The organism is Providencia sp. PROV130, assembly GCF_028482225.1.
In the GTDB taxonomy this organism is placed as follows: Bacteria; Pseudomonadota; Gammaproteobacteria; order Enterobacterales; family Enterobacteriaceae; genus Providencia; species Providencia rettgeri.
Genome location: NZ_JAMPQC010000003.1, coordinates 230,685 through 288,355 on the forward strand (window position 1 = coordinate 230,685; position 57,671 = coordinate 288,355).

The 57,671-nt window shown below is 40.0% G+C and carries 62 protein-coding genes (2 of these 62 cut by a window edge); 32 read left to right on the forward strand and 30 right to left on the reverse strand.

What is annotated here, in order from left to right; translation table 11 throughout:
* From PSF28_RS02200 to cui, 10 genes are all read left to right on the forward strand, one after another.
* A protein-coding gene (locus tag PSF28_RS02200) for a flagellar hook assembly protein FlgD (protein WP_210837426.1) crosses the window boundary here: on the forward strand, window positions 1–164 show its end. It extends 694 nt beyond the left edge of the window; the window shows 164 of its 858 coding nt (coding positions 695–858); its start codon lies off the left edge, out of view; it ends in the stop codon at window positions 162–164.
* A 27-nt stretch (window positions 165–191) separates the two neighbouring features.
* Window positions 192–1,460, forward strand: a complete 1,269-nt coding sequence (flgE, locus tag PSF28_RS02205) for a flagellar hook protein FlgE (protein ID WP_210837424.1) — start codon at window positions 192–194, stop codon at window positions 1,458–1,460.
* A 15-nt stretch (window positions 1,461–1,475) separates the two neighbouring features.
* The gene (locus tag PSF28_RS02210; protein ID WP_109911160.1) at window positions 1,476–2,231 is read left to right on the forward strand and encodes a flagellar basal body rod protein FlgF; all 756 of its coding nucleotides are present in this window, start codon (window positions 1,476–1,478) and stop codon (window positions 2,229–2,231) included.
* Between the two features lie 18 nt (window positions 2,232–2,249).
* Window positions 2,250–3,032 carry a flagellar basal-body rod protein FlgG gene (flgG, locus tag PSF28_RS02215; RefSeq protein ID WP_004909875.1) on the forward strand — a complete coding sequence of 261 codons (783 nt, stop codon included), beginning with the start codon at window positions 2,250–2,252 and terminating at the stop codon, window positions 3,030–3,032.
* 70 nt (window positions 3,033–3,102) lie between these two features.
* The gene (locus tag PSF28_RS02220; RefSeq protein WP_371031807.1) at window positions 3,103–3,885 is read left to right on the forward strand and encodes a flagellar basal body L-ring protein FlgH; all 783 of its coding nucleotides are present in this window, start codon (window positions 3,103–3,105) and stop codon (window positions 3,883–3,885) included.
* Window positions 3,886–3,920: 35 nt separating this feature from the next.
* Window positions 3,921–5,024: a flagellar basal body P-ring protein FlgI gene (locus PSF28_RS02225; protein WP_272665198.1), complete on the forward strand. Its 1,104-nt coding sequence runs from the start codon at window positions 3,921–3,923 to the stop codon at window positions 5,022–5,024.
* On the forward strand, window positions 5,024–6,004 hold the full coding sequence (gene flgJ, locus PSF28_RS02230) for a flagellar assembly peptidoglycan hydrolase FlgJ (RefSeq protein WP_272684559.1): 981 nt from the start codon (window positions 5,024–5,026) through the stop codon (window positions 6,002–6,004). The genes PSF28_RS02225 and flgJ overlap by 1 nt, the downstream gene beginning before the upstream one ends.
* A 141-nt stretch (window positions 6,005–6,145) precedes the next feature.
* Window positions 6,146–7,789 (forward strand): flagellar hook-associated protein FlgK, encoded by a 1,644-nt coding sequence (flgK, locus tag PSF28_RS02235; protein WP_272684560.1) that lies wholly within the window; start codon window positions 6,146–6,148, stop codon window positions 7,787–7,789.
* A gap of 28 nt (window positions 7,790–7,817) precedes the next feature.
* A complete protein-coding gene (gene flgL, locus PSF28_RS02240) occupies window positions 7,818–8,753 on the forward strand; it encodes a flagellar hook-associated protein FlgL (protein ID WP_272684561.1) in 936 nt (311 codons plus the stop codon).
* Window positions 8,754–8,955: 202 nt separating this feature from the next.
* Window positions 8,956–9,489: a colicin immunity protein Cui gene (gene cui, locus PSF28_RS02245; protein ID WP_272684562.1), complete on the forward strand. Its 534-nt coding sequence runs from the start codon at window positions 8,956–8,958 to the stop codon at window positions 9,487–9,489.
* A 26-nt stretch (window positions 9,490–9,515) separates the two neighbouring features.
* On the opposite strand, the gene PSF28_RS02250 is transcribed toward cui, so the two are convergent.
* From PSF28_RS02250 to fliF, 14 genes are all read right to left on the reverse strand, one after another.
* Complete coding sequence (locus PSF28_RS02250) at window positions 9,516–10,841, reverse strand: colicin-like pore-forming protein (protein WP_272684563.1); 1,326 nt, start codon at window positions 10,839–10,841, stop codon at window positions 9,516–9,518.
* A 496-nt stretch (window positions 10,842–11,337) separates the two neighbouring features.
* Window positions 11,338–12,117: a flagellar biosynthetic protein FliR gene (gene fliR / locus PSF28_RS02255; protein ID WP_125890816.1), complete on the reverse strand. Its 780-nt coding sequence runs from the start codon at window positions 12,115–12,117 to the stop codon at window positions 11,338–11,340.
* Window positions 12,118–12,119: 2 nt separating this feature from the next.
* A complete protein-coding gene (gene fliQ / locus PSF28_RS02260; RefSeq protein WP_004255630.1) occupies window positions 12,120–12,389 on the reverse strand; it encodes a flagellar biosynthesis protein FliQ in 270 nt (89 codons plus the stop codon).
* Window positions 12,390–12,411: 22 nt separating this feature from the next.
* Window positions 12,412–13,155 (reverse strand): flagellar type III secretion system pore protein FliP, encoded by a 744-nt coding sequence (gene fliP / locus PSF28_RS02265; RefSeq protein ID WP_004909893.1) that lies wholly within the window; start codon window positions 13,153–13,155, stop codon window positions 12,412–12,414.
* A gap of 13 nt (window positions 13,156–13,168) precedes the next feature.
* Window positions 13,169–13,627, reverse strand: a complete 459-nt coding sequence (gene fliO / locus PSF28_RS02270; RefSeq protein WP_210838247.1) for a flagellar biosynthetic protein FliO — start codon at window positions 13,625–13,627, stop codon at window positions 13,169–13,171.
* A gap of 22 nt (window positions 13,628–13,649) precedes the next feature.
* On the reverse strand, window positions 13,650–14,066 hold the full coding sequence (gene fliN / locus PSF28_RS02275; protein WP_004255621.1) for a flagellar motor switch protein FliN: 417 nt from the start codon (window positions 14,064–14,066) through the stop codon (window positions 13,650–13,652).
* Window positions 14,059–15,066: a flagellar motor switch protein FliM gene (fliM, locus tag PSF28_RS02280; RefSeq protein WP_210838245.1), complete on the reverse strand. Its 1,008-nt coding sequence runs from the start codon at window positions 15,064–15,066 to the stop codon at window positions 14,059–14,061. The genes fliN and fliM overlap by 8 nt, the downstream gene beginning before the upstream one ends.
* A gap of 5 nt (window positions 15,067–15,071) precedes the next feature.
* Window positions 15,072–15,551: a flagellar basal body-associated protein FliL gene (gene fliL / locus PSF28_RS02285; RefSeq protein WP_109911167.1), complete on the reverse strand. Its 480-nt coding sequence runs from the start codon at window positions 15,549–15,551 to the stop codon at window positions 15,072–15,074.
* A gap of 162 nt (window positions 15,552–15,713) precedes the next feature.
* On the reverse strand, window positions 15,714–17,081 hold the full coding sequence (locus PSF28_RS02290; RefSeq protein ID WP_210838243.1) for a flagellar hook-length control protein FliK: 1,368 nt from the start codon (window positions 17,079–17,081) through the stop codon (window positions 15,714–15,716).
* A complete protein-coding gene (gene fliJ / locus PSF28_RS02295; RefSeq protein ID WP_210838241.1) occupies window positions 17,082–17,525 on the reverse strand; it encodes a flagellar export protein FliJ in 444 nt (147 codons plus the stop codon).
* An 11-nt stretch (window positions 17,526–17,536) separates the two neighbouring features.
* Window positions 17,537–18,901 (reverse strand): flagellar protein export ATPase FliI, encoded by a 1,365-nt coding sequence (gene fliI / locus PSF28_RS02300; protein WP_004909909.1) that lies wholly within the window; start codon window positions 18,899–18,901, stop codon window positions 17,537–17,539.
* Window positions 18,898–19,626 carry a flagellar assembly protein FliH gene (gene fliH / locus PSF28_RS02305; protein ID WP_004909911.1) on the reverse strand — a complete coding sequence of 243 codons (729 nt, stop codon included), beginning with the start codon at window positions 19,624–19,626 and terminating at the stop codon, window positions 18,898–18,900. Before fliH ends, fliI begins: the two co-directional genes overlap by 4 nt.
* Window positions 19,619–20,611: a flagellar motor switch protein FliG gene (gene fliG / locus PSF28_RS02310; protein ID WP_272684564.1), complete on the reverse strand. Its 993-nt coding sequence runs from the start codon at window positions 20,609–20,611 to the stop codon at window positions 19,619–19,621. The genes fliH and fliG overlap by 8 nt, the downstream gene beginning before the upstream one ends.
* Complete coding sequence (fliF, locus tag PSF28_RS02315; RefSeq protein WP_272684565.1) at window positions 20,608–22,293, reverse strand: flagellar basal-body MS-ring/collar protein FliF; 1,686 nt, start codon at window positions 22,291–22,293, stop codon at window positions 20,608–20,610. Before fliF ends, fliG begins: the two co-directional genes overlap by 4 nt.
* Window positions 22,294–22,539: 246 nt before the next feature.
* Here fliF and fliE point away from each other — a divergent pair, with 246 nt between their 5' ends.
* Complete coding sequence (gene fliE, locus PSF28_RS02320) at window positions 22,540–22,851, forward strand: flagellar hook-basal body complex protein FliE (RefSeq protein ID WP_004909916.1); 312 nt, start codon at window positions 22,540–22,542, stop codon at window positions 22,849–22,851.
* Window positions 22,852–23,009: 158 nt separating this feature from the next.
* Here fliE and PSF28_RS02325 read toward each other — a convergent pair whose 3' ends face one another.
* Window positions 23,010–23,348 (reverse strand): CatA-like O-acetyltransferase, encoded by a 339-nt coding sequence (locus PSF28_RS02325; protein WP_210838237.1) that lies wholly within the window; start codon window positions 23,346–23,348, stop codon window positions 23,010–23,012.
* A gap of 631 nt (window positions 23,349–23,979) precedes the next feature.
* Here PSF28_RS02325 and PSF28_RS02330 point away from each other — a divergent pair.
* On the forward strand, window positions 23,980–24,192 hold the full coding sequence (locus tag PSF28_RS02330) for an AAA family ATPase (protein ID WP_210838235.1): 213 nt from the start codon (window positions 23,980–23,982) through the stop codon (window positions 24,190–24,192).
* 340 nt (window positions 24,193–24,532) lie between these two features.
* Window positions 24,533–24,745: a transcription antiterminator/RNA stability regulator CspE gene (cspE, locus tag PSF28_RS02335; RefSeq protein ID WP_036957846.1), complete on the forward strand. Its 213-nt coding sequence runs from the start codon at window positions 24,533–24,535 to the stop codon at window positions 24,743–24,745.
* Between the two features lie 93 nt (window positions 24,746–24,838).
* On the opposite strand, the gene aes is transcribed toward cspE, so the two are convergent.
* The 3 genes from aes to PSF28_RS02350 form a co-directional block, all read right to left on the reverse strand.
* Window positions 24,839–25,804 (reverse strand): acetyl esterase, encoded by a 966-nt coding sequence (gene aes / locus PSF28_RS02340; RefSeq protein WP_272684566.1) that lies wholly within the window; start codon window positions 25,802–25,804, stop codon window positions 24,839–24,841.
* 209 nt (window positions 25,805–26,013) lie between these two features.
* Window positions 26,014–26,145 (reverse strand): entericidin A/B family lipoprotein, encoded by a 132-nt coding sequence (locus PSF28_RS02345; RefSeq protein WP_210838231.1) that lies wholly within the window; start codon window positions 26,143–26,145, stop codon window positions 26,014–26,016.
* A gap of 551 nt (window positions 26,146–26,696) precedes the next feature.
* A complete protein-coding gene (locus PSF28_RS02350; protein WP_004909951.1) occupies window positions 26,697–27,164 on the reverse strand; it encodes a DUF1097 domain-containing protein in 468 nt (155 codons plus the stop codon).
* A 468-nt stretch (window positions 27,165–27,632) separates the two neighbouring features.
* Between PSF28_RS02350 and PSF28_RS02355 the strand changes: the two genes are divergently transcribed.
* A complete protein-coding gene (locus tag PSF28_RS02355) occupies window positions 27,633–28,133 on the forward strand; it encodes a hypothetical protein (protein WP_272684567.1) in 501 nt (166 codons plus the stop codon).
* Between the two features lie 134 nt (window positions 28,134–28,267).
* Here PSF28_RS02355 and PSF28_RS02360 read toward each other — a convergent pair whose 3' ends face one another.
* Entirely contained in the window at window positions 28,268–29,170 is a 903-nt protein-coding gene (locus tag PSF28_RS02360; RefSeq protein ID WP_272684568.1) for a YadA C-terminal domain-containing protein, read from the reverse strand.
* A gap of 708 nt (window positions 29,171–29,878) precedes the next feature.
* On the opposite strand from PSF28_RS02360, the gene def reads away from it, so the two are divergent.
* The gene (gene def / locus PSF28_RS02365) at window positions 29,879–30,388 is read left to right on the forward strand and encodes a peptide deformylase (RefSeq protein WP_272684569.1); all 510 of its coding nucleotides are present in this window, start codon (window positions 29,879–29,881) and stop codon (window positions 30,386–30,388) included.
* A gap of 52 nt (window positions 30,389–30,440) precedes the next feature.
* On the opposite strand, the gene fliT is transcribed toward def, so the two are convergent.
* The 3 genes from fliT to fliD are packed head-to-tail and all read right to left on the reverse strand — an operon-like array spanning window position 30,441 to window position 32,679.
* Complete coding sequence (gene fliT / locus PSF28_RS02370) at window positions 30,441–30,830, reverse strand: flagellar protein FliT (protein WP_272665181.1); 390 nt, start codon at window positions 30,828–30,830, stop codon at window positions 30,441–30,443.
* Complete coding sequence (gene fliS, locus PSF28_RS02375) at window positions 30,820–31,218, reverse strand: flagellar export chaperone FliS (protein ID WP_210838223.1); 399 nt, start codon at window positions 31,216–31,218, stop codon at window positions 30,820–30,822. The genes fliT and fliS overlap by 11 nt, the downstream gene beginning before the upstream one ends.
* 18 nt (window positions 31,219–31,236) lie before the next feature.
* Window positions 31,237–32,679 (reverse strand): flagellar filament capping protein FliD, encoded by a 1,443-nt coding sequence (gene fliD, locus PSF28_RS02380; protein ID WP_272684570.1) that lies wholly within the window; start codon window positions 32,677–32,679, stop codon window positions 31,237–31,239.
* Between the two features lie 492 nt (window positions 32,680–33,171).
* On the opposite strand from fliD, the gene PSF28_RS02385 reads away from it, so the two are divergent.
* Window positions 33,172–34,296, forward strand: coding sequence for a FliC/FljB family flagellin (locus PSF28_RS02385; RefSeq protein WP_272684571.1), 1,125 nt, complete (start codon window positions 33,172–33,174; stop codon window positions 34,294–34,296).
* 222 nt (window positions 34,297–34,518) lie between these two features.
* On the opposite strand, the gene PSF28_RS02390 is transcribed toward PSF28_RS02385, so the two are convergent.
* Entirely contained in the window at window positions 34,519–34,923 is a 405-nt protein-coding gene (locus PSF28_RS02390; RefSeq protein WP_442958798.1) for a GNAT family N-acetyltransferase, read from the reverse strand.
* Between the two features lie 383 nt (window positions 34,924–35,306).
* Here PSF28_RS02390 and PSF28_RS02395 point away from each other — a divergent pair, with 383 nt between their 5' ends.
* The 5 genes from PSF28_RS02395 (at window position 35,307) to PSF28_RS02415 (ending at window position 39,996) form a co-directional block, all read left to right on the forward strand.
* Entirely contained in the window at window positions 35,307–36,206 is a 900-nt protein-coding gene (locus PSF28_RS02395) for an N-acetylneuraminate lyase (protein WP_272684572.1), read from the forward strand.
* Between the two features lie 54 nt (window positions 36,207–36,260).
* Window positions 36,261–37,736 (forward strand): MFS transporter, encoded by a 1,476-nt coding sequence (locus PSF28_RS02400; RefSeq protein ID WP_272684573.1) that lies wholly within the window; start codon window positions 36,261–36,263, stop codon window positions 37,734–37,736.
* Window position 37,737: 1 nt separating this feature from the next.
* Window positions 37,738–38,217, forward strand: a complete 480-nt coding sequence (locus PSF28_RS02405) for a YhcH/YjgK/YiaL family protein (protein ID WP_272684574.1) — start codon at window positions 37,738–37,740, stop codon at window positions 38,215–38,217.
* A gap of 90 nt (window positions 38,218–38,307) precedes the next feature.
* Window positions 38,308–39,042, forward strand: a complete 735-nt coding sequence (gene nanR, locus PSF28_RS02410; RefSeq protein WP_272684654.1) for a transcriptional regulator NanR — start codon at window positions 38,308–38,310, stop codon at window positions 39,040–39,042.
* 27 nt (window positions 39,043–39,069) lie between these two features.
* On the forward strand, window positions 39,070–39,996 hold the full coding sequence (locus PSF28_RS02415) for an ROK family protein (protein ID WP_272684575.1): 927 nt from the start codon (window positions 39,070–39,072) through the stop codon (window positions 39,994–39,996).
* An 85-nt stretch (window positions 39,997–40,081) separates the two neighbouring features.
* Here PSF28_RS02415 and PSF28_RS02420 read toward each other — a convergent pair whose 3' ends face one another.
* Window positions 40,082–41,260, reverse strand: a complete 1,179-nt coding sequence (locus PSF28_RS02420; RefSeq protein ID WP_272684576.1) for an MFS transporter — start codon at window positions 41,258–41,260, stop codon at window positions 40,082–40,084.
* 596 nt (window positions 41,261–41,856) lie between these two features.
* On the opposite strand from PSF28_RS02420, the gene PSF28_RS02425 reads away from it, so the two are divergent.
* A complete protein-coding gene (locus PSF28_RS02425; RefSeq protein WP_272684577.1) occupies window positions 41,857–42,570 on the forward strand; it encodes an RNA polymerase sigma factor FliA in 714 nt (237 codons plus the stop codon).
* Between the two features lie 484 nt (window positions 42,571–43,054).
* Here PSF28_RS02425 and PSF28_RS02430 read toward each other — a convergent pair whose 3' ends face one another.
* Entirely contained in the window at window positions 43,055–43,774 is a 720-nt protein-coding gene (locus PSF28_RS02430) for a DNA-binding protein (RefSeq protein ID WP_210837353.1), read from the reverse strand.
* A gap of 137 nt (window positions 43,775–43,911) precedes the next feature.
* Entirely contained in the window at window positions 43,912–44,358 is a 447-nt protein-coding gene (locus PSF28_RS02435) for a GNAT family N-acetyltransferase (RefSeq protein ID WP_210837355.1), read from the reverse strand.
* Window positions 44,359–44,567: 209 nt separating this feature from the next.
* Between PSF28_RS02435 and cbpA the strand changes: the two genes are divergently transcribed.
* From cbpA to PSF28_RS02455, 5 genes are all read left to right on the forward strand, one after another.
* Entirely contained in the window at window positions 44,568–45,509 is a 942-nt protein-coding gene (gene cbpA, locus PSF28_RS02440; RefSeq protein ID WP_272684655.1) for a curved DNA-binding protein, read from the forward strand.
* Window positions 45,509–45,802 (forward strand): chaperone modulator CbpM, encoded by a 294-nt coding sequence (locus PSF28_RS02445; RefSeq protein ID WP_210837357.1) that lies wholly within the window; start codon window positions 45,509–45,511, stop codon window positions 45,800–45,802. Before cbpA ends, PSF28_RS02445 begins: the two co-directional genes overlap by 1 nt.
* A 196-nt stretch (window positions 45,803–45,998) precedes the next feature.
* The gene (locus tag PSF28_RS02450; protein WP_210837359.1) at window positions 45,999–46,205 is read left to right on the forward strand and encodes a hypothetical protein; all 207 of its coding nucleotides are present in this window, start codon (window positions 45,999–46,001) and stop codon (window positions 46,203–46,205) included.
* Window positions 46,206–46,318: 113 nt separating this feature from the next.
* Complete coding sequence (locus tag PSF28_RS23625) at window positions 46,319–46,588, forward strand: hypothetical protein (RefSeq protein ID WP_442958799.1); 270 nt, start codon at window positions 46,319–46,321, stop codon at window positions 46,586–46,588.
* A gap of 8 nt (window positions 46,589–46,596) precedes the next feature.
* Window positions 46,597–47,100: a contact-dependent growth inhibition system immunity protein gene (locus PSF28_RS02455; protein WP_272684578.1), complete on the forward strand. Its 504-nt coding sequence runs from the start codon at window positions 46,597–46,599 to the stop codon at window positions 47,098–47,100.
* Between the two features lie 299 nt (window positions 47,101–47,399).
* On the opposite strand, the gene PSF28_RS02460 is transcribed toward PSF28_RS02455, so the two are convergent.
* On the reverse strand, window positions 47,400–48,017 hold the full coding sequence (locus PSF28_RS02460) for a bifunctional 4-hydroxy-2-oxoglutarate aldolase/2-dehydro-3-deoxy-phosphogluconate aldolase (RefSeq protein ID WP_210837363.1): 618 nt from the start codon (window positions 48,015–48,017) through the stop codon (window positions 47,400–47,402).
* A 12-nt stretch (window positions 48,018–48,029) separates the two neighbouring features.
* Window positions 48,030–48,989 carry a sugar kinase gene (locus PSF28_RS02465; protein WP_272665173.1) on the reverse strand — a complete coding sequence of 320 codons (960 nt, stop codon included), beginning with the start codon at window positions 48,987–48,989 and terminating at the stop codon, window positions 48,030–48,032.
* Window positions 48,990–49,226: 237 nt separating this feature from the next.
* Here PSF28_RS02465 and kdgR point away from each other — a divergent pair, with 237 nt between their 5' ends.
* A complete protein-coding gene (gene kdgR, locus PSF28_RS02470) occupies window positions 49,227–50,006 on the forward strand; it encodes a DNA-binding transcriptional regulator KdgR (RefSeq protein ID WP_210837367.1) in 780 nt (259 codons plus the stop codon).
* 19 nt (window positions 50,007–50,025) lie between these two features.
* Here the strand turns inward: kdgR and PSF28_RS02475 are convergent, their stop codons facing one another.
* Window positions 50,026–50,946 carry a chitinase gene (locus PSF28_RS02475; RefSeq protein ID WP_272684579.1) on the reverse strand — a complete coding sequence of 307 codons (921 nt, stop codon included), beginning with the start codon at window positions 50,944–50,946 and terminating at the stop codon, window positions 50,026–50,028.
* 714 nt (window positions 50,947–51,660) lie between these two features.
* Between PSF28_RS02475 and PSF28_RS02480 the strand changes: the two genes are divergently transcribed.
* Window positions 51,661–52,020: a hypothetical protein gene (locus tag PSF28_RS02480; protein WP_247605338.1), complete on the forward strand. Its 360-nt coding sequence runs from the start codon at window positions 51,661–51,663 to the stop codon at window positions 52,018–52,020.
* Window positions 52,021–52,070: 50 nt separating this feature from the next.
* On the opposite strand, the gene PSF28_RS02485 is transcribed toward PSF28_RS02480, so the two are convergent.
* Entirely contained in the window at window positions 52,071–54,113 is a 2,043-nt protein-coding gene (locus tag PSF28_RS02485) for a choline transporter (protein ID WP_210837376.1), read from the reverse strand.
* A gap of 209 nt (window positions 54,114–54,322) precedes the next feature.
* On the opposite strand from PSF28_RS02485, the gene betI reads away from it, so the two are divergent.
* The 3 genes in view from betI to betA are tightly spaced (at most 39 nt apart) and all read left to right on the forward strand, a layout consistent with a single transcriptional unit that may run on beyond the window.
* Window positions 54,323–54,925, forward strand: a complete 603-nt coding sequence (gene betI, locus PSF28_RS02490) for a transcriptional regulator BetI (protein ID WP_272684580.1) — start codon at window positions 54,323–54,325, stop codon at window positions 54,923–54,925.
* A 22-nt stretch (window positions 54,926–54,947) separates the two neighbouring features.
* A complete protein-coding gene (betB, locus tag PSF28_RS02495) occupies window positions 54,948–56,426 on the forward strand; it encodes a betaine-aldehyde dehydrogenase (protein WP_272684581.1) in 1,479 nt (492 codons plus the stop codon).
* Window positions 56,427–56,465: 39 nt separating this feature from the next.
* On the forward strand, window positions 56,466–57,671 hold the 5' portion of the coding sequence (gene betA, locus PSF28_RS02500; protein ID WP_272684582.1) for a choline dehydrogenase. 474 nt of this gene lie beyond the right edge of the window; only the first 1,206 of its 1,680 coding nucleotides appear in the window; the start codon lies at window positions 56,466–56,468; its stop codon lies off the right edge, out of view.

Here is a 57,671-nt window from a genome sequence, read left to right on the forward strand (position 1 = left end):
TTGATGTGAAAGCCGTCAGTTCGGGGGCTGAAATCGAAGTCACCAAACTGGGGTATACCCGTGTTAACGGTGTGACTCCAGGGGCTGACGCACCATTACTTGATGTTGGCATTGGGCAAAGTGTCCCGCTGAGCAGCATTTTCAAAGTTTATCCATCTTCTTAATTTACCCCCAATACTCATGGAGAAAATATGTCTTTTTCACAAGCAGTCAGTGGCTTAAATGCAGCCTCAGCGGGGCTTGATTCAATTGGTAATAATATTGCCAACTCCGCAACAAATGGTTTTAAAGGAGCAACAACCTCATTTGCAGATATGTTTGCAGGTTCGGGTGTTGGTCTCGGTGTTAATGTAGCCGCGGTGACACAAAATTTTAAAGATGGCCCAATCACGCGTACTGATAGAGCGACAGATGTTGCTATCTCCGGAAATGGTTTTTTCCGTGTACAAGACCAAAACGGTGATACTTATTACAGCCGAGATGGCCAATTCTTACGTGATAAAAGCGGTAATCTAGTGAATAACCAAGGTATGGTGGTCACAGGTTACCCAGCGAGTGTCGATGAAAAAGGCAATGTTACCATTCAAAGTGGTGGTGTACCTGAAGGCTTGAATATCCCAACGGATATGATGGATGCAAAAGCATCGGAGTTAGCGAAATTAACCATTAATTTGAATTCAGAAGACAAAATCAAAGATAAAGCTTTCGATGTTGATAATCCAGATGATTCCGCGACTTACAATTTCAGCACAACCATGACGGCGTATGATAGCCAAGGTAACACGCATGAAATCTCTGTTTATTTTGTAAAAACAGTGGACAACAAGTGGACGGCTTACGCTAAAGACGCGAATGACACTGCAGCAACTAAGCTGGGGGATATGTCATTTGATGGTAACGGAAAATTGGTGACAGAAACGGTAACACCAGGCCCGAACCCAGGTGATGACCCTGTTGTAACGCCAATAGAAACAACGTTTGATTTTGCATACAAAGGGCTAAATGGTGCAAATGATGGCACATTAAAAGTTGATTTAGGGAAAACTCGTCAACAAAAAGTCAGTGAATCTTCCGTCAGCGCGATTGATGTGAATGGTTATCCTGCTGGTGAATACACCACCTTTAAAATCGAAGATAACGGTTTGATTACTGCTAACTATTCTAACCAGCAAAAACGTGTGGTTGGCCAAGTGGCGTTATCCGCTTTCGCAAACCCAAATGGTCTGGTATCCCAAGGTGGCAACGTTTGGGCTTCATCCAACGCCTCTGGTAACCCAATGGACGGTGTTCCGGGTGTCGGCCAGTTTGGTAAATTAACCAGTGGTGCATTGGAATCCTCTAACGTGGATATGAGCCAAGAGTTAATCAGCATGATTGTAATGCAGCGTAATTACCAATCAAACGCGCAAACCATCAAAACACAAGATCAGATGTTACAGACGCTGGTTAACTTACGATAAAACAAGAGGGTGGCCATGGATCACGTCATTTATACCGCGATGGGGGGAGCGCGTCATGCGCTGGAAAACCAAGCGATTGTTTCAAATAACATTGCCAATGTGTCAACTGCAGGCTTTAAAGCGCAATTGTCCGCAATGCGTGCCGTTCCAATAAATGGTGACAGCGAGCAAACCAGAACGCTGGTGGTGGCATCGACTCCTGGTGCTGATATGAGCCAAGGGCCACTCAATTATACGGGTAAACAAACCGATGTTGCGTTAAACGATAAGCATTTTTTGGCTGTTGAGTTAGCCGATGGCACTGAAGCTTATACCCGTAACGGCAACATTCAAGTGTCTAGCGAAGGTGAACTTGTCATTGGCGAGCGCCGCTTACAAGGTGATGGTGGGCCGATTAACGTTCCGCCAAATGCAGAATTAACCATTGGTGCAGACGGGACAGTTACCGCACTTTTAGCCACTGACCCGCCAACAATGTTAGGGCAAATCGGGCGTTTGAAAGTGGTTGAAGCGCAGCCTCAAGACTTGATCCGTGGCGAAGATGGTTTGTTCCATTTATCACCACAAGGGCAAGCGGCAAATGGCAATGCTTTACCACAAAGTGAACGAGGAATTGTCACCGCGGGAGTCATTGAAGGCAGTAATGTCAATGCCGCGGAAGCGATGGTTTCTATGATTGCCAATGCAAGGCACTTTGAAATGCAAATGAAAGTTGTCCGCAGTGCTGATGAAAATGCACAACGGGCGAACCAACTGCTCGCTGTTAGCTAATTTCACAAAGGAATTATTATGATCCGCTCATTATGGATTGCCAAAACAGGGCTTGATGCTCAACAAACTAACCTTGATGTTATTTCCAATAACTTAGCCAACGTTAGTACGAATGGTTTTAAACGCCAACGTGCTGTTTTTGAAGATTTAATGTACCAAAATATTCGCCAACCGGGTGCCATGAGTTCAGAACAAACTTCGTTACCATCTGGTTTACAAATGGGTACAGGTTCACGCCCTGTTGCCACAATGCGTATTCATGCGCAAGGCGCATTAAATAAAACGGGAAATACCAACGATATCGCTATCAGAGGCCAAGGTTTTTTACATGTGCAAATGCCGGATGGTACAGATGCTTATACTCGTGATGGGGCATTACAGCCAAACCAAGATGGCCAGTTAGTGACTTCAAGTGGTTATCAAATCGTTCCTGCGATTATGATCCCCGATAACGCGAATAGCTTGTCAATTGCGCGTGATGGTACCGTGACTATCACCGTATATGGCGATAACCAACCACAGCAAATTGGCCAAATAACATTAACCACCTTCATTAATGACGCTGGTTTGGAAAGTATGGGTGAAAACCTATATATGGAAACCGCAAGTTCGGGCGCACCAAATGAGAGCGCACCAGGTACTAACGGTGCCGGTTTACTTTATCAACATATGTTAGAAACCTCTAACGTTAACGTGGCAGAAGAGTTGGTCAACATGATCCAAACTCAACGTGCTTATGAAATCAACAGTAAGGCGGTATCCGCTTCTGACCAAATGTTACAGCGCTTAACGCAATTGTAATTGGTAAAAAATACGTAAAAATAACTCATTGCGATAGTGATGAGTTATCAATGAGAGGGATCTCTTCGTGATGATAAAACGTACACAGCAGCAAAAGAGTAACATGATGATTGAAAGCGGCACGATTTCTCAACAGCAAAAAGCAGCGTTGCTAACGCGTTTCATAGCGCCTAAACAGGCAGGGTTACTTGCCGTTTTGGTCTTAGTTACCAGCGGTTGTGCACAAATCAAATCGCGTCCATTAGTGGACACACAAACCACTGCAATTCCAACAGCGCCGACAGCACCTGCACCCAATGGCTCGATATTTCAAAGCGCGCAACCCGCTTATTATGGTTATCAACCGTTGTTTGAAGACAGGCGCCCTCGTAATGTTGGTGATATTTTAACCATCAATTTGCAAGAAAACGTGAGTGCGAGCAAAAACTCCTCTGCGAATGCCAATCGTAGTGGGAAAACAGGTTTCTTAGCTGCGATCTTACCGGGTTTCATGCAAGGGTGGATTGGCGGTAAAAACACAGAATTAGATATTAAAGGCAACAGTGACTTTAGCGGCAAAGGCGGTGCCAATGCCAACAACACCTTTAAAGGCACCATCACTGTCACAGTAGACCAATTATTGGCGAACGGTAACTTACATGTGGTTGGTGAGAAACGTATTGCGATAAACCAAGGTACTGAGTCGATTCGTTTCTCGGGAGTGGTTAACCCACGCACTATCGGTTCAGACAATCATGTGAGTTCGACACAAGTCGCTGATGCACGTATTGAATATGTGGGCGACGGCTACATTAACGAATCGCAAAACATGGGATGGCTACAACGCTTTTTCTTAAATGTTTCGCCTTATTAATTAAACATTAGCGAGAAAACAGCCGAGATAATTCAATGAAAAACAAAGTATTAATTTTGCTATCACTATTTTTTTGCTTCGCTTTTTCAGGATACAGTGAGCGTATTAAAGATTTAACTACCGTTCAAGGTGTGCGAGATAACGCGTTGATTGGTTATGGTTTAGTCGTTGGTCTGGATGGAACAGGTGACCAAACCATGCAAACGCCGTTTACCACACAAAGCTTGAATAACATGCTATCACAAATGGGGATTACGGTTCCGCCGGGTACCAATATGCAATTAAAGAATGTGGCAGCGGTCATGGTCACCGCGAAATTGCCTCCTTTTGCACGTACTGGGCAGTCCGTAGATATTGTTGTTTCCTCAATGGGTAACGCGAAAAGCTTACGTGGTGGTACATTGCTGATGACCCCCCTAAAAGGTGTTGATGGGCAAATTTATGCAATGGCTCAGGGTAACATCTTAGTGGGTGGTGCGGGCGCTAGTGGCGGTGGGAGTAGTATTAAGGTCAATCAACTCAATGGTGGCCGTATTACAGGTGGAGCAACTATCGAGCGCGAATTACCGAGCAGTTTCGGGCAAAACGGTGCGATTAACCTGCAATTAAACGAAGATAGCTTCACATTGGCACAAGATATTGCTGATGCAATTAACCGTATGGGCGGTATGGGAACTGCATCGGCGTTAGATTCAAGAACGGTACAACTACTGGTGCCAGCTAATAACCGTGACCAGGTGCGTTTTTTAGCCCGGGTACAGGAACTGAATGTACGTGCGCCAGTGGCTGAAGCGAAAGTAATCCTCAATTCACGTACGGGATCTGTGGTGATTAACCGCAGTGTCACTTTAGATAGCTGTGCTGTTGCCCACGGCAGTTTAGCGGTTACAGTAGAAAGACAAACTCAAGTTAGCCAACCGGATACCCCATTTGCGGGTGGACAAACCGTAGTGACTCGTAATACCAATGTTGGGGTGCGTGATCAAGGTGGGGCGCTGCAAAAAGTCAACGCAAGTGTGCAATTAAATCAAGTTATTCAAGCGCTGAATACACTAGGTGCAACACCAAACGACTTGATGTCGATATTACAAGCGATGGAAAGTGCAGGGTGTTTACGCGCGAAACTGGAGATCATCTAATGAGTGATATGCAGCTATTGCAAGGTGCCGCATTTGATTTACAGTCACTGGGGCAGTTAAAAGGTGAACTGAATAAAAATTCGGAGCAAGGGCTGCGCCATGTCACGCAGCAACTTGAGGCAACATTCGTTCAATTGATGCTAAAAAGTATGCGTGACGCACTCCCACAAGATGGCTTATTTTCCAGCGACCAAACACGCATGCTGACCAGTATGTATGACCAGCAAATCGCCCAAGATCTTTCGCAAAAAGGTTTAGGTTTTGGGGAAATGATGTACCAGCAGCTTACTCGAGACCAACACACTTCAAGTGAGCCAACATCCAACAGCCTGCTACCGTTAGATGAAAAAACAGCGCAATCATTACCGCCATTTAATATGGAACAAATGATGCGCCACTTTGCGCCAATGGGTGATGCACTATCGGCACCATTTCAAAAAATCAAAGCATTATCGCTTAACAGCAGCAATTTTATTAGTCGCTTAATTGGTCCCGCAAAAGCCGCGAGCCAAGACAGCGGTATTTCACATTTTCTGGTCTTGGCACAGGCAGCATTAGAAAGTGGTTGGGGTCAGCGAGAAATTCTGAAGTCAGATGGAAAAACCAGTCATAACTTATTTGGGATCAAAGCGGGAAAAAACTGGCAAGGGCCTGTCACGAATATTATGACAACAGAAGTGATTAACGGCAAAACCATCAAAATGCGTGATGATTTCCGCGTTTATGGCTCTTATGAAGAGGCGATTGCGGATTATATCAATCTATTGACAGAAAATCCGCGTTATAAAGATGTCAAAAAAGCGCCGACACCAGAGATTGCTGCGCGCCGTTTACATCAAGCAGGATATGCCACAGACCCGAGCTATTCGGACAAATTGATCACCTTGATTAATCAAATACGTGGTCATCAACCAATAGGTAGTCATTCTGCTTCAAGGGCTGTACAGGCTTATACCATAGATTTGAACGATATCTTCTAAAAATACGGAATTATTGGGAGTTTGGACTAAACAATTACGCTGAATTTCCGATAACCAAATATGCTCTAAATAATTTGAGTTGCTATCGCTTTCATTGTGTCAGCCAATGGTGGCGATAAGCACCCAGAACAGGAAAAGCTTATGCTGAACAATGTAATGAATAATGCGCTCAGTGGTGTGAACGCTGCACAAGGCGGGTTAAGTGTTATTTCTAACAACTTAGCCAACGCCGGTGTGGGTTACTATCACCGCCAAAGTGCTGTTTTCGGGGAGAATCCCGGTACGATGACACCTAATGGCTATTTTGGTAACGGCACTTATTTCAGCCATGTTCGCCGTGAGTTTGATGAATTTATCAATGCGCAGTACAGCCAATCCCGCGCACGTAGTGGCGACTATGAGGCGTACGTTAAGAATTGTAATAAAGTTGATGATTTGCTTACTAATGATATTGAAGATATCTCAAGCAATATTGGTAGCTTTTTCACCGCGTTAGATGCCGCTACCAGTGATGCAAGTGACAAAACGTTGATTGACGTTTTTTTAGGCAATTCAAATGCATTACTAAGTCAGTTTAAAGAAGCGGATCGTCGTTTGCAGGAAATGGAACGCGATACCAATCACCAGATAGAAAATAAAGTAAAAGACATCAATATCTACGCTGAAAAAATTGCCGGCTTAAACCAGCAAATTTCACGGATCCGTTCAGTAAGTGGTTCAGAGCCAAACGATTTATTAGATGTGCGTGACCGTTTAGTTAATGAAGTTAACTCATTAATTGGTGTGAAGGTTATTGAGCAAAACGGTAACTATAACGTGACTTTTGCCAATGGGTTACCGCTAGTCACGGGGGAGAAAGCTAATCGTCTGGAAGCGGTTCCGTCTTCTAAAGATGATAGCCGTTTTAGTATTGGTTTTGTTGGTGCTAATGGCCAAGTTCGTGAAATTCCTGACGAATCATTTCGTGGTGGGGAACTCAGTGGTATTTTGCGTTCTCGCCAAGAAGTCATGGACCCGGCTTATCAAAAACTCAATAAGTTAGCATTAGTTTTCGCGACTAAATTCAATGAAGTACATAGCAAAGGTTATGATGCCAACGGCAACACGGGCAAAGACTTCTTTGAAATTGGTAAAGGTACTGTTGTTAGTAACACCCATAATAGTGGCAAAGCGGACTTTGATCTCAGTTATAGCGATGTGTCTAAAGTCACAGGCAATAACTACGAAATGCGTTTTGACGGCAGTGAATGGAATGTCACACGTTTACCTGAATGTATCAAAGTACCTGTGGATTCAAATACGGCAGGTACACTGAAATTTGATGGTTTAGAAATCAAAATCAGTAATAGCACGGGTATGTCAAAAGGTGACTCATTTCTGGTGAAGCCAGTGAGTGGTGTGATCAACGGTATGCAGACCTTGGTCAGCAATGCATCCGATTTTGCGGCAGCGGGAAGCAAAGACAGTGGCCCTGGTGACAATGAAAACATTAAAGAGTTGGTTAAATTACAAGACGAAAAACTGATTGATGGTAGTTCTACGTTTTCCGACTTCTATGCAACGCTAGTTAATGATGTGGGTAGTAAAACCAAACAAGCGCAAATTGATTCAGAAACACAGAACAAGATGACCGAGAGCTTCTATGAGCAAGAACAAGCTATCTCGGGTGTGAATATGAATGAAGAAAGTATTCAGATGCAGAAAATCCAACAGTTTTTCAATGCCAATGCGCAAGTGCTAAAAACGGTGGATGATTTATTTAACGCATTGATGCGTGCATTCTAAATATTAGCGATAGAATAAGGATTTAGCGATGCGTTTAAGTACCAATATGATTTATCACCAACGCTTGCAAGACATGAACAGTGCGCAAGCGCGTTGGATGGATGCAGGGAGCCAATTAGCTTCTGGTAAGCGTGTAAGTAAGCCTTCTGATGACCCGCAAGCATCTTCGCAAGCGGTGCGGATTAATCAGTCAGAAAACCGTAACCAACAATATGTAGCAAGCCGTGGATTTGCTAAAACGGGAATGACGTTGCAGATGAGTATTTTGACTCAGATGACAGATGTGACGACGCAAATCGATACCACGATTATTCAGGCATCAAACCAAGGCACTTTAAGCGATAAAGACCGCAATACTTTGGCTGAGCAGCTAACGGGTTTAAAAGAGCAATTAGTGGCGTTAGGTAACTCGACAGATGGAAATGGTCGGTATATTTTTGCGGGTTTTAAATCAGATAAACCGCCATTTGAAATTGATGCTAGTGGTGAAGTGCTCTATCACGGCGGTGATAAAGCCATTATGCAGAATGTGGCGAGTGACCGTGAGATGACAACCTATTTCACCGGTGCACAAGTGTTTGATACAGACAGTAATGGTGTGGTCAATATTTTTAAAGCATTGAACACAGGTATTGAATCACTGAAAAAGCCATTACAAGGCGCACCTCAAGCAGATATAGACCAAGCGCAAGCAGAGTTGGGTGAAGCGAACAGTGCCATCAAATCCGCATTAGATCAAATTTCCAATATTGAAGCTAAGCAAGGTTTGCAGCTACAGGAAATTGATAAATTAGACTTTTTAGCTGACACGCGCTCTATTCAAAATGCGGCCCGTAAAAGTGAGTTGTTAGAAACCAACTGGACTGGCACCACCACAGATTATTATAAAGAAAAAGCGATGTTTGAAGCCTCACAAAGTATTTTTAAAGACTTAAACAGCATGTCACTTTTCGGCAGCCGTTAATTATTTAATATTATTTTTACTCACCGCGCTTTGGAGTGATCCAAGCGCGGTTTTTTTGAGCTTTAAAAATGCTATGTTAGACAATATGTTATAGATTTGATGTAAAAAATTTGAATTAATGTTTTATTACGCAATAAACTTTAATAATTAAAATGATAATATGTATTATTCTCATTTGAGTGTTTTGTGATATAGGAGATTTATGCGAGTTTTTAAGGTAAATACTAAATGGGTTTTCACTATTATTGTTTTATTAGGAGCTATTCCTTTAGCTGCAATATGGCTAAATGTGTTCTCAAATTCTACTGTAACTAATATTAATAACTGGTTGGGTGAGTTACCTGTAATTTACTCAGATAAATTTCCAAATGAAAGCTACATGTCAGCATTATATTGTAAAATAACTCCTTTAATTTCTGTGTTATATTACATACTTATGTGGAACTCTATAGAAATAAAAAAAGAACACTTTAAGTTATACAATGATGGAATTATCACGCTAATTTTTGGTTATTTAAGTTCTATTTTTATTATCGGTATAATGACATATATAAATTATTTCTTAGATTATAATATATCATCTGGAAATAGAAAATTAAGTTCAATCTCTGCATTCGAATTTACTTCTTTCATTTATTATTATGCGATTTTTATTTCTATATTCATTGTTACTTGTTTGGCCATAAATGCATTTATATTTTTACCTGTAAAATATAAATTAAAAAGATGGGGATAAAATTTCCCCTTTCTTTCTTCTAGAATTTAGTTAGCCAAGGGAATAAGCTCTTTGTTGACCGCATCAGCAAAGTTAGCATCAATAAAAGATGTAACCACACTTGTTAGTACAATAGTAGCTACAGAAATGGCTGTTGCTGAAAGGGTAAATGGTAATAATAAGCTTAAACTTCCAGCGGTAAATGCTAATACAATTGGTGTTGCTACTCCAGCTAAAGCCATAGCTTCAACTTCTAAAAGTAAAGGTTTCCAGTCACCAGTTTCAAAACCTTCTTCAACTTTGTTTTTTATTTTATCAAATTTTAAAAATTTATCAGCAATTTTAAAGGTAGTTCCTAATTTATATAAATTTTCAGATAATTTTTTTCCGTCAACTGCCTTAATCGCTTGAGTTATGGCGGGGAGATCTTTTTTATGGATGTTAAGATAAGGATTGCTGAGTGATTTTCCTAGAATTCTTAATGCATCATTTGTGTTTTTTATTTTTTTACCTTTAAATGTATTTAATTCATTAATGATTTTATTAGATGTAGACTTATATTTATCACCAAAAAACTTAGATGCTTTTTCACCTACATCTGTCATTATTTCTGATGCAGACTTAATTGCCTCATTTGTTTGTAATTTTTCAATCTCATTTTTAACTTTACTCTGGATTTTTTTCAAGTCATTATCAGCTTGACTTCTAGCTATAGCTTCATTAATAAGGGTATCTAATGCTGAATAACTTTCAAGATCTTGAGGCATCTTCTTGTAAAACTCTTTAGAAGCATCATTGAAGTTGCCTTTTTTAATTGCCTCTATCATTTTTGGGTAGTTTTTAATGTTTTTAGTGCCACCTAAAGTATTTAAGTACGTTAAAACCGTAGCCGTTTTAGGGTTTATTTTACTAAATATTGTACTTTTAATATCCCTGTCAATGTATTGAACCCTCCCATTCGCCACTCTTCTATGTAATAGATCAAATAGGTTCATATACTTTGAGAACATTTCATTTCTAATTTTTTTAGTAGGAATAATACCATTCTTATGAAGGGTATTAGCGAGTTGGTTTTCTACTTTATTACGGTATTCATCATAAACTCTAACGAATGGAACACCAACACCCATACTTTTTACCATTGCCTTCTTTACATCTTGCTCATTGAGGCTTTTTAATAATTCCTCGCATAGTTTTCTGAAATAAATACATTTCGGCTCACCACATACAGGGCAGATCATGTCAGGTTTCATGCAATATACATTAGCAGCATCACTTAACGAAATATTACCATGTGCTGTGGGAGCGATTCCATCGTATATCAAATTATCACGGAAACTACTATGTGGGGTAACTACCATTACATCATTCATCTGATTTCCTCTTTATGAAAATATAAATAAATTACAATATTTAAATACATTCATTAAAGAAATGAAACAATACACAAAATATAATGACACTTATTAAAAAATTATATTTTTAAATAAATAATTTTTTATTTTGTTTATTAAAATATTAATGAGAAGTCAATGATGTGAGAGAATGGCTATTGTGACATGTTCAGAGCGATACTGGCATATAAATTTACTTGCGAAAATAAATTAATTTTATACCTAAATTTTATTTAGGTTTAGTATTGGGTATTTACTGAGACTGTCATTAGATAGTTTAGAAATGTATCAAATAATAGGTGATATTTACAACTATACTAGTTGCTTTTAATATAGACTACAAATAGGAAATTAAATCAGTTTTTCTTGGGCTACTTTAATTATCAAATTCGAAAAATTACTTTGATAATAAATTAATTATTAATTATTAATTATTAATTATTAATTAATTGATTAATTGATTAATTATCTATTCTCAAACAAACAAATTAAACATCAATGATAACTGCTCAAATGCTTGGTGGATAAGCCGTTCCGTGTAGCGGGGAAGTATGGAAATAATCACCCCTAACATACTGATACCGATGGTTAATGTAAGAGGGAAACCTACTACAAACACGGATAGCTGTGGGGTCATTCGGTTTAGAATACCGAGAGCAAGGTTAAGAATGAGAAATAGTGTAATGAACGGCAGTGCTAGCATTAACCCATTAATAAATATAGTGTTAGCAAATTGGACAAACACCCAAAAACCATCGCGATTTAATGGTGCGGTTTGAATTGGGATAAGTTCAAATGAATTGACCACAATATAGATAAGCCACAGGTGCCCATCGAAAGCGAGAAACAATAAAATGGTGATGACGTTAAATATGCGCCCTAAAATCGGCATATTAGGTCCACCGGTCGGGTCAAAAAAGGTGGCGAACGATAACCCCATTTGCAAACCAATCACTTCTCCCGCATGGCGCACGGCAGCAAATGCCATTTGCATTGTGAGCCCCATCGCAATACCAATCACCATTTGCTGCACGATAACCCATAGCCCCATGGCAGAAAATAGGGGAATATTTACGACAGGAAGTTGTGGGGAAACAATCAAGACGACAAAAAAAGCCAATGCAACGCGAACTTTGGTAATTGCCTGTTTTTCATTAAAAAAGGGCGCTGTACCAAGCAGCGCCAAAAGGCGTATGAAAGGGTAAAAACCTTGGCTTAGCCACAATGTGAGTGTTTCGCTGGTAATGGTTAGCATTGTTAGCCAATAATAAACGGTAAATTGCTCAACAATGACCGCATATAATCGGTAAGCAAATTCAGCATCCAGGGCCCTGCAATAATAATCACAGAAATGACCGATAAAATTTTAGGGATAAAAGATAGCGTCATTTCATTCACTTGTGTGGCGGCTTGCAGTAAGCTGATAATTAAACCTGCAGCTAAAGCGGCTAATAACAAGGGAGCCGCTAGCATCAGTGCAATTTTCATCGCCTCAGTTCCCATCGCCATCACTGATTCAGGTGTCATAACTACTCCGAGTAAAATAATCCTAATTAAAAAAGCTTTGCGATAATGAGCCAAGTAATAATTGCCAGCCATCAACCAAAACAAACAACATTAATTTAAATGGCAAGGAAACTGTTGCAGGTGGAACCATCATCATTCCTAATGCCATTAAAACACTGGCAACCACTAAGTCGATGATTAAAAATGGAATAAAAATGGTAAAACCAATTTGGAATGCGGTTTTTAATTCACTGGTAATAAAAGCGGGCACTAAAATACGTAACGGAACATCTTTCGCTTCTTGAATTTCACCGACTTTAGCTATCCTTGCAAACAGGGCTAAGTCGGATTCACGCGTTTGCCCTAGCATGAAGGTTCTTAATGGTGCAGTGCCTTTCTCTAAAGCAGTTTCCAGGCTAATTTTATCTTCGCTAAACGGCTGGTAGGCTTCGCGGTAAACTTGGTCAGCAACGGGTGACATCACAAAAAAGGTCAAAAATAGCGCCAAGCCGAGTAAGACTTGATTCGGAGGCGCGGAGGGCGTTCCGAGTGCATTACGCAATAAACCTAAAACAATAATGATGCGAGTAAAACTGGTCATCATTAACAATAAGGCCGGAATAAAGCCTAATAAGGTCAAAAATAACAGGGTTTGAACGGGTAAAGACCAAGTTTGTCCCCCATCAGCTAAAGAATGACTAATAACGGCAGGTAGTGCCGCAGAAGCTGAATTCGGCAGTAAAAACAAGAGCGCAGTAATCGTGAAAAGAGATTTTAGAGGTAACATTGAGTGCTTCCGATTACTTATGCATAGATATCACTGAAGCTGCAAATTTTGCAGCCTCTTGTTTTTTCTTTAATAAAGACTGAAATGTGAGCGGTTCAACTGGCAATACCGTTGTGCTTTCAGGTTCTGATGAGTATTGGTGTAACAGGCTGATATTTTGTGTGGTAACACCTAATACTAAGCACTCATTATTCACCTCAACCACCACGATGCGTTCTTTATTTCCTAATGAGCAGCGGCTTTTGACTTTTATGATTTGCTCATTGCCCATTTTTTTTGGCGCAAATCCTAATTTTTTCACCAACCAAGCCCCTGCTAATATCAATAAAATAATCCCCCCTAAAGTACCGGATATCTGCGTTAAGCTATCATTATGGTCAATAGCAGGTGCATTCGGTGCACTCGAGGAAACGGTTGTTGATAAAAAAGGCACAGATGTCGGTGCCTGCTCAGTTTGATTGGATATTGCCATTATTAGCGACTCACGTTGTTAATTAACGACTTAAACGGCGCATACGTTCAGAAGGCGTGATGATATCAGTGATACGAATACCGTAATTGTCTGAAACCACGACCACTTCACCTTGCGCAATTAAATAGCCATTTATTAAAATATCCAGCGGCTCACCCGCTAAGCCATCCAGAGAAACCACTGAACCTTGGGATAAGCTCAGTAACTTTTTAATGGTCATTTTAGTGCGACCCAATTCAACAGAAAGACGCACTGGGATGTCCATGATCATATCGATATCGGACAGCTGATTTAGCGGGTTTTGTCCATCAAAGTTGTCGAAAGCCTGTGCACCAGCTGAGGCGGATTCCGCTTTTTTTTGCTGTTCCAGCGCTTCAGCCCATAGGTCTTCACTATCGTGATTGGTTGATGCATCAGGAGAGTTCTTCGCCTCACTCATTGGTACTTTCCTCATCTAGAGTGTTTAATACAGGGTTAATCAAATGTTCTACACGCAATGCATACTGGCCATTTTGAGTACCGTATTGACTGGTTAATACGGGAACACCATCAACATTAACGATGAGGCGGTCAGGTTTCTCAATTGGGATCACATCCCCTTTTTGCAGTTGCAGTAAGCGAGAAATTCGCATTGGAATGTCAACAAAGTTGGCAACCAATTCAAGTTCAGAGCGTTTTACTTGGGTAACAAGATTGGTTACCCACGTTTCATTTTCTTGGTGACCTTGCTCCATTGGTGGGTTAATCAAGCGCTCACGCAATGGCTCGATCATGGCAATTGGAATACAAATACTGAATTCACCAACGGTATTGCCTATCTCCACTAAAAATGGAGTGGTAACCACAATGTCATTAGGAGAGGTAGTGATATTGGTGAATTTGACTTGGATTTCAGAACGTACATATTCCACTTCAATATCAGCAATTGGTTTCCAAGCATCACGATAAGCCCCTAAAGCTAATTTGAGCATGCGATTGATAATGCGTTGTTCAGTATTGGTAAACTCTTTACCTTCTTGCCGTACAGGGAAGCGACCATCTCCACCAAATAGGTTGTCGACAGCGATATAAACTAGTGCGGGTTCAAAGGTAAACAATGCCGTACCGCGTAACGGAGGCATATGAATTAAGTTGAGGTTGGTTGGTACCGGTAAATTACGCGCAAACTCATGGTAAGGTTCAATTTTAATGCCACCCACCGTAATGTCTGGGCTGCGGCGTAGCATATTGAACAAACCCATACGGAACTGGCGAGCAAAACGTTCATTGATGATTTCGAGAGACTGCATTCGCTCACGAATAACCCGACGTTGAGTATTCGGGTCGTAAGGGCGAACATTATCTTTCCCTTGAGTCTCTGGCGCAGGCGTACTGCTTGATGGCGTATCATCATTAAGCAGCGCATCAATTTCGGCCTGAGATAAAATATTATCGCTCATGAATATTACCGCAGAATAAAAGTAGTAAATAACACATCAGAAATATCCTGATCGGTATCCCCCGGGATCAGGGTAGGGGTAAGTGTTTGCTTGATATCTTTCATTAACTGCAACTTACCTTCATGCGTCTCGATATTTTTTGCTTTTTGCTCTGAAAGCAGCAGTAACATACGGCTACGTACTTCAGGGAGGTATTCATGAAGTTGTTTACGCGATTTTTCATTCGCCAGTCGCAAGGTCACATGGATATAAAGCACACGATCAGGCGCATCGGCAGCACCGGTTAAATTGACGGTAAATGGCTCTAATTCCATAAAAATAGGTTGCGGCATGTTCGGACGCTTTTCTTCCTCATTCGCCGTTTGTGTGCCTTGTTGTGTCGTCCACCAGGTATACCCTCCAAACCCTGCACCAGCAAGGGCGATAAGGGTAAGTAAAATAAGCAACCCTTTATTGGAACTTTTTGATTTTTTGCTCGACGACATTTAGCTGAATTCCTGTTTCTTGGATGCTAAACCCAAATGGGTTTTTACGTTATGATCTCTAGCATTATGGCTTGGTTGCCAAGAGTTAAAGGAGTGAAAAACGAAACAAAAAGGCGGTAACTCGGCGCTTTAGCTAGGAAATTACCGCAATTTGTTTATATATTAGGCAAAAGTGTTAATGCCACCTTGTCGTGATGCCGTTGTTATTGGTGTAACAGTGGCATTCGCTTCGCTGATACCAACAGCCCCCACGGATGGATGTGTTGTTTGAATTTGTCCATCGTGTTGGTGGGTATTTTGCTGCGAGCTATCAGACTGGTGGTTCAAGTTATCTTGGCCAACAGAGCCCTGAGCGAGATGAATACCACTTTCTTGTAATGCACTGCGTAGCACTGGCATCATCGACTCCATGGCGGCACGTACATGGCTATGTGGTGACACAAAATGCATCACCGCTTGGTTATCTTCGATACGTAAATGCACATTTAGTGAACCTAACTCTTCAGGATGCAAACGAATTTGCGCTTGAGAAACCCCTTGGCGAGAGAAAAACAGCATATGTTGGCTTAATTGCTGCTGCCATGCTTCGCTGCCTAATTGGCTGGCTAAATGCAGAGTTGGTGTAGAGGTTGGTGCATTCATCGTTGCCGCTTGGGCCGTTGATGTCGTTGGCATCATGCTAATCGGCGCAGTTGTTGTATGTTGTGACGATGTGGTAGTAAAAGCACCAGTTTCAGTTTGTAAGGTAAACGCACCTTTTGTGGTTTGGTTTAGGGTATCGCTTGAAACATTTTGTAGGTTTAATACGGGTTCTTTATCACTCACTTTTTTATTCAATGCCATAAAATCGGTAGTTAAATTTTTGCCACGTATATCTTTTGGGTTATCAAGGGGAAAAAGAGATTGGTCACGACGTTCTTCTTTTTCATTCTTAATAAATACCCCAAGCTCTGGGCTGTCTTCTTCGCCTGCCAACTGTAGCTGTGAACCCTCAAGATGCTTGCCATCATCTTGATTAATGATGCCATTCGTATTATCCGTTAGATGTTGCATTTTTTGACTAAATGCGCCTAATGCCGGATGAGCTTCAGTTCGGATTGTGGTATTCGCTGCTGTTTGTACTTGGCCTGCTAATGACTGTTTCAAGCTATTTAACCATGCTTGCTCGTTGGCGTCTTTACCTGTCAATAAGTCAGTATTAAGGGCAGTTTGTACACTATCTGCCCGTAAGTTACGGCTAAAATTGAGCTGTTCTATGGCACTTTCAGCCGTTTTTTGTCCAGCTTGGGTTTGCTCTATCGTTTCTTTACCCGCTATTGCCAATTTGTTGTCGACAATGTCTTTATTAAGAGCTTCTTCATTAACAGGTTGATTAGTAACGTTTTGTTTTTCAATCGGTTGCTGGCTATCAAGCATGGCTTGAAAGGGAAGAGCAGGGGCTTGATTTTCATCAGCGCGCGATTCATTTTGTGGTAGATTGCCATTTTTTGTCGATGACGAAGCTGGCATATTCAGGGCGTTGATGTCCATTTATTGAGGTCTCCGTAAAGTCGCTCGTTGAGCAAACTCATCCATTTGCTTTTGTTCTAAGCGGTTTTGACGTTGGTATTCAGTATGTTCAGCGCGTTGAATTAACGTATCGAACGCATTGACTCGTTGTTGTTTTTCTTGCCAATGACGGTTAGCGTCGTTAACGCGTTGTTCCCATAAATTCAATTGTTGTTGCTGTTGCTCGATGGTCAGCTCCAATGTGACCAAAAATTGCTGATAATTCTGCCACTTATCCGATTCCATGCCTGTATGCAAGGTTTGGTTGAGTTTTTGACGATATTCGGATTGATAGTTTTCCAACATACTCAGCTGCTGCGCCATTTGTGTATGCGTTTGGCGTACTTGAGCTAACACTTTCGCCGCTTCTTCCGAGGCTTCAACAGCTAAGGTGAGTAATGTTGTTAAGGCATTATTTTTGGCCATTTATCCCCTCGTTATTCGTTGGGAACCACTTGAGTCAACTGTTCGCATGCGGTTTGATAATCACATCGCTCATCAATATCTTGCTGCAAGAACTTCGACATCCGTGGGTAATATTGAATTGCTGTATCCAACATGGGGTCACTGCCCATGGCGTACGCACCGACGTTAATTAAATCTCGGTTGCGTTGATAACTAGACGTTAACTGCTTGAAACGTTGAATTTTTCGGTAATGCTCTTTAGGAATGAGCTCCGTCATTGCTCGGCTGATGGATGCCTCGACATCAATCGCAGGGTAGTGCCCTGACTCTGCCAGTGAACGTGAAAGAACAATATGGCCATCCAAAATGGCGCGAGCCGAGTCAGCAATTGGGTCTTGTTGGTCATCCCCTTCCGTTAAAACGGTATAGAACGCGGTAATTGACCCACCATTTTTCCCATTCCCTGCACGCTCAACTAATGCTGGTAATTTGGCAAATACAGAAGGCGGATAGCCTTTCGTTGCTGGTGGTTCACCTACGGCTAAGGCAATTTCCCGTTGTGCCATGCTGTAGCGGGTGAGTGAATCCATAATCAACAGCACACTTAAACCTTTATCGCGAAAATATTCAGCGATACGAGTGGCATAAGAGGCGCCTTGCATGCGCAATAAAGGGGACACATCGGCTGGTGCTGCAACGACAACAGCACGTTTTAAGCCATCAGCCCCTAAAATATTTTCAATGAAATCTTTGACTTCACGACCACGTTCACCGATCAACCCGACTACGATAATATCGGCTTGCGTAAAGCGTGCCATCATGCCAAGTAACACGCTTTTCCCCACACCAGAGCCTGCAAATAGCCCCATGCGCTGGCCTCGACCAACCGTTAATAACGCATTGATTGCACGAACGCCGACATCCAATACACTGCTAATGGGCGTTCGCTCCAATGGGTTAATTGGTGGAGTGATTAACGGAGCACGTGTTTTTACCTCCAATGGGCCTTTTCCGTCTAATGGATTACCTTGCGCGTCAAGTACTCTGCCTAATAACTCATTACCAATGGGTAATAGGCGGCTAGTTTGCCCGTCATCGCCGGTTGATTGCGCATAAACACGTGCACCAGGTGCAATTCCTTCAAGGTCAGCAAGGGGCATCAATAACATTCTTGGGCCGTTAAAACCGACAACTTCACATACCACTTCGTCTGAACCGCCATTAATAGAGCGCTCAATAAAGCAGGTTGCCCCTAAAGGCATTTTAATACCTTCGGCTTCCATCACTAAGCCAGTGATTTTTGTGAGGCGGCCATAACGACGCACCATCGGGATCCCTTTCATCCGCGATTCTAAATCGTCCAACGAGGCAATCCAGCGTCCCAATCGTGCCGTCATGAAAAGCTCTCCGGTGCATATAAACGACACAATTCTTGCCAGCGTGTCGCCACAGTCATATCAATTTCACCGTCTTCTGCGACGACTCGGCAACCACCGATATGCAGTTTAGGGTCAGCCACTAAGCGCCAGCCATTCAAGTTGAGTAGGGAACCGAGATGCTGCTCGATTAATTCAAAATGATTTGGGTTGACGTGCAGCTCAGGTTGCCCAGCAAAAATTGGTTTTTGCTGGAGTAAATGACTGATCTCTTCCAGTAATGCCGTACCATCACAGACAGTAGATTGGCCTAAGACTTGCTTAGCGGCGGTCAACGCTATCTGCAACAGCTTAGTGGTCACCACCGTATCAAAGGTATCGAGTGAATAATTGAACTCAGACAGCAATTTTTGCCATGTTTCAATCACGGGTTGTTGCATAGCGAGCGCTTGCTCACGGCCTTGCTCTTCTCCAGCGCGCAAGCCTTGCTCAAAGCCAGCTTGATAACCTTCTTGCTGGCCTTTTTCATGCCCTTGTTGGTAGCCGGTGCGCTGCGCATCTTCTTTTATGTTATCGAGCAAGTTAATTTGCTCTAACACTTCTTTCGGCTCAAGGCATGGGACTTTGGGGGCGTCAGGTTCAGGAACATCGCTTAATGCAGGAATGCCTGAGTTGAGATCCCATTGATTAAGCTCACGAAGCTGCCAAGGTTGCCATTGGTCATTTGGAATTGTTGGCTTAGACATACACGTCGTCTCCACCACCTATAGCGATTTCGCCTTTTTCGACTAAACGACGAACGATAAGCAAAATGGCTTTTTGTTCGTTTTCCACTTGAGACATACGTACAGGAGAACGAGATTCCAAATCGTCGCGTACGATTTCCGCTGCACGAGCAGCCATATTGTTGAGGAAGTGGTCGCGTAGAGCTTGGTTGCTGCCTTTGAGGGCAATAACCAGCGAGTCTGTCGAAACATCCTGCAAAATACGTTGAATGCTGCGATTATCCACTTCGATAAGGTTTTCGAATAGGAACATTTCATCAATAATTCGTTGAGCCAGTTCACCATCGTAATCACGCATTGCATCGATAACGCTTTCTTCTTGCTGGCTTTTCATCAAGTTGATGATTTCTGCCGCGGTTCTTACGCCACCCATTTTGCTGCGCTTGAGGTTTTGACCATCCAGTAAATTGTTCAATACCTCAGTCAATTCCGCTAATGCCGCAGGTTGTACGCCACCAAAGGTGGCGATACGTAGCATAATATCGTTGCGTTGGCGCTCTTCGAATAATTCAAGTACATCTGCTGCAAGGTTGCGTTTTAAATGAACCAAAATGGTGGCGATAATTTGTGGATGTTCATCGCAAATAATATCGGCAACGGTTTGTGGTTCCATATAGTTGAGGCTTTCGATCCCTGAGGTGGTTTCTTGTTTTTCAAAGATATCTTCCAACAGGCTCGCAGCACGTTCTTCGCCCAGAGCCTTTATCAATACAGAACGTAGGTAATCGTTGGTGTTAATATTAAGCGCCGCAAATTGAATTGCGGACTCTTCAAATTCCGTTAACACTTCCGCCAGTTCATTATTTGAGATTTGGCGCATGTTTGACACCGCCATACTCAATTGCTGAACTTCTTTAGGGTTCAGGTGCTTAAACACTTCAGCAGCCTGATCTTCACCGAGTGTCATTAACATGACGGCACTTTTTTCTGTTCCACTTAAACTCATTGGGATTTTCCTAACCACTGACGGATAACCATTGCCACGATTTGTGGGTCTTTTTCTGCCATTTCACGTATGCGTTGGCTTTGGATTTCTGCGCTAACACGTTGACGAGTTAGACGACGACGCGTTTGCTCATCCATATCTTCATCAATCACTTCATCAACCACGAGAGGGGTTTTCATTTGTGTTGCAACGAAAACTTCAGCATCGGCTTGAGCTTGCTGTGTCTTACGGTATTTAACCCATTGTGGTTTGATACCAAAACGCCACATAAACCAAGCAATCATGGTAATAAGCAGTATTTTTCCGTAATCCAGAAGCTGAGCAATAAATTGTGGGTTTTCAAGCAACGATGGCACTTCTTCAACAGGTGTCTCATTGGTAAATAATGAATTAGTAATGTTGAGAGAGTCCCCTCGTGCAGTGGAAAAACCCATGGCTTCGCGTGTCAATGCTTCAATTTGTTGCAGCATTTCTGGCGGCAATGGCTTCATTTCTGGACCATTTTCGCCATCTTGTGAATGATAATTGACAATAACTGCGACCGAGAGCCTATCGACGACACCAATTTGCCGTTGGGTATGACTAATTTTGCGATCTACCTCGTAATTTGTGGTTTCATCGCTTTGTGAGTTTGAGACGCTATTACGGTTATTTGCTGTTTGAGTGCCATCTTTATTGTCTTTATTGGCTTCAATTGGTGCATTTGGTGCACTAACGGGTTGATTTGAAAGCGCTCCTGGTACTCCACCTGTTCCACCATTGTTATTTTGCATACTTTGGCTATTTTGGCGGGAACGAATAGCAGCACTATCTGGTGTTTGGTTAGGCTTATATTCCTCTGAAGTTTGCTCCACTTTAGAGAAATCCATTTGTGCGGTAACCTGTGCATGGATATTGGCGCGCCCGACGAGAGGGGACAAAATATCTTCAATACGCTGTTTGAGATGTGACTCCATCTCTTTGGTCATTTTTATTTGTGCACTATTAGCCGACTGCTGGCTATTATCGTTATTGGTCAGTAAACGACCTGCTTGGTCAACAATAATGACATTACTTGCAGTTAATCCGGTGACACTGCTGGATACCATATGGACAATGGCGCTAATTTGCCCTTCATCAAGCATTCTTCCGGGCAATAAACCGACCGTCACCGAAGCTGTTGGTAGCTTTTGCTCACGCACAAATAAGGTCGGTTTAGGAATCGCTAAATGCACCCGAGCACTTTGTACTGGGCTTAATGATTCAATAGTTCGAGAGAGTTCACCCTCGAGTGCACGTTGGTAGTTGATTTGCTCACTAAATTGGCTAATACCAAACTGTTCTTTATCTAATAATTCAAAACCTGTATTGCCACCTTTAGGTAAACCTGATTGAGCGAGCTTTAAACGTAATTCATGCACTTTATCTGCAGGAACTAAAATAGCGCTACCATTATCAGCAATTTGATATGGCACATTCATCTGAGTTAGCTGGCCAACAATATCGCCACCATCTTTAGCACTTAAATTGCTAAGAAGTACACGGTAGTCAGGGCTACGTAACCAGAGGAGAAGGGCGACAATAATTGAAACAGCCGCAGCCGCCGCAATCATTAACGGTATTTTAGGATCAGCTTTAATCCTTTCAACTATAGAGGCAAAACCCTTTTTGGCCTCCCCCGTGTCTTTAGATGCGGCACTCATAAATATTCCCTGCTTGGCAGACTACTAGACGGATGAAAATACTTTTGGTGAAACAATGTTATTTCCTTCTTCGTAACGTCACTTTTTCACTTTGCTATTATTTCTTGTCTTGCGGGAATCTAATGACGGAATCAGCCTATAAAATTGGTGTTATTTATCGGCTTCAAGTTAAAAAGGGTGTGATAGGGTAAGCTGGCCAATATAGGTTAGTGAAAAATTCACAGTAATGAATAAGAAGAGAATAGAATGACAGTTCAAGCCATTGAAGGGGTTATTTCACAATTAAATGTCGTGGCAACCCAAGCCACTAACCCAATAAAACCAGCAATAGAGCCAGTTGGATTTGCTGACCATCTGGTTGCTTCTGTAAATCAAATTAATAAAACACGTAATGATTCTGCCAAGCAAATTGAAAATTTCACGTTAGGAAAGCAAGATATTTCCTTGAATGATGTAATGGTCGATATGCAAAAAGCCAGTTTAAGTTTACAAATGGGTATTCAAGTGCGTAATAAGCTGGTAGCTGCCTATCAAGAAATTATGTCAATGCCAGTGTGATGTATATATTCAGTTGAATATTATAAATTAATTGCCTTGCCATTGCTTGCTTGGGGCTGTGATGGGGCTATTTTTATTCAAAATAGCAATTTGAGTCTAAGGGGGGCAATATGATATATAATTTAAACATTTTAAATAATACTCTTCAAAGTGAATTGTTATACTAAATCAGAAAATACAGCGGCATTTTCACATAGAATCTGACGAAAACCATTCTGTTCAGTTAATATAGGGGTCATAACATCAATGCTACTATACTCAATAATATTTCCATTGATTACTCTCTGTTTTAGTTGAGGAATAGCATTGGCTGAATGGAGTATTCCATACAAGGCTAACTGGAAAAATGATTCATTCTTGTCTTTAGCGAATTCATATAATTTTTGAGCGTTCACAGGTACACATAAATTAAAGCAAGAGTTATCAAATTTGCTATAAAATTCAAAATGCTCTTTTCTATGCCAACCTTTTTTTTCAATTACTTTATAATTTTCCATAACACGCCTAATGTCATTTGATGAAGATCTTGATATTAGCAACAGATTCAAGTTGGTTTAAATGCTCAATCTAAATGAGAGCACAAAAATGCAACTTAACGCTGAAAATAGAATACAAATTAGGAAGAATAATAAATTTTTTGTTGGTTTTTTAGAGATATAGTTAACAGTAAGCATAGGCAGATTGTAGTGACTAAAAGCGTACTTTGATGTACAGCACCGCTATGTAAACCAAATACCCTGCAATACACATTGCCGCGATAGATATCAACGAGATTAGGCTTTCATATACCCTAAGTATCCCCAAAAAGTTGTGATTATAAGTCAATAGACATTTGGATTATAAAAAGGTTCTCATAGAAGGAAATTTGGATATTGCAATACTTATTGATAAATTGAAAATGCATTAAAACAGGCCGCTATAAATGGCTGTTCTTTTTATGTTATGGAATAAATCAGTCAGTTGATTGATGTTTTTTTATAGTGGTTTCTATTACCTATTATTCATTTAAATAGGATTAAGCCGCCAATCCTTAATGTTTTCAACATTCACATAGGATATTTAAGGTTGTTATCGATATTTAATTTTGTTAGGTTTTTCTATTATCAATAATTACCCAAGTAAATCATTATGAAATTAATCTCTTCGCTTTTTTGCCTCTTTTTAGTGACAGGCTGTACATTTACGCCTTCTTTTGAGCCCAATAAATCAACATGGCCGAAGCCAAATAAAGACGCCCGTTCATCGGAACAAAAAAAAATTGATAGAGAAGCCGTGCATGAGCAACAGCGAGCTGTGATGAGAGGTGAAAGGCCGGATTACGGTGTTTTTGATAGATACTAAGTATGACGACGCATATTATAATGAGATGACTAACTGCTTAATATTTATAATATTATTGGGTTAAATGATATCTATATTATTTACAATTAATGCGTGAAGTATTGGTGTGGCAAATGGATTGCGAAAATAAAATTTGCCATTTAATTATAAGTGTGGCTTAATATGCTCACTGGTTTGGAAGTACAGGCCTATTTATGTTAGTCAGTTTTAAGATGTTCACCATTAAGCGCTATCTCAGATACCACTTCATTGCGAATTCCTTCTAATTAATTCCCATAAGTACCACAAGAACAAACCGCAACATGCCTTATGGCAATTTTAAAAAATTAAAGGAAATTCTATGTCTAATACAATGACTGGTACAGTAAAATGGTTTAACGATGATAAAGGTTTTGGTTTTATCACTCCTGCAGACGGCAGCAAAGATGTATTTGTTCACTTTTCTGCAATTCAAAGTGATAACTTCAAATCATTAGCAGAAGGCCAACAAGTTTCATTCACCATTGAAAATGGTGCTAAAGGCCCTGCAGCAGCTAACGTTATCGCTAAATAACGATAAACGAATCGCTAAGCATTCAAAAACCTCGCTAAATGCGAGGTTTTTTCGTTTTATTTTGTGCTATTTTCAATAAATACTGAGCTAATATTATAAAAGTTGTTTGATAAAATAATTAGCACCATCACGAATCGCCTCATCTGATATTTGCATCATGCGTGAATAATGCAAGAAGGCGTGCAAAGTTCCTGGGTACATTTTATATTCACAAGGTATATCATTGGCATCTAGTGTTCGGAATAAAGCCAAACTATCATCTAATAGCGGGTCAAACTCAGCACTGGCAATATAACAAGGTGGAATACCGTAGGTTAAGTCATTATTGAATAAGCAATAATAAGGCGCTTCTCTATCACCTGCTTCACCAAGATAGGCATTATCATAATCGTCTAAATCTCGTTTTTGTAACCCATCCCATTCCCCACCATATAGCCGTCGGCTTACTGAATCCTGCAAACCATACAGCCCATACCACAATAAAACAGCTTTTATATTGGCACATTCTATCGCGTTATCACGCAGCCAAAGGGTCGAAGCAATGGATAACATCGCGCCAGCGGAGTCACCGGCAAAGCCAGTTTGTTGCATACTGATATTGTATTGTTCAGCATGTTGCTGATAGTACTGATAAACCATGGATATTTCCTCAATTGCTTGAGGGTAGCGTGCTTCAGGGGATAACGAATAATCAACTCCAATAACTGTACAGCCCGAATGTAGTGCCAGTAAGCGCATAATACGTTCGTGAGTCTGTAAATTACCTAAAATAAACCCACCGCCATGGAGATAAAACAAGGTGGCTGATGGGGATTTAATCGGCTGAAATATACGCGTCAAAATATTGCCATATTTAGTTGGAACTTGAATATCGTGAATGGAGTGCATCGTTGGCGCTTCTGAATTCCAATATTTTCTATCTTCAATATACGCTTGTCGCATTTCGTAGTAGCTGGTGTCAATAGGGGGAGGGGATGGATTTTCTGTATAAAATTGCATTACAGATTGCATCTCAGGTGAAATAAGGTCTAACACATTAATTTTATTTTTCGGGTTCATTATGCTCTCCTAACTAGGTAGTTTCCATTGTAAAAGAGAGGCAGAATGAAGCTGTGACCCTGCTAGCCAATATTAAAAGGTCCTGTATCTTAAAATAGCAAGGCTTGAGAATTTCAATTTATATACCAAACGGCGAAATTATCATCGTTTGGTATATAGGTAAATTTTAGGTGGGAAAGTTAATAATTACCGATGATGCCTGTTAGCATTTATTTAGCGACTCTTTGTATGGCTTCCCCACCAGCTTCTATATCTTCACCAACACCCTTAGTGGTGTTGCATGCGCTTAAAGAGAATACGACAGCTAATGAACAGGCCAAAAAACAAATTTTTTTAATCATATCTTCTTCCTTTGGTTAAATTCACTTACGGGTCATAAGATATTTCACGTATAAGTATAGCAGAAGGATAAGCGAGTGTTTTTGGAGCTGATATATATTGCGATTTGATAATATAAAAATTATCAGTTCATTATGCTTTAATTTTTTATTTTATTGAAGAATAAGACTATAAGTGCATAAAGGAAAAGAGAATTGTAGCGATAAATGATAAATAGTTTTAACTGTTTTTTAGAAAAGAAAGATACAGAAAAATCCGAATTCCACGGTATTCTTATATTAGTAAACGTTAATGCCACTGATATCAGACCAGTTACATAAACTTTATTAATCTAAATAGATATTCCATGCTGGAATTTTATCATTTTATTAACAAATTCATCGTTATTATATTTGTGGGCTTAGGTAATGATACTTAGTCGACTCTTTAATTAATCACTATTTAAATCAAAATGTTATATGTTGTCGTAAGAAAATTTTAATGTAATATCGAATTTGTTTGAAATTCCCTTGGTTTCATTGATTTATTTAAACCGCCATATAGGCGGTTTTTTTTAGTTTTTACCCAGTGAGAATTTTTCAAATAACCAAAGCCCACTTTTTTTCATTGCGAAACCAAATAACACGCCAATTAATAATGATTGAATAGTGACCAACCAAACACCTTCTGCCGCAAAAATAGTACAGGTACCGACAAACGTGCCGGGTATATAAGAAAGCCACTGTTTTTTGGCTTGTATACACATCAAAAAGGCAACAATACCAGTCACGAAGTACCCTACAAAGTGAGGTAACTGCTTCAGGTAGTCACCGCTGTGCAGGATCACTAAGCCCCAAACCACACCGCTACAGACGGTTAATGCGGTAATACCCAGCCCTTTTATCCCATCTTTAGGATAAGCAAAATAGGCTGTACAGCCTAAAAAGCCTGCCCAGCCGATTAGCCCTAAACTATCAGCAACCCAAGCCCATATACCAGAAAGAATGGCGGTTGTTAAAGAAAGACAAAATAGTAATTTCACAATATGCACTTTACGTTATGGTTGTTTGTTAATAATACGGACGATGAATGCTTATCAGCCCACCGATCAGTTACTAAGCCCGTTAGCTGCAAAGCCAATTAATTCTAGAGTTAAGCCTTAACGATTCAGCCACCTTGTTATTCGAATACCATCTAGGGAGTTTTAGGGATAGCTAGAGGGGTAACTGACTAATAATAGGATAGTTATTTGTAATTGCTGTGACTCTGGGGCCGTGTAAAGAAAAGCATTGTATAGAGCTAAGGTAAATCTGGCAATGAGTATCCGATGATTTATATGTTTTAATTTTATCTTATTGATAATAAATAATTATCTGTAAATTTAACGTTAAATAAATAATGTATAATTTAAAGATTAATTTTGAGTGTGTGAATAGTTGAGGGCTTTTTTTACTTTAATTTAGCGACTCCTCGCTGTAGCATGAAATAAATTGACTTGTGAGGTAAGGGTATGAAATGGATGATAGCTGGTGCTACTGCACTGTTATTGGTAGGGTGTGATAGCACATCGACTGCACCATTTGGCTTAAACTGGGGGCAAAGCATTGATAGCATCAGTTTTATTAAGGCGGGGAAATGCCAAGCAAGTGGTAGCAAAACAGTTTGTACTTTTGGGCAGCAAAAGCCATTTAATGATTGGAGCTATGAAAACCAACTCACTTTTGATGATGGTACGCTCATTCAAGTGGCTACCACGCTTGTTGGGGTTGAGGATTATGCCTCGCCAAAACCGGATTTTGCGGACTTCCAACAGAAGCTAGAAAATGAAATGGGCTATTTGACAAAGCAAGGGTTTAACTCGCAAGTCGCTAGTGACATTCTCACTAAATGCCAATCAGAGACTAGTTGTAACAAAGTAAGTGAGTCATCGCCGACTCGTATAGGCACGTCTAATCTTTGGGTTACCATTAACCCTACACCAATTGCCATTATCACTTACAGCCAAGATTAAACTTAATTTAAAGCCAGTTAATGTTGATATTGATTAGCGTGGCGAATAAAAATAGTACCAATATATCATTGGTACTATTGGTTAAGGCTTATAAAGAATTTATAAAAGTGATATGAACAATATGGGTTGGATAATTACCAACCGAAGGCGACACCCGCCCCGATAACGGCAGCATCTGAATTATTCCAAGATACAGAGCTGCGTAAGTTGATGTTTTCTTTTAATTGATATTGAGCACCGGCAGCGATTGCTGAACCGTTTTTGTAATTACCCGCACCAATCCCGGCACTAAATCGGGTATTTGTGGTGTAAGGAATATTACTCATTGCAGCGACAGACGCAATACCGGAATTCGCTTCTTGGGCACGTTTATCTATTTTGCTATCAAGCTGGTGGATCCCATGATCAAATTTATTTTCTAAGCTGGTGAATTTGAGTTCATTAGCTTTTTGCGTTTTCGACGTGTCACTTTTTAGGGTCTTAATTGATGAGGTGTTTCCAATTACTTTTTTATCTAGATTTTGAATATTGGTATTTAATTGCTCGGTGACTTGGTCGGCTGCATTGACACCAATTAGTGCACCCTGCAAATGTAATTCGACTTCTTTTAATTTTGAGTCAAATGCATGGTGTTTTTTTTCTCTGTCTTGTTGTATTGATGTGATTTTACTATTAATTAAATTAGTGTTGCTCTGTATTTTATTTGCGTTTATATTCTCAAAATTAATCATTTCATCATTCAATATTTCTAAATCATTTCGCATATCTATAGTTTCTGATTTAAGTTTACTATTATTTTGTTTTAATGTGTCAATATCGCTATTAAAGCGTGAATCCATTTGGTTAATTGTCGTGTTGATATGGTTAATTTTTCCGCTGATATCACTAATTTTTTTAACATTAGTGTTGATGCTTTGCGCGTTGATACTGCTTAAGGATGGAGGAGGGCTTGAAAATGTGGTGTTGGCTGCTGCATGATAAGATAAGCTGCTAAGTACTAAGGCTGCAAAATGACGTGCTAATATTTTCTTTTCCATTTGTTAATTTCCGTATTATTTAAACGTATTATCTAAAAGAAGAATGAAAGATAAATTTATTTTCCTTTATTCATTTATAGTAGGGCTATTTATTTGATGGGTAAAATCGATTTTTAAAATGATGTTTATTCGGGATATCCGTGTTTGAATGCAATAAATACAGTACCATCTGTTTTTTTATATTAACTAGGCATATTTATTTGATGGAATTATAGTTGGTGGTGCTTATTTTGAATAATTTAATTTAAATTGAGAGTAACTTCAATGTGGCCTAAATATATTCTCAATATTAATAGAAACTAAAAGTGAAAAAATAGCTACAAGCGAATAGATGCCATCAGTGGGTAAAAGCAAAAACAGTAAAGAGCCTACAAAGGCTCACCATTTTTCCTGTTTTAGATGTTTTTTTCCAAATAACGTGTTATTTTTCTGTAAAATTTTATGTGGCTTATGTTCCATGAAGGGGCAGTCTAAACAGACAGGCGTTAATTTATTGATGTTTAAAATAAATTTTGTTTTCTGATTAACAATGCCATTTTTTGCATGTTGTTGGTGAAATAGAAAGACGATAATATTTTATCTGTTCTTCATACTTCACAGGCAGAGTTGTGGCGGCAGTTAGCGGCTATTGTATGCGCCACTGTTGCTTAAAATAGTTTGAATGATTGATATTTGAATGAAAGTAATCGAATTTATAGGGTTTAAATTATGGCAGTAAGAGAAATTATTGAAATTCCAGATGAACGACTGCGTATTAAATGCAGCCCAGTGACGGATTTCGCTGCGGTACAAACCTTGATCGACGATCTGTTAGATACCATGTACAGCACCGATAACGGTATTGGTCTCGCTGCCACGCAAATTGCGGAAACTAAATCCATTATGGTGATTGATATTTCAGAAAACCGTGATGAACCGATGGTATTTATTAACCCTGAAATCGTCGAAAGTGAAGGGGAAACCAGTTATCAAGAAGGGTGCTTGTCAGTACCCGAAATCTACGCCGATGTAGACCGTTTCCTGCGTGTTAAAGTCAAAGCGTTCGATAGGCACGGCAAAGCGTTTGAAGTGGATAGCGACGAGTTCTTAGCGATTGTCATGCAACATGAAATCGACCATTTGCACGGTAAGGTATTCCTCGACCACTTATCGCCGCTAAAACGCAATATGCTGTTGAAAAAGCTGAAAAAGCAGCAACGTTTAAAACAGCAGCAATAGGCTGAGAGTTGAAGATAAAAGGCGTGTCAGGTCTGTTGGCCTGACACTCAAATTATTCCATCGGGCGAACGACTAACGGGGTATCCGGCTCATCAAATTGGCCATAGCTGTTATTTAATACCCGTTTTTGGTCTAATTGCTTAATTTCTTTGCTTAAAAAGTTTAAATGCTGTTGTAAATATTCTTTAGTAATGCGTTCATTTTCAATAATTTTATGCAATAACTGAATATATTCCTCAGTGATTGGCTGCTGTTCTTCGAACGCTTGCGTTAACTTGGTGAGGTTTTCCACCGCAAGGACATATTCTGTCTCTCGGGAGACCAACGTCTCCCATTCCCCGGATTGCGCTAAGGCAACTAAATTTTCACTTAATACTAAGACATTACGGTATATTTCATGTAAATCGATAGGATTTTTATTGTCCACCTGATTATCTTTCATCCACATTTGCACCGATTTGTTGCCACGCAGAGGCGATATCGGAGAGTAACTGGTAAACTTCTTGGACATAAGCCACGTTGTTTTCGAGGTTGGCACGGAGTAGCTGCATTGTCATATACTCATACAAACTTGCTAAATTATCCGCAAGTTCGCCGCCAGCTTCATAATTTAACGACTGCTTTAACCCAGTGTCAATGATGTCGATAGCTTTTGAGATTTCTTTACCTTTTTCCGCCACCTTACCTTGCTGCATAAAAATCTCTCCCCGTTTCAGGGCACTAAGGGCCCCTTTAAACAGGATTTGAATCAGTTGGTATGGGGTCGCATTGGTGATTTCACTCTCCAAATCGACCTGTTGGTAGGCTTGCTGCGCGTGTCGTTGATACATGTTTTTAACCTAAAAGTATTAGCCTAATAATCGGCCTAATGAATTACTGGTGCTGTTCAGTGACGTCATCATTTTATCGAGGTTTTGGAATTGACGACGGTACATGTCCATGGTGTTTTCGATTTGTTTATTGGTCTGCTCAATGCGTTTGTCTAAGCTTTTCTTTTTCTTCTGAATACCATCGGTGGCGTTGTGTAAAGAACCTTCTTTGCTATCCAAGGTATTTTTTAAAAAATTAAAGTTCTCAGTACCAAATCCCGTTTTTTCACCGTCACCGGCAAAAAATACTTTGACGCTAGAGGGATTTTCTTTGAGTGCTTTATTTAACTTTTTATCTTCAATTTCTAAGGTGCCGTCCAGCTTTTGCTTAATACCCATTTTATTAAGTAAATTGATCTCTCCACTGTTTTGAGCTGTACGGACTTGCGTGCGTAGGGTGTTTTGAATACCGCGCAAAGTGGAATCACCAATCAGCGGGCCGTTAGTTTGGTCTGGGGCTGTGCCACTTTCTGTTGGCGTGTATTTTGTGAGTTCTTTGGCTAAAGTTTGGAATTCGTTATAGGCATCCACCCACGCTTTAATTTTAACTTTAGCGGGCTCGATATCTTCAGAAACGATTAAATGGTCAGCTTTATTATTTTCACTTTCTTTTTTCAGTGTTAGGGTTAAACCGGGAAATAAGTCTTTGGCTTCATTAGTTTGTGATTCTAATTTGAAGCCATCAATTTCCAGTAAGGCGGTTTGTGGAGCCACTTTTTGCACCATACCACTGCTGTCCGCATTTTTTAAGGTAACCTTACCATCTGCATCAATTTCGGATTCAACATTAAGAATAGCAGCCAGTTTGTCATCGCCTTCCACATTGATGCTAATACGGTTTTCACTACCTTCTTTTTTAGAGGTGACGACAAGGTGGTAAATATTGTCTTTGTCTTTAATGACCGATGCGGAAACGCCTTTATCGGTTTTATTGATGGCGTCGGCAATTTCAATCAGTGAAGTGTGTTCGTTATCCAGTTTGATAACGATTTTATCTTTATCTTCTTTTTGTGATGGTTGCGTGATGGTAATAGTTCGCTCAGGTGCACCATTGCCCAGTAATTCTTTGTTGCTATTGTTTGGCGTCCCTTTGGTAGCGATAGTTTGCGCTTTTGCCAGTTGTGTGACTAATACATCATGCACACCCGCGACAGCTTTGCCGTCAGTTTTTACATCAAAAGCTTTATATTCGCCATTGACTTTAGTGGTACTGATATCGCCGTATTTTTTTAAGTCTTCAGCGGCTTTTTTCAGTTTCTCTAAGGACGACTGCATTTTGCCAAAGGCGCTAATTTGCGCATCATAACTGGCTTTTTGCGTGGTCAGTGGCTCTAAGCGACGGCGTTCCATCGCTTCTAATTGGTCCATTTGTACGTTTAAATCTAAGTTTGACCCGATACCGAGTGTGGATATGCCTGCCATGTTTTCTCCTACGCTATTCTCGTCATCCTTCAAGCAGCAGTGGGGGTTGACTTCGTTCAGCTAGCCGAATCACACACTTGTGTATGCTCATCGGTCTATCTTCACTTGTCGCCTACCTGCAACCCGAATGATTTAGAGTCTATGCCTGTGTCATTAACTCTGAAATAGAGTCTATTTAGAGTCTTATCGGCAAAATGGAGCAAAATTTTAGACTATTCTGAAAAAGAGTGATGGGGAGAGCTGATGAGATAAAAGCGGTTAATTATCCCTATTGAAATTAAATAATAATAAAATTAATAAAAGCAGGTTGGTTTGCTAAAAAATAATGTCAGGAAAAGCAGGCTGTAAAGCCATTTACCCCCTTGCAGATAAAAATTTTCATTAAAAAGCCTAAAGGGGACTTTTTTGTAGCCGATAACCTAGTTGCTGACGAAATTCATCAAGTTAAGCATTGTGGCTTAACGCATTAATTTGAATAATAAGGATCACATCATGGCACAAGTTATCAACACTAACATTCTGTCTCTGACCACTCAGAACAACTTAAACCGTTCACAAGGCGTATTAGGTACTGCAATTGAGCGTTTATCTTCCGGTTCACGTATCAACAGCGCAAAAGACGATGCTGCGGGCCAAGCGATTGCTAACCGTTTTACTGCAAACATTAAAGGTTTGACTCAAGCATCTCGTAACGCTAATGATGGTATCTCTATCGCGCAAACTGCCGAAGGCGCAGTTAATGAAATCAATGATAACTTACAGCGGATTCGTGAACTAACTGTACAATCTCAAAATGGTTCAAACTCTCAATCTGACATGAAATCAATTAAGGATGAGGTTACCCAGCGTTTAGCAGAGATTGACCGTATTTCAGAACAAACTCAATTTAATGGGGTGAAAGTTCTGAAAGAGAATTCATCAATGAACGTACAAGTTGGTTCAAAGGATGGAGAATCAATTACTATTAATTTGAAAAAAATTAATAGTTCTGTATTAAAATTGGATGATTTCAATGCAAATGCTGGACTTAAACAGCAAATTGATATTGCTTCATTGAAATCGTCTGACGATGCTACAGAATTAGGTGACGCTGCTGCAAAAACAGCGATCGATGCTTTGCAAATCGGTGGTAAGGATTTAACAAACGTTAAAGTTTACCAAAAATTAAATGCAGATGGCTCAAAAGACGGAGAAAACATTTACATTACGGCTACAGATGAAGATGGTAAAGAAGTTATTGCTTCATCTACATTAAAAGTTGAAGATGATGGCTCTGCACCAAATATAAAAACCAAAATCACATTTGGTGCACCAACTGCACTGACAGACGCTCAAGCATTAGAAATTAAGCCGTTGGATCAATTAGACGAAGCTTTAGCTCAAGTTGATAGCTTACGCTCATCATTAGGTGCGGTACAGAACCGTTTACAATCTACCATCAACAACCTGAACAACTCTGTTAACAACCTGAGCGCAGCACGTAGCCGTATTCAAGATGCTGACTTCGCAACTGAAGTTTCTAACATGAGCCGTGGTCAGATTCTGCAACAAGCAGGTACTGCTGTGTTAGCACAAGCTAACCAAGTTCCACAAGGTGTTCTGAGCCTGTTACGTTAATTCGTGATTGGTGAGTTATAAAGGCCAACATCGCTGGCCTTAGACTACCGACAAAGCCCTAACTTATTCGTTAGGGCTTTGTTTTAATAAGGTGAGTACCAATAACAAGCTAACCGATAGGTTAAAAGAACCTGCTTGTTATGTTTATTTACGGTGGTTTTGTCGTTTAGGGAACATGCCAAGTTTATCGTTAACTAAGTCAAACACTAAAGCTAATATCTGCTAATTAGTGTTAAATTTTTTCGTCATGCCTTCCGATTTCGGCCCTACAGATAGGTATCCCATTTTTTGATAAAACTCAGGCTTATCCGCAATCATAGAGACGTAAGAACCTTCTAAGACGGCCGAATTTAAATAGCTTTCAATATGCTCCATAACGACCCTTCCTAGCCCTTTCCCTTGCCAATTAGGGTCAACCGCAATATCCACAATTTCGAAATTACAGGCTCCATCCCCAACGACTCGCCCCATCGCAATTAAAGTCTCACCATCTCGAATTGAAACAGCAAATAAACTATTTGGTAAACCGATTTTCGCCGCAGAGAGTGATTTCATCGATAACCCGGCTTTAATACGTAAATCACAATATTCTTGTGCAGAGGGGGGAAGCTTTTCAATTTGGTACATACTATGTTTTAACCTTATGTTTTTAATCGTTATTAGAGATGGAGGGGGCGATTGAAATGCATTTTTTATTTGACGACTTAAGCTAGATAAACGCCGTAGTATTAAAAAACGACCTATTCAAAACCCATTTGTAGTTTATCAAACACCCTCATTTCACGACAAATGGCACTCTTATCTCTTTTGGCGACTCAAGACTAACTACACCATAGTAAACACACCTTAAATCACCTTACATATCAGTTAGATGATAGCTTGTTTTTACAATTCTCTTTTTACTTAAATAGATAATTAATGTCGGAACGATCACATTAATTAACTATTCTTGTGATCATCTCAAACCAATTGTGGTGTACTAGGTATACAAAATTAGCTAGGGGATTACGATGAACGCAAATCTAAAAGGTATTTATTCAGCACTTTTAACACCATATCGCAGTGATGAAAGCATCGATGAAGCATCTTTGCGAAATTTAGTTCAATTTAATATGCGACTTGGGGTTGATGGGCTATATGTTGGGGGATCAACAGGGGAAGCGTTTATTCAATCTGTTGATGAACGCGCTGAAATTCTAGAAATAGTAAAAGACGAATCCGCAGGAAAACTAAAACTCATTGCACATGTCGGATGTATTAGCACCAAAGAAAGCGAATACTTAGCGAACATTTCATCAAAGCTTAAATATGATGCGGTCTCTGCGGTAACACCGTTTTATTATCCCTTTGGATTTGATGAAATTGCAGAGCACTATAAAAACATTATTAGCTCAGCAAATGGCTTGCCAATGATTATTTATAATATTCCTGCTTTAAGCGGTGTTAAATTAACACGTCAACAGATTAAAGATTTACTTAATCTCGATAAGGTGGCAGCGATAAAGCAAACATCAGGTGATTTATATCAACTTGAACAAATAAGAAGGGATGCGCCAAATAAAATTATTTATAACGGCTATGATGAAATCTTGCTTTCTGGGTTAGTTGCTGGCGCTGATGGTGGGATAGGGAGTACATATAACATCATGGGAGCGAGATATTGTGCAATATTAAAAGCCTTTAAAGAAGGTGATATTACCAGAGCAAAACAACTTCAATCAGATTGTAATGAAGTCATTGATACATTAATTGAAGTGGGTGTTTTTAAAGGGCTAAAACAAGTCCTTAAAAATTTGGGTGTTATCGAAAACGCGATATGCAGAAAACCATTTAGTCCAATTAATCCAAAGCATCATGAAAAATTAACGTTAATTAGTGATACTCTTTCTAAAGAGCTAAACCTTAAATAATAACTACATTAATAATGAAAGGTGTTGAAAAACACCTTTCTGAGGTTATCTTTTATGTTAAATAAAATAGAACTACCTTGGTATAAGCAATTAACAAAAACGCAGTGGAAAGCATTTTCGGCAGCTTGGATAGGCTATGTGTTAGATGGTTTTGATTTTGTCATTATCACACTAGTATTAACAGAAGTAATACAAGAGTTTGATTTATCAACAGTACAGGCAGCAAGCCTGATTAGCGCAGCATTTATTTCTCGATGGTTTGGGGGCTTAGCTTTAGGGGCACTTGGCGATAAGTATGGTAGAAAGATAGCCATGGTAACAAGTATCTGCCTATTTTCGGTAGGGACATTAGCTTGTGGATTAGCACCAAGCTATACGGTACTGTTTATTGCACGGATTGTCATTGGTTTGGGAATGGCTGGGGAATATAGCTCTAGCGCAACCTATGTGATTGAAAGTTGGCCACAAAAAATGAGAAATAAAGCCAGTGGCTTTCTTATTTCTGGTTTTGCGGTTGGTGCTGTTGTGGCGGCTCAAGTGTATAGTATCATTGTTCCTATATATGGTTGGAGAATGCTTTTTTATATTGGCATCTTTCCTATTATATTTGCACTTTGGCTTAGAAAAAATATTCCTGAAACGGAAGATTGGATAAAACACCAAGCGAATAGCACTAATATGCCAACAATGGTAGGGATCCTCTATAAAGGGAAAAATAAATATATAAATGTTGTATTAACCGTTTTAGTCGGTGCTGCGCTTTACTATTGTTTTAGTGGAAAGGTAAACTCATCACTTATTATTATTTTGTTGGGTATTTTGATTTCGATTGTCTTTATTAGTTTTATAGTTCAAAGTAACGGAAAACGATGGCCTACTGGGTTGGGGTTAATACTCGTTGTTCTTTCTGCATTTTTATATTCTTGGCCTATACAATCGTTATTACCAACTTATTTAAAAACCGATCTTGGTTATACCCCCGCCAGTGTCGCTGATTTACTTTTTTTTAGTGGGTTTGGCGCTGCTATTGGTTGCTGTGTTGCTGGCTTTACCGGTGATAAGTTCGGAACGCGAAAGGCATATGTCTATAGTTTATTATTGTCACAGCTCTTTATTATACCGGTGTTTGCTATTGGTGGTGAGAGCTTATGGTCGCTAGGTATTTTAATATTCTTCCAACAATTATTTGGTCAGGGTATTTCAGGTTTATTACCTAAGTTGGTTGGCGGTTACTATGATACGGACCAACGCGCAGCAAACCTTGGCTTTATCTACAATGTTGGGGCGCTCGGTGGTGCATTAGCTCCGATAATAGGCGCATTAATCGCACAAAACCTCAGTATGGGGGTTGCATTAGGATCGCTGTCTTTTGGCCTAACATTCATTACTATTCTGGTGATTGGTTTTGATCTCCCATCGAGACTACAAAAAGCAATTTACCCTGAATATCTTAGAATGAATGATGCAGTTGATGGTAAACCTTTTACTGTTGCTATTAACTACGTTGAAAAATTAGAAAAGAATAAATAGTATGATCCTACAAAAATATGAAAGTTTAATTAACTCCAATGTGTTACCTATATCAGTCCGGGAATTACTTTCTCAATATACGATAAACGATCTCAGGCAACTCAATGATGGTTTTTACAGTTTTGATGGTATGAGTTCTGATGATATAAATTTAACGCGAAAAACATTGAGAACCGAATCGAAAGAAAATCGTGTAATTGAGATGCATACCAATTACATTGATATTCATATTCCATTAACTGGATGCGAAAAAATATTAATATCTATTGATGATAATATTGGCAATGTATGCTTTGCCTCTTCTGAAAAAGAGGATTACAAATTATTTAAATACATGGATTTTGAGAAAGAAGTCATATTATCAACCGGCGATGCCTTAGTTATTTTTCCTGGAGAACTTCATGCCACCCAATTAGATGTAGATAAATCAAAAGAACTCGCTAAAGTTATTATCAAAATAAGGTATGACAAGTTTTATTGAGTTGCCAAAATAGCTATTTCGATTGTGTTTATGAAAAAAAAGGGATGTGTTATAGTTCTTCTTAATAGTTTGATTATTAGGGAGATAACAATGACATCGCCAAACGACGAGAAAAAACACAACATAAAAAGGCCTGTTAAACGGAAAAAGTTATCAGATGTTATTGAAGAACAATTAGAAGGTATGATACGACAAGGTGAATTTAAAGAGGGTGAGCGCTTGCCTTCTGAGCGAGCTTTGATGGAAATGTTTGATGTTGGGCGCCCATCGATACGCGAGGCTATTGCAGGTTTAAAGCGTAAAGGATTGGTCCAGTTATCAAATGGTGAAAGACCGATAGTCACAACGCCATCAGCGGATACCCTAGTCTCTTTGATGTCTGGCGCTGTTAAGGATTTGCTGATTCAACCTGATGGGATTCGATATTTCGAACAGTTAAGGGAGCTATTTGAAATTGGTATTGTCAGATATGCAGCCGAACATGCCACCGAGGCGCAAATTAATGAGTTATATGATGCTTTAGTTTTAAATAAAAACTCGTTAGAAAATCATGATAAATTTGTTTATACGGATATCGCGTTTCATCGTGTTCTGGCATCAATTCCTAACAATCCATTATTTTTATCTATTCATGCAGCATTACTAAAATGGTTAATAGAGGCTAGAATTAGGTTTAACAATACAGAGAAAATGATAAAAAATAATACACGAAGCTATCATGAGCATGTCGCTATTTATGAAGCGATTAAAAATAAGAATGTTATTGACGCTGAACGTGCAATTAAGACACACATTGAAAATGTGTTTGAGCATTATTACCCTTAGCCGATAACTAAAATCAGTGAGGAACACATGTTAAGTATTGGTATCGATATTGGTGGTACTAAAATAGAAGTTATTATCATTGACGAATGTGGAAGTACTATTTATAAAGAACGGTTTAAAACGATTAAATCGAGCTATGAGGACTTTTTGAACTCATTAAGTAAAATAATAAAAGAGACAACTCTACGGTATAATGAAGAAATGAGTTTGGGTATTTGCCTCCCTGGGAATTGTGATATTGAAACGGGTAAAATAAGAAATTCAAATATATTAGTTATCAATGGTAAGACACTGCTTAGTGATTTAGAAAGTAATGTGCATATCCCTATTTCAATAAGTAATGACGCAAATTGTTTTGTACTTTCAGAGCAAGTTGATGGTAATGCATCGAACTGTCAGTCTGTTTTTGGTGTTATTTTAGGAACTGGGTGTGGAGGTGGCTACGTCGTACATGGCAAACTACTCAATGGTATAAATGCATGTGCTGGCGAGTGGGGGCATAACCCTTTACCGAGTTACTCACTAGACGTTGATGGCGCAAGTACGACTTGCTACTGCGGTAGGATAAACTGTATTGAATCGTTTATTTCGGGAACCGGTCTTGAGAGACAGTATTTATCAAGAACAGGGGAACACTTAAAGTCATATGAAATAATAGAGTTGATGAGGGCTAATGACTCTGATTCGCTAAAGACTTGGGGTTTATATAAAAATCAATTACACCGATGCCTAGCATCCATTGTTAACATGTTAGACCCCGAAACCATTGTATTGGGTGGTGGTCTGTCAAACGTTCCTGAAATAATGCTGAATATTAACCAGTGCGTTGGCCAATATGTGTTCGGTGGGGTTTGTCATACCCATTTCGTCACCGCTAAGCATGGGGACTCAAGTGGAATTAGAGGAGCGGCATGGATGGGACGCCAACATTATCAACAAAAGAGAAAACATTAAATATTAAGAGTGTTAAAACTAATATTACAACCGAAGATGCCACAGCCCACGAGCAATTAAGGGCCTATAATATAATCAAGTAGTTTCAGATAAATTCTGTATGAACTTTAGCGCTGGTTTTAGCACAGCTGTAAATTAATATGTTTGATAGCAAAATAAATACAATAATAACCAAAGGATAATTAACCAGAAAACCAGACTTATAAACATAGGGTAGGGCAATTCCGCCAAAGATATCCCCTGTTAAAAATGCGGTTTGTATTAAACCAAAAATATGCTCGGCATTCCCTTTGCGGGCAATTTCCATCTCAACTAAATTAATCAGTAGTGAGCAAACTGTTCTAAACATATACATACTAATAATCGAGAAGGCGAAAATAATCGTAGAACCATATTTTATTGACCAGAACATGCCATAGAGCATCAGCATGCATAAACCAGAAAAAACGAGTAATGAAATAGATTTTTCTTTGCCAGAAAAAATAAACATAAAAAGGTTTTTGAGTATTAGCCCAGAAATAACACCTAGTGACAGCACTAGGCCAACATTTGCATCTGAAAAGTGCATGTTTTTTAAATACACTGGGATAATGGGTAAGATCAGCGCCCAACTGGCACCACTGATAATAAATGCAATAAATAACACTAAATCTGTTTTAATGAGAAAATGAAAAAATGAAGCGTTTTTTTGGGATATTTTTTTAGTTAATGATTTCTCCGTCTGCTGTATTTTTAATGAAGGGATGGCAACTATGGCGATTAATACCATGGCTCTGCTAATTAACAAAGCAGAACGATAGGGGCTTTGATCTATAACCGATAAAATTGTCACTAGCCCTCCAGCAATCAAAGCCCCAAGGCTTTGTGCAACGGTGCTTAAATTATCGGTATGCAGCACGACTTTATTTTGTTCCTGTTTATCAATATTAAAAATTAGTGATTTTAGTGCAATAGCGATAATACTCGCCCCCATTCCTGCCATCAAACCTGAAGTCACAGCGATAGCCATCCCTGTGGGGTAGGCTCTAAGAACAAGGCCGCTTCCATACAGGAAAAAGCCCACAATTAACCCATTTTTAGTGCCAATTCGGGAAAGGCCTTTGGCATAAAGCAGTGAGCACGCGCCCGCAATTGCCATCATTACGTACGAAATTGAAAATAACGTTAATTGCGCCTGCTGTTCCCAATAGATGGGTTGCAATGTTTTGGAGATCCACATCGGGAAAAGAAAGAAAAAATAAAAGAAATATATTTTGTATGCCATTTTTTCTTAATTGTTTATGTTAAACTTTTAATTAAAAGATAATCACTTTAGAAAACGCTATATATTTAATTTATTTAAATTAAGCAAGAGTGATGTTGAATAGAGTGAATGTAAAATATATTATGTAAATTCAATTTGTCAAATGGTAATTTATTTACCTGAATGCTTCTAATGTTTAATTAATATTAGATTAACTCAATAATTATATTCTTTATATATAATTCAGTGGTTGGATTATTTAATCGCCATTATTATCGATACCTGATACTTAGGGTTAAGTGCGCTAGTTGCTTGCCAATAGCGCCATTTGTTTTAAGGGGGCTAACTAAGCCTACCGTCAATGGCAAAGTATAAAACCAAAACCTGTAATTCAATGAAAAAAATACCTTTTAACACAACAACCACTCTGACTTGTATCACCCGTAAAATTCCCTGAAAGTTGATTTAAAACAATAATTAACATGGCAATCATTCAAATTTATCCTATTTAGGATAAGGCAAATAAAGCCACATTTAGTGCCTTACTCTACGGATTGAATTCCTATTCAACATTGATAATGAGTACCTTTTATAAAGCTTGAAGGGTGATTCAGGTTGTGAGTGATTTGTATACTGCTGATGGTGTGATTAATAAAAATAGCCTATGGGAGCGTTATTATCCTCTAATACGCCATGAAGCCCTGAAACTGCAAGTCAGACTACCTGCCAGTGTTGATATCGACGACTTAATTCAAGCGGGGGGCATTGGCTTACTGCATGCATTGGAACGTTTCGATGTGACCCAAGGGGCGTCGTTCGCCACCTATGCGGTGCAGCGAATTCGGGGTTCGATGCTAGATGAATTGCGTAGCCGTGATTGGGTGCCGCGCAGTGTGCGTCGCCAAGCACGTGAAATGACTAAAGCCATTGGTGCGCTGGAGCAATCGTTAGGGCGCAGCGCCACCGAGCCAGAAATCGCTAAAGCGCTGGATATCGACCTTACGGAGTATCGCCAAGCGCTGCTAGACACTAATAATAGCCAGTTGTTTTCCTATGATGAGTGGCATGAGGTTCACGGGGAAAGCTGCGAACCGCAAATGGATGAGCAAGATGGCGGTAACCCGCTGAGTTTGTTGCTGGACTCTAGTTTACGTGACCAAATTGCGGCGGCGATTGATCAATTGCCAGAACGCGAAAAAATGGTGCTGACGCTGTATTACCAAGAAGAGCTGAATCTGAAAGAGATAGGCGCGGTGTTGGATGTGGGGGAGTCGAGGGTGAGTCAGTTGCATAGTCAGGCGATCAAACGCCTCCGCGGCCGCCTCAAATAGATGCTCGTCATACTTCGTACCACAGCGTTGTTGGCTTCACTAGTTCACCCTAGTCACATACTTGTGTATGCTCCTAGGGCTAAACTAGCTAGCCGCCTAGCTGTAGCACGAATTATTTAGAGCATCAGCATCGGGGACTTTTTAATAAAACCTAAATTGAAACTGTTTTTTTAGATATTCCCTGTGGTTGCCATACTGTGTATGCCCCTAAGGATAAACTAGCTAGCCGCCTAGCTGTAGCACGAATTATTTAGAGCATCAGCATCGGGGTATCAACAAGATTGAAAGGGCTTCTCTCTCGCGCGGATTTCTAAATTCATTTGTCTTTCCCGAGATATCCTCTCTGGTCAATACGAATTATTTAGAGCATCGGGGTAATAAACTCTAAATAAAAACTGTTTTTTGAGTTTTTATATTAGTTAATGAATAAGCGAGAATATTGGCGTTAAATAAATCTATTGGCTTATTTTGCGTTATCCCGCAGCTAAACGCGAATAATGCCATTCTCTTTTTTGATATAACCGATACACACCTTTAAAAGCGACTCGCAATAAAAAGCCATAAAGTCTAGCTCCTCATCTAACCATTGGCTGAGCTGCGCTTCGGTGACGGTATAAACGTCATTGTCGTAAATTGCGGGTACAGTATGGTCATCATCAAAATAGCAACCTATTTTCTCATCATATAATACCGTTCCCATTAATGAATGATGGACTTCAATGGCTTCATTGAGGGTATTAATCGTGTCAATTTCTTCATTAGTCATAACAGAAGCATCAAGCAGATAATCCCAAATATTTGGGGGGCAATGGGCGCGTGTATCAGTCAAATAAAAGCGCGTTAAGGCAGTCTCTTCAATAGGTTCAGGGTAGGGCGTAATAAATGCAGAATAGGTAAATGTGAATTCTTTAGTCAGCAAGCCTTCAAGGGCGGAGACCATATTCTCTTCATGTTCATAATCGGAATATAAAGCATAGGATAAAATGCGAAGTTCAAAATAACACTTCATTTTATCCATCACGGTATGGCATTTCGATATAGCATAAACAGCATGTTTTACCGCTTTTTCATAATCATCAATGCCTTCATATTCCCTAAAGGTTTTAAAAGGCATGACCTGGTTTTTATTTGCGGCTTTAACGGCGCGTATTCTTAAAAGGATAATCGTAAAGATAAGAAGTAAGACAGCTAAAAAATAATACATATTTCATCCCAACTAAATGATTTACGCGCTATTACAAACTGACGATGCCATGACAGGTAGCGAAATAACATAAGCCAAATATAATACGCGAGATCTTGCTCAAGGGGAAAAAGAAAGGAAACATAAAAACCGATTTATTATTCTCCATTCGTTAATTTAGCCAAAAAATTCTCTGCTGTGGTATGCCAAGCGCGAGGGGATTGAGTAAACCCCAACCTGAGGTACTCAGTTAAGTTACTGTCGGTGGTGAAAAATAAAATTTGGCAATCCGCAGGGAGCTCTTCGGCAGCAAGGCGCATTAAAGAGCGGTCAATACCCAGCTTTTGATAATTGGCATCTATGGCAAGCTCACATATATAGCAGCAAGAACTAAAATCGGTGACCGCTCGCACAAAACCCACCACTTGTTCCTCATCCCATGCACTAATCAATAAATCAGCATTATTTAGCATTGCATCCAATTGAGTTAGATTATCGGTAGGCACGACCTCTTTAAACGGTGACTGGCGAATTAACCGAATAAAATCCTCAATAGAGATGGCAAAATTGACTTTATAGTTCAGGCGACTGGCAATAGCATCCATAGAGTTCCCCTTGTAATCAAACGACACTCTTATAGGTTTAGCCTGAAATAACGTAAATTTCCTGTTTTTTGTGGAATTTTATCATAGCCTAGCTATTCCAATTACTGCGTAAATGTCCTAAGTTAAATTCAAGGTAGTCGTGATGTTTAGCCCAACAGGGCAAATACCATAAGAATTCTATTCAACAGACAAATGAACGAGATATGACTATGGAACTAAAGGATTATTACAGCATCATGGGTGTTAAACGCACTGATGATTTAAAAACCATTAAGACCGCGTATCGCCGTTTAGCGCGAAAATACCACCCTGACGTTAGTAAAGAACCAGATGCTGAAGCGCGCTTTAAAGAAATTGCAGAGGCTTGGGCGGTACTTGGTGACAAAGAAAAACGCGCAGAATACGATGAAATGTGGGAACACAGGAATGACCCTTATTTTAACCAAGCTAACCAAGGCCAACAAAGCCACACTTATTCCCAGCAAGGGTTTGATGCAGGTGGCTTTGATGACATCTTTTCATCGATGTTTTCTCAACGAGCTCGGGGTGGTAGTACAAGGCAGGCACGCAGCCATCGTGGGCAGGATTTAGAAGTTGAATTGGCTATTTTCCTTGAAGAAAGCCAAGAATCGCATAAGCGTACCATCAGCTATAACCTACCGGTCTATAACGCTTTTGGTTTTATCGAAAACGAAGTCCCCAAAACACTCAATGTGACCATTCCTGCGGGTGTGATTGATGGGAAGCGCATCCGTTTAAAAGGGCAAGGCACTGCGGGGGAAAATGGCGGTGAAAATGGCGATTTATGGATAACCATCCGCATTGCACCACACCCATTATTTGATATCAAAGGCCATGATTTAGAAGTGGTCGTGCCGCTTGCTCCATGGGAGGCAGCCCTCGGAACTAAAGTCACCATTCCAACATTAAAAGACCCAATTGTGATCACCGTTCCTGCTAATAGCCAAGCCGGACAAAAATTACGTATTAAAGGTAAAGGACTGAAACATAAAGGTGCAGCAGGAGACCTGTATGCGATTATAAAAATCGTGATGCCGAATAGCAGTAATGCAGAAGCGGATGCGCTGTGGCAGAAATTGGCGGAGACTCAACAGAGTTTTGACCCACGTAAAAATTGGGGAGGCAAATAATGGAACAGTTTACATCATTAACCGTTATTGATTTCTGTATTCACACAGGTATTGCGGAAGAGGAACTACAGGAAATTGTCGGCCTTGGGATAATTCAACCCATTGAAACTGCTAATGAATGGTTATTTGACGACCACGCTGTGATTATCGTGAGAAGGGCCGTGCGACTTTACCATGAGCTCGAAATTGACTGGCCGGGAATTGCAATGGCCATGAGCTTGATGGAGCAAAATGAGCGGCTTCAGCGCGAAAATGAGATGCTGCGGCTACAACTAAAACGTTTTATTGGTTAGTTAGCCAATAATTTAATTATTCACCACCACGAGCCTTAATAAGTAAATTAGGTTTGTGGTGGTTATGCTTGTATTTGTTTTTTAAGCTAATCATTTTTTTAACCTTCAATTTTTATAAGACATCTAATAAATTTGATGCTTGCCTGATATATTTATCACCGTTATTTTTCATGTTAGGTCATATAGGGATATATACATGAAAAATACTATTTTCATTTTTATAAAAATAATAAGTTTGATATTCACTTTTAATAAATATGCTTATTCTTCTTTGACATTACTATCAATTGTCAGGGATATCCATGCTCAAGAGAAAAATCTAAGATTGATGTCAGAATCAAACCAAAGAAAAGAGTTACAAAACCAAGTATTAAAAAAAAAGGAAGTAATGGAAACAGTATAAGAAAAATGGAATTAAACTCATAATATGTTTTAGTTAATGAAGTTAGAGCACAAGGGATGCTATTACCTGCGGGGACGGAAACATTTGACTATTTTACAAAAAATAAATAAGCGATAAGTGTAAAAACATTAGATACGGGAGCTAAAACATATCAGAACCCAGTTAAGATCAGTTCAAAAATAAACGGATATATAAATGATGTGGTTAATTTTAAAGGAATAGACCAATCAAGGTTCACACTATTAAATTCAGATATCAAACTAAGGACTATAGAAATAGCAATCCCAAGTAAAACAACTTCAGCTCAATGGGTGGAAATTAATAAATCCATAGCTTATTCTATAGAGAATAATATTAATATGAAAATTACAATAGTAAAATAGGGGGTGAGATGGAAAACTATGACTCTGGAAATAATATATCCATTCGAGTAAATGATTTGTTTTATTTTATTATGGTTTTGTCAGGATATCATTTATTTGTAGTAGATGATACGGTTCCTATAGTATCAGTTAATAAAAAAGTCACAAATAGTGAGCTAGGCAAATTATCTAAAGTTGCTCTAAAAAAATGTAGAGTTATAGATCCTCATGTAGATAGCTTTTTTTTTAGTAGAGATCGCCTTGCAGAGTGTGAAAAAAAATGGCTCAGTGAAAACTTACCTTCTCTTGGTTTCAAAAATAAAAAAATTTTTTATCAATCAATGATGTTATGCAATATTAGAGAGAAAAATGGTTTTTTAATATTAAGGCCAACACTCCATAAAAAACTAGAAACATGGACGGGGGATGGGTTTACTGAGGATGACTATATTGTTTTGCCGGATAGTGTTTCTGATGAAGAACTCGGTGAAGCCATAAAGGAAGTACTTTCTCGTTGCCGAAGTGTTATTTGAACTTTATATTATTAGATAGTTAATAAGATTTTTAATGGGGTATATAAGTAGTATTAATAATATAAACTTTATTGGTTTTCTTCTGCGAAAATAAAATGTATGCAGTTTCATTCAACTCTTATTTATTTGTAAATTATTTAAGTAAATCTATAATCTAAATTATTAGTAAATTGTATTATATTCTTTGATTAATTTGATAAAGCTAATAATTAAACAATATTTTAATGAACACGAACAACAAAAAAGCCCTTACCATCCAGTAAGGGCGTAATAACGACAACGAGATTTTTTATTGTTAATTAAATAGTTGCGGCTTCGGCAATGAGTTTGCCGAGCTCTTGCCAGTTCTCACTGTCAATAAGGTCATTGGGTACCATCCATGAACCGCCGCACACTAATACAGCAGGTAGTGCTGTGTATTCTTTTATATTTTTCACACCAATACCGCCAGTTGGCATAAACTTAACTGGGTAAACGGCGCTGAGTGCTTTGAGCATGGCAACCCCACCAGAGGCTTCGGCTGGGAAGAATTTCAAGGTGGTGAGATTAAATTCAAGGGCTTGTTCCACTAGGCTTGGGTTATTCACCCCAGGAATAATAATCACGTTCTTTTGTTGGCAATAAGCCACAATTTTCGGGTTAAAGCCCGGGCTGACGATAAAATCCACACCCGCTTCAATGGCTTGGTCAACTTGCTCTGTGGTTAATACGGTACCTGCAGCAATCAATAATTCAGGGTAGGCAGCACGCATATTTTTAATCGCTTGTACCGCGGCAGGGGTACGGAAGGTGACTTCAGCACATGGCAGACCATTTTCCACTAAGGCTTTTGCTAATGGCGCGCCATGCTCTGCATTATTGATGGTGATAACAGGAACAACATTGAGTTTCTTAATTTTTTCAAGTAATTGATTCATGGTTAAAGCCTCTTAACATTTTACTAAAGCAGTGATTGGCATGGCCTCGGATGGAATAATCGCTCCCCGGTGTTGGATGACGGTTCCAGCCAGTAAATGACCTGTTTTTGCCGCTTCGCATGGGTTGCCACCTAAAATACGGCAAGCAAGGTAGCCGGCACTGAAAGAATCCCCTGCGGCAGTGGTATCAACCACATGGCTTATTTTATTGGCAGGAACTTCAATGCGTTCGTTATCAATAACCACAAAACAGGCATCGGCACCGCGCTTAATCACAATCTCATTCACACCATATTGTTGGGTACGGGCAATTGCATCGGTTTCATCAATATCACCGTAAAGCAGTTGTTCGTCATCAAAGGTTAGAAAAGCGATCTCGGTTAACGTGAGAATTTGCTGGTATGCTTGTTGGGCGGCTTGTTTCGAAGGCCAAAGTGCTGGGCGATAGTTATTATCAAACACAATTTTGGCACCATGCTGCTTAGCTTGTTGTAACATTTCAAATAGTAACTGACGTGAAGCGTCAGGCAAAATGGCTAGGCTGATGCCACTTAAATAGATAAATTGTTGTGAATTTAGAATTTGCTGTGTGTGGGCTTTGCTGTTTTGATCAAGGCACACTGCATCAAGCCAAAATTTTGCCGCGGCATTATCTCGCCAATAGAAAAAACGACGTTCGCCATCGGCAGCGGTTTCGATCAAATACATTCCGGGCAAATGTTTGTCTGAAATAAACACTTCTTCAGTATTGATGCCTTCTTGTTGCCAACTGTTTAGCATTTGTTGGCTGAATGGGTCTTTGCCTAAACCGGTGATATAACGGGTTGTCACACCGTGATCTTTGGTTAAACGAGACAGGTATAGTGCGGTATTTAGTGTATCCCCACCAAACGTTTGTTTGTAAAGCTCACCCGATTTTTGCAACTCAACCATGCATTCGCCAATAACGGCAACTTGCGGATATGCACTCATTTTCACCACCGAATTAGTAAACTATTGCTGACTTGATAGTGCTATTAAAGCGCATTTCATTGCCAATTTCAATAAAAATGAAACGCCGTTTTAAAAATATCGAATCATCGTTCTTGTTTTTGTATGAAGAGACAATTATGCTACTCAAACTTAGGTGATATCAGTTAGTTTCGTTAATTTGGGGTATAATATTGCTATCAATTTATAGGCTGCAATTTATAGGATGATGGAAAGGTAATGGATAAGACAACACAAACGGATGCCGTATCAGCGGTAGTAAAGGTATTTAGTATTCTTAGTGCCCTTGGAGAGCAAAAGGAGATTGGTGTATCTGAATTGTCCCAACGTTTGTTGATGTCAAAAGCCACCACATTTCGTTTTTTGCAAACGATGAAGCAGTTGGGTTATGTCGAACAAGAAGGTGAAGCTGATAAGTATTCACTGACCTTGAAGCTCTTCGAATTAGGTGCGAAGTCCCTCGAGTATGTTGACTTAATCGAAATTGCGGATAAAGAAATGCGCCGCATTGGCCAACTGACTCATGAAGCAGTGCATTTGGGTGCATTAGATGAAGATGCCATTATTTATATCCATAAAATAGACTCGAGTTATAATTTGCGTATGTATTCACGAGTTGGGCGTCGTAACCCATTATATTGCACTGCAATCGGTAAGATTTTACTCGCTTGGCAAGATGAACAAGCGATTCGTCTAGCATTGAAAGATGAAACTTTCAGCCAAAAAACAGCCACGACGATTTTAACTCTAGAGGACTTGCTGGCGGAATTAGCCGTAGTGCGTGAGTGCCATTATGCGCAGGACCGAGAAGAGCAAGAGTTAGGTCTACGTTGTATTGCAGTACCGGTGTACGACCGGTTAGGTCATGTGATTGCAGGGTTATCGATTTCGTTTCCAACTATTCGTTTTGATGAACAACGCATTGGCGATTATGTCGAATTACTGAAAACAGCCGGGCGTAATATTTCACAGAAAATGGGGTATCACCAATATCCATAATATTGGTGATATGGGCTATTTATGAATTAAGTTGTTGAGTAAATAAATCAGTATATTCAAATTCATAGGTTTGTTCTGGGTTGCCAGAGCTGATGGCCTCTGGGAAAGGTTTATTTCCCGGGCGGTCACGGGTTAAACTCCACATTGACACCAAGTTAAGGCCATTATTTTTAGCAAATTCAGCGAGAATATTGACATCATTAAAGTTAAACATGGTGAGGTCATCATTGAGACCAATCATGGGTGTAATTTGTACATAATTATAGAGTTCGTTATCGTCTATCCCCGGGTATAGCGGTTTTAGTTGGTTTTTGATGCTATTGGCAGCTTTTACTGCTGCATCCCCAAGGCTCGTGATATTCGGGTCGTAGTAGTCCATTGCCATCCCATTAACCTTCATCATTAAACCCGCATCGACCGATTTTTTCACGAGTGCTAAGCCTGTGCTGGTTAGCCCTGTTGGCATAGTCGGCAAGGTTAAGCTGAGGGTGATTTGTGGATTATTATCTATAATGACTTTTAAGGCAGAAAATGCATTATCAGCATCGTACAGACCATTCTCGAAATCTAAATCAATATGTGAGGCGCTGAGTGTATCAATGGCTTCTTGGTAGGTGTTGATGAGCTGTTCTTGTGTTTGTACCAATGAAACATCTTGGTTAGCGGCTCCCCCAAATGAAACAGCAACTTTAACACCGCCTGCGATCAGTTCATCACACAAAGGTTTAGCCCAGCTAATGGGCATGGATGGCTGGGCTGACCATGCTGCTTTTTTATCCAATGTGGCGGTTAAAAAACCAAGAGACAGTATATCTACCCCATACTTAATAGCGGCTTGGCTATATTTGGCATTAGGTCTGCCATTTGGGTAATTTTGCCAATCATTCCAAGTTGCATCAACACTGATATCCATATAAGGACCAAAATAAGTTTTATGCATTGTATATCCTTAGTTTATTAATTTATAAAAGGAAATTTCAGCCTATGCTCTGCGGCGTAATTGATAGAACAAGGTCACTTTTATAGAAAATAGACTCTGGAACAAGAACAAAAATTATTAGTAACCTAATAGGTTATAGGTCGGTTTTGATCATGGAAATGGACGTGATTCGCTGTCGACTGCGTTCAGAAAGCCGGATCATAAACTTATATTTGCTTATTCGCCTACCTCTACTTTTTATCTAGGAGCTGGCGCTTTGCCTTCTTTCAAATTTGTATTACCCCACGCAGCAGGGACACTTAGATTGTCATTTGCATCATCATATGCTGCGTAAACACCCTTTTTGAGATTAATATTTCATTTTCACATTGTCATAAAAACAACCAATAGATTTAAAATAAACCCATTATGGAACTAATTAATTATTCTGATTTGTTTTGAAGTTGAGCTTATATACGTGGACAAAATTGAAGGGGATAACAAGGTTAAAAAATAACAAAAATTAATGGGTGTTGTGGGGTGATGGTTGGTGGAAAAACACCCTTATTATTCTGATAAGCCATTAACAACGATGTATCAATCAATTGATTTAATAACTCATGTAAATTACTTATTTGAATATTAAGGTTTTTATAAATTTCACTTATTATTATACAACATTCGGTGTTGCTGCTGACATATAATATTCGCTTATGGACACAGCAGGAAATTGATATGTTTAAAAAGGTTATTGTTATTATTTTTCTTTGTTTCACTTCTTATGGCTTTGCCAGCGACTTTACATTTAAAGAGAAGTCACCCGCTGATCGCGAGTTTGATAAAGACTACCAAGGAATTAAAGAATTACAGGCACAACAAAAGTTTGTCTTTGACCCCAAAAAGAAACTTTCTCAAGAAGAGCAAAGTTATCAAGCGTTGTTAGAGCAGCGAAATACAGATGAAAACGCGTTTCCACAGCGCTTTAATGTGTGTGATGTTAACCCGACGGGAGCAGGGTGCCCTAATTCAATGGCTTGGATGAATGACCGCGAGCAAATGAAAAAAATGCTGGAGCAAGCGGGTCGTCCCTATTAACTATTGGTTTGTGTTGATTCTAAGGGAGCATAGCCCCCTTAGAGATCATATTATACAGATTCAGGGAATGTTAAGGTTGCACCGGGAGCTTCACGGCTTAAATGAATGAAATTCATATGTTTTTCATATTGGTCGAGAATATCACTGATAACCTGTTCTTTGGTGTAATCCATTAAATCATTCCCTTGCGAGCCTTCCCATAAGAAAGTTTCTAAGCGGTAATAATGGGATTTTCCTGAACGTGCGCGATAGGTAAAACCAGGAACTGAATAGCGCTGAGGCCATACTTGGTAAATAAAGCTTTGTTCTTCACCAAGGTCGACCGTTAACTCTAAATGGTCTAATCGCTCATCAGCAATCGGTGGTAAGGTGTTAAATTCCACTTTTGCCCCCCTTAAACTGAGCTCTTTTGCCACTTCTTGCATGGCTGGAATACAGACTAAATCAAGCATTCTCTGGGTATACGTTGTTCCGGGGAAATTCATCACTCGTCCTAAACGCTGTTTCCAATTGAGTGTTCCATTGCCATACAGTGGTGCTGGCGCATTGGTATTTAATGAACTGACCCGTCTAAAGTCCTCAACTTTTAATGACTTATATAGCCCAGCCATAATAAAGAAGATAACAAAACTAAATGGTAAGCCCATGATCACTGTCGTATTTTGTAACGCAGCGACGCCATCTGTCATTAACATCCCTAAGGTGAGTAAACCAATCGCGACAGACCAAAAAATCCGCAACCAATTGGGCGCATCGTTGTTAATATCGCTGAGTTTTGAGGTGAAATTGCCTAATACCAAAGAACCGGAGTCCGCTGAGGTAACATAGAATAACAGCCCAGTAATTGTGGCAACGGAGGCGGTTAGGCCAAAGCCAGGGTAAAGTTCAAGTAGTGAATAGAAGCCTTTTTCGGGAGCGTCGAGCACGGTTTTGGCAAGTTCGCTATTACCGTGAATGATTTCATACAATGCACTATTACCAAAAATAGATAACCACAATAGTGTGAAAACAAACGGGATGATTAAAGTACCAATCACAAATTGTCGAATGGTTCTACCGCGAGATATACGCGCGAGGAATAAGCCAACAAACGGCGACCATGCGACCCACCATGCCCAGAAAAACAGCGTCCAGCTATTCATCCAATCGGTTGGGCGATCAAAGGCAAAGCTGTTGAGAGTCATACCCATAAAGCGATTGATATAGTCCCCCACATTCAGCACTAAGGCATTAAGTAAGAACTCGGTATCGCCGACAAATAAAATAAACAAAATCAAACCAAATGCTAAAAGCACATTGAGCTCTGATAATACGCGAATGCCTTTATTCACTCCTGATGTGGCGGAGATCACTGCCATAATCACCGATAGCAGAATCAATCCACTTTGCACGGGAAGCCCTTGAGGTAAATCGAATAATACTTTGAGGCCATAATTTAGCTGAACAACACCGATCCCCAGAGTTGTTGCGATACCGAAAATCGTCCCTAGTACTGCAGCAATATCCACGGTGTGGCCAATCGGGCCGTCAATCCGTTTGCCAAAAATAGGATAAAGTGCGGAGCGAATGGTTAACGGCAAGTTATAACGATAACTGAAATAACCCAGTGCAATTCCCATTAAGGCATACATAGACCAGCCCGTTAGGCCATAGTGGAACAGGGTCCACACCATCGCCTGACGAGCTGCTTCTAAGGTTTCGCCTTCACCCGTTGGTGGCAGCATATATTGGGTAACCGGTTCAGCGACAGAGAAAAACATTAAGTCGATACCGATTCCTGCGGCGAATAGCATCGCAGACCAACTGAGTACGCTAAATTCAGGTTTAGATTGCTCGGGGCCGAGCTTGATATTACCAAAGCGCGAAGTGGCAACGAAAATCACGAAAACAATATAAAGCGTCGCTGCTAACAGGTAATACCAACCAAAGGTTTTGGATACCCACCCAAGGGCGGCAACGATCCACTGATTTGCTGTTTCGGTCATTAAGATGGTGAAAAAAGAAAACGCCAGAATAAGACCGGCGGAAGTAAAAAAAACCACAGAATTCAATTTATCCTTCTGCTTATTTTTTGGACTATTTTGAGATGTCATTGGTAGTTCCACATTTTTATTTATTTAACAGGTTAAAATTACTTTCTTAGCTAATTAATTGATTTATTAGCAAAGATTTGATTTTCGTTATCCTCTCTTTTATGTTAATTGTGAATGAATTGTTGTAAACAATAGTTAATATTGATTGAACATTCAATTAAAAAAACGTTTAATACAAGGGATCAATGTATTTTTTAGGTTCAAATACCATGCCGAAGATAGGAATGCAGTCGATACGTAAACAACAGTTAATTCAAGCCACATTGGCAGTGATTAATGAAGTTGGAATGCAGGAAGCCAGTTTTGTGTTAATTGCCCGTAAAGCCGGGGTTTCTACAGGAATTATTAGCCATTATTTTCGTGATAAAAATGGCTTACTTGAAGCTACTATGCGGCATATTCAATATCAATTGGGGTTTGCGGTAGCAATACGCTTACGCATGTTAGCTGGGGCGGAGCCAAAATTGCGCATTCAAGCAATTGTTGAAGGCAACTTTGACCCAACGCAAACCAGTGAGGCGGCGATGAAAACATGGCTAGCCTTCTGGGCTAGCAGTATGCATCAACCAAATTTAAATCGTTTACAACAGGTCAATGACCGGCGTTTGTATTCAAATTTAAGTTATGAATTTGGGCGAGTGTTAAGCAAAGCGGATGCACGGATGGCCGCGAAGGGGCTAGCTGCTTTAATTGATGGCCTATGGTTACGGAGTGCTTTGAGTAATGAACAATTTCCTGTCGAGGATGCACTCAAAATCACCAACGAGTATATCGATATGCAACTGAAACGTGCAGAGGTTATCGGAACCTAATCACCCACTCAGAGGAGATAATATGCAACATCCACCGATACATAAGCTTTATATTCATGGTGGTTATGTCGACAGTTCACAACCTGAATGCGGGCAATTTCCTGCAATCAACCCTGCAAATGGCGAAACTATCGCGCATTTGCAGTCTGCGACGCTTGAAGATATCCAATGGGCGGTAGAAAGCGCCAAACAAGGCCAGAAAGTATGGGCGGCAATGACCGCAATGGAACGCTCACGTATTTTACGCCGTGCGGTGGATATCTTACGGGAACGTAACGACGAGCTGGCTTACCTCGAAACGCTTGATACGGGGAAACCACTTTCTGAAACTCGTTATGTGGATATCGTTACAGGGGCGGATGTCCTTGAATACTATGCAGGGTTAATCCCTATGCTTGAAGGGCAGCAGATCCCTCTGCGTGATAGCGCATTTGCTTATACCCGCCGTGAACCGCTGGGGGTGGTGGCAGGGATTGGCGCATGGAATTACCCTATTCAAATCGCATTATGGAAGTCTGCTCCAGCACTGGCAGCAGGTAATGCCATGGTGTTCAAACCCAGTGAAGTCACTTCGTTAACGGCCTTAAAGTTGGCTGAAATCTATACGGAAGCGGGCGTGCCAGCAGGGGTATTTAACGTGGTGACCGGGCAAGGCGGTGAAGTGGGCCAATGGTTAACAGAGCACCCTGATATTGCCAAAGTTTCATTCACAGGGGGGATCGCAACGGGTAAAAAAGTGATGGCGAATGCGTCAGCCTCTTCATTAAAAGAGGTGACGATGGAACTAGGCGGTAAATCACCCCTGATTATTTTTGATGATGCAAACTTAGATAAAGCCGCGGATATTGCCATGATGGCGAATTTTTATAGTTCAGGCCAAGTGTGTACCAATGGAACACGGGTTTTTGTCCCTGAATCGCTTAAATCGCAGTTTGAAGACAAGGTCATTGAGCGTGTAGCTCGGATTAATATAGGTTCACCCACTGACGAAAATACTAACTTTGGGCCATTAGTCAGTTTTGCTCACATGGAAAATGTGCTGCGTTATATTGCGTTAGGTAAACAGCAAGGCGCGAAATTATTGTGTGGTGGTGAACGCTTAATGGATGGTGATTTTGCACAAGGTGCGTATGTTGTACCAACGGTATTCACTGATTGCCACGATGAAATGCAGATCACGCAGGAAGAAATTTTTGGTCCTGTAATGAGTATTTTGAGTTATCAATCAGAAGATGAAGTGATTGCTCGTGCAAACAATAGCGTCTATGGGCTTGCAGCTGGGGTCGTGACACAAGATTTAACACGCGCACATCGGGTTATCCATCAATTAGAGGCTGGAATTTGTTGGATTAATACATGGGGTGAATCACCAGCTCAAATGCCTGTGGGCGGATATAAGCATTCTGGCGTTGGTCGTGAAAATGGCGTAATGACACTGCAAAATTATACACAAGTGAAATCCATTCAAGTGGAGTTAGGGGAATTTACATCCGTTTTTTAATCACATCATTTTAATTTGACTGAAACAGAGGAGATAACAATGGTCTATGACTATATTATTATCGGTGCTGGTTCAGCCGGTAACGTTCTTGCTACCCGCCTGACAGAAGATCCTGATGTTACTGTGCTGCTCCTTGAAGCAGGTGGACCGGATTATCGGTTCGATTTTCGCACACAAATGCCAGCGGCATTAGCGTACCCATTACAAGGGCGACGTTATAATTGGGCTTATGAAACTGACCCTGAACCACATATGGATCACCGCCGTATGGAGTGTGGCCGTGGAAAGGGGCTTGGTGGCTCATCATTGATTAATGGGATGTGTTACATCCGAGGGAATGCTCTAGACTTTGACGGTTGGGCAGAGGCGCCCGGGTTAGAAGATTGGCATTATCTTGATTGTTTACCTTATTTTAGAAAAGCGGAAACACGTGATATTGGTCCTAATGATTACCACGGCGGAGATGGCCCTGTTAGTGTGACGACGCCGAAGAATGGCAATAATGTGTTGTTTCATGCGATGGTGGAAGCAGGTGTACAAGCAGGGTACCCGCAAACAGATGATTTAAATGGGTTTCAGCAGGAAGGCTTTGGTCCGATGGATCGCACAGTCACACCACAAGGGCGACGTGCTAGCACCGCAAGAGGGTATTTGGATCAAGCGAAAGGGCGAAGAAATATCACCATTGTGACACATGCGACAACAGATACCATTGAGTTTGAAGGGAAAAAAGCGGTTGGTGTGAAGTATTACCAAGGCCAGAGCACGGCATCTACGGTGGTGAAAGCCCGTAAAGAAGTATTATTGTGCGCGGGGGCGATAGCGTCACCGCAAATCTTGCAGCGCTCTGGCGTGGGGCCTGAAGATGTTTTAGCTGAATTTAATATTTCGCCTGTCCATGTTTTACCCGGTGTTGGGCAAAACCTGCAAGATCACCTTGAAATGTATTTGCAGTATGAATGCAAACAGCCTGTTTCATTATATCCTGCATTAAAATGGATTAATCAGCCCAAAATCGGTGCGGAATGGCTATTTAAAGGTACTGGAATTGGGGCAAGTAACCAATTTGAAGCGGGTGGATTTATTCGTACCAGTGAAAAATTTGCATGGCCAAATATTCAATTCCACTTTTTGCCTGTGGCGATTAACTACAATGGCAGTAATGCAGTCAATCAGCATGGTTTTCAAGCTCATGTGGGCTCAATGCGCTCCCCTAGTCGAGGTCGTGTTCGCTTAAAATCTTTA

Coding starts and splice junctions, on each gene's coding strand:
- flgE (WP_210837424.1), top strand. CDS start 192: ATGTCTTTTTCACAAGCAGTCAGTGGCTTAAATGCAGCCTCAGCGGGG.
- PSF28_RS02210 (WP_109911160.1), top strand. CDS start 1,476: ATGGATCACGTCATTTATACCGCGATGGGGGGAGCGCGTCATGCGCTG.
- flgG (WP_004909875.1), top strand. CDS start 2,250: ATGATCCGCTCATTATGGATTGCCAAAACAGGGCTTGATGCTCAACAA.
- PSF28_RS02220 (WP_371031807.1), top strand. CDS start 3,103: ATGATAAAACGTACACAGCAGCAAAAGAGTAACATGATGATTGAAAGC.
- PSF28_RS02225 (WP_272665198.1), top strand. CDS start 3,921: ATGAAAAACAAAGTATTAATTTTGCTATCACTATTTTTTTGCTTCGCT.
- flgJ (WP_272684559.1), top strand. CDS start 5,024: ATGAGTGATATGCAGCTATTGCAAGGTGCCGCATTTGATTTACAGTCA.
- flgK (WP_272684560.1), top strand. CDS start 6,146: ATGCTGAACAATGTAATGAATAATGCGCTCAGTGGTGTGAACGCTGCA.
- flgL (WP_272684561.1), top strand. CDS start 7,818: ATGCGTTTAAGTACCAATATGATTTATCACCAACGCTTGCAAGACATG.
- cui (WP_272684562.1), top strand. CDS start 8,956: ATGCGAGTTTTTAAGGTAAATACTAAATGGGTTTTCACTATTATTGTT.
- PSF28_RS02250 (WP_272684563.1), bottom strand. CDS start 10,841: ATGAATGATGTAATGGTAGTTACCCCACATAGTAGTTTCCGTGATAAT.
- fliR (WP_125890816.1), bottom strand. CDS start 12,117: ATGCTAACCATTACCAGCGAAACACTCACATTGTGGCTAAGCCAAGGT.
- fliQ (WP_004255630.1), bottom strand. CDS start 12,389: ATGACACCTGAATCAGTGATGGCGATGGGAACTGAGGCGATGAAAATT.
- fliP (WP_004909893.1), bottom strand. CDS start 13,155: ATGTTACCTCTAAAATCTCTTTTCACGATTACTGCGCTCTTGTTTTTA.
- fliO (WP_210838247.1), bottom strand. CDS start 13,627: ATGGCAATATCCAATCAAACTGAGCAGGCACCGACATCTGTGCCTTTT.
- fliN (WP_004255621.1), bottom strand. CDS start 14,066: ATGAGTGAGGCGAAGAACTCTCCTGATGCATCAACCAATCACGATAGT.
- fliM (WP_210838245.1), bottom strand. CDS start 15,066: ATGAGCGATAATATTTTATCTCAGGCCGAAATTGATGCGCTGCTTAAT.
- fliL (WP_109911167.1), bottom strand. CDS start 15,551: ATGTCGTCGAGCAAAAAATCAAAAAGTTCCAATAAAGGGTTGCTTATT.
- PSF28_RS02290 (WP_210838243.1), bottom strand. CDS start 17,081: ATGGACATCAACGCCCTGAATATGCCAGCTTCGTCATCGACAAAAAAT.
- fliJ (WP_210838241.1), bottom strand. CDS start 17,525: ATGGCCAAAAATAATGCCTTAACAACATTACTCACCTTAGCTGTTGAA.
- fliI (WP_004909909.1), bottom strand. CDS start 18,901: ATGACGGCACGATTGGGACGCTGGATTGCCTCGTTGGACGATTTAGAA.
- fliH (WP_004909911.1), bottom strand. CDS start 19,626: ATGTCTAAGCCAACAATTCCAAATGACCAATGGCAACCTTGGCAGCTT.
- fliG (WP_272684564.1), bottom strand. CDS start 20,611: ATGAGTTTAAGTGGAACAGAAAAAAGTGCCGTCATGTTAATGACACTC.
- fliF (WP_272684565.1), bottom strand. CDS start 22,293: ATGAGTGCCGCATCTAAAGACACGGGGGAGGCCAAAAAGGGTTTTGCC.
- fliE (WP_004909916.1), top strand. CDS start 22,540: ATGACAGTTCAAGCCATTGAAGGGGTTATTTCACAATTAAATGTCGTG.
- PSF28_RS02325 (WP_210838237.1), bottom strand. CDS start 23,348: ATGGAAAATTATAAAGTAATTGAAAAAAAAGGTTGGCATAGAAAAGAG.
- PSF28_RS02330 (WP_210838235.1), top strand. CDS start 23,980: ATGAAATTAATCTCTTCGCTTTTTTGCCTCTTTTTAGTGACAGGCTGT.
- cspE (WP_036957846.1), top strand. CDS start 24,533: ATGTCTAATACAATGACTGGTACAGTAAAATGGTTTAACGATGATAAA.
- aes (WP_272684566.1), bottom strand. CDS start 25,804: ATGAACCCGAAAAATAAAATTAATGTGTTAGACCTTATTTCACCTGAG.
- PSF28_RS02345 (WP_210838231.1), bottom strand. CDS start 26,145: ATGATTAAAAAAATTTGTTTTTTGGCCTGTTCATTAGCTGTCGTATTC.
- PSF28_RS02355 (WP_272684567.1), top strand. CDS start 27,633: ATGAAATGGATGATAGCTGGTGCTACTGCACTGTTATTGGTAGGGTGT.
- PSF28_RS02360 (WP_272684568.1), bottom strand. CDS start 29,170: ATGGAAAAGAAAATATTAGCACGTCATTTTGCAGCCTTAGTACTTAGC.
- def (WP_272684569.1), top strand. CDS start 29,879: ATGGCAGTAAGAGAAATTATTGAAATTCCAGATGAACGACTGCGTATT.
- fliT (WP_272665181.1), bottom strand. CDS start 30,830: ATGAAAGATAATCAGGTGGACAATAAAAATCCTATCGATTTACATGAA.
- fliS (WP_210838223.1), bottom strand. CDS start 31,218: ATGTATCAACGACACGCGCAGCAAGCCTACCAACAGGTCGATTTGGAG.
- fliD (WP_272684570.1), bottom strand. CDS start 32,679: ATGGCAGGCATATCCACACTCGGTATCGGGTCAAACTTAGATTTAAAC.
- PSF28_RS02385 (WP_272684571.1), top strand. CDS start 33,172: ATGGCACAAGTTATCAACACTAACATTCTGTCTCTGACCACTCAGAAC.
- PSF28_RS02390 (WP_442958798.1), bottom strand. CDS start 34,923: ATGTACCAAATTGAAAAGCTTCCCCCCTCTGCACAAGAATATTGTGAT.
- PSF28_RS02395 (WP_272684572.1), top strand. CDS start 35,307: ATGAACGCAAATCTAAAAGGTATTTATTCAGCACTTTTAACACCATAT.
- PSF28_RS02400 (WP_272684573.1), top strand. CDS start 36,261: ATGTTAAATAAAATAGAACTACCTTGGTATAAGCAATTAACAAAAACG.
- PSF28_RS02405 (WP_272684574.1), top strand. CDS start 37,738: ATGATCCTACAAAAATATGAAAGTTTAATTAACTCCAATGTGTTACCT.
- nanR (WP_272684654.1), top strand. CDS start 38,308: ATGACATCGCCAAACGACGAGAAAAAACACAACATAAAAAGGCCTGTT.
- PSF28_RS02415 (WP_272684575.1), top strand. CDS start 39,070: ATGTTAAGTATTGGTATCGATATTGGTGGTACTAAAATAGAAGTTATT.
- PSF28_RS02420 (WP_272684576.1), bottom strand. CDS start 41,260: ATGGCATACAAAATATATTTCTTTTATTTTTTCTTTCTTTTCCCGATG.
- PSF28_RS02430 (WP_210837353.1), bottom strand. CDS start 43,774: ATGTATTATTTTTTAGCTGTCTTACTTCTTATCTTTACGATTATCCTT.
- PSF28_RS02435 (WP_210837355.1), bottom strand. CDS start 44,358: ATGGATGCTATTGCCAGTCGCCTGAACTATAAAGTCAATTTTGCCATC.
- cbpA (WP_272684655.1), top strand. CDS start 44,568: ATGGAACTAAAGGATTATTACAGCATCATGGGTGTTAAACGCACTGAT.
- PSF28_RS02445 (WP_210837357.1), top strand. CDS start 45,509: ATGGAACAGTTTACATCATTAACCGTTATTGATTTCTGTATTCACACA.
- PSF28_RS02450 (WP_210837359.1), top strand. CDS start 45,999: ATGAAAAATACTATTTTCATTTTTATAAAAATAATAAGTTTGATATTC.
- PSF28_RS02455 (WP_272684578.1), top strand. CDS start 46,597: ATGGAAAACTATGACTCTGGAAATAATATATCCATTCGAGTAAATGAT.
- PSF28_RS02460 (WP_210837363.1), bottom strand. CDS start 48,017: ATGAATCAATTACTTGAAAAAATTAAGAAACTCAATGTTGTTCCTGTT.
- PSF28_RS02465 (WP_272665173.1), bottom strand. CDS start 48,989: ATGAGTGCATATCCGCAAGTTGCCGTTATTGGCGAATGCATGGTTGAG.
- kdgR (WP_210837367.1), top strand. CDS start 49,227: ATGGATAAGACAACACAAACGGATGCCGTATCAGCGGTAGTAAAGGTA.
- PSF28_RS02475 (WP_272684579.1), bottom strand. CDS start 50,946: ATGCATAAAACTTATTTTGGTCCTTATATGGATATCAGTGTTGATGCA.
- PSF28_RS02480 (WP_247605338.1), top strand. CDS start 51,661: ATGTTTAAAAAGGTTATTGTTATTATTTTTCTTTGTTTCACTTCTTAT.
- PSF28_RS02485 (WP_210837376.1), bottom strand. CDS start 54,113: ATGACATCTCAAAATAGTCCAAAAAATAAGCAGAAGGATAAATTGAAT.
- betI (WP_272684580.1), top strand. CDS start 54,323: ATGCCGAAGATAGGAATGCAGTCGATACGTAAACAACAGTTAATTCAA.
- betB (WP_272684581.1), top strand. CDS start 54,948: ATGCAACATCCACCGATACATAAGCTTTATATTCATGGTGGTTATGTC.